The organism is Curtobacterium sp. MCLR17_051 (genome assembly GCF_003234395.1).
Lineage (GTDB): Bacteria > Actinomycetota > Actinomycetes > Actinomycetales > Microbacteriaceae > Curtobacterium > Curtobacterium flaccumfaciens.
The window spans coordinates 226,213-280,406 of the sequence record NZ_QKTA01000001.1 but is presented as its reverse complement, the minus strand read 5'-3'; the positions used below and the strand labels follow the sequence as shown (position 1 = coordinate 280,406).

60 protein-coding genes and 1 riboswitch (2 of these 61 only partly in view) are annotated in these 54,194 nt (G+C 72.2%); of the genes, 35 read left to right on the top strand and 25 right to left on the bottom strand.

What is annotated here, in order from left to right; translation table 11 throughout:
- Positions 1-105, top strand: partial view of a family 1 encapsulin nanocompartment shell protein gene (locus DEJ06_RS01405; protein ID WP_111038156.1) — the 3' end only. It extends 702 nt beyond the left edge of the window; 105 of the gene's 807 nt are visible here — the last part of the coding sequence; the start codon falls outside the window, past its left edge; its stop codon occupies positions 103-105.
- A gap of 164 nt (positions 106-269) precedes the next feature.
- Here the strand turns inward: DEJ06_RS01405 and DEJ06_RS01400 are convergent, their stop codons facing one another.
- From DEJ06_RS01400 to DEJ06_RS01370, 7 genes are all read right to left on the bottom strand, one after another.
- A complete protein-coding gene (locus DEJ06_RS01400) occupies positions 270-1,142 on the bottom strand; it encodes a phospholipase (RefSeq protein ID WP_111029332.1) in 873 nt (290 codons plus the stop codon).
- Positions 1,143-1,440: 298 nt separating this feature from the next.
- Entirely contained in the window at positions 1,441-1,896 is a 456-nt protein-coding gene (locus DEJ06_RS01395; RefSeq protein ID WP_027466277.1) for a MarR family winged helix-turn-helix transcriptional regulator, read from the bottom strand.
- A gap of 176 nt (positions 1,897-2,072) precedes the next feature.
- Positions 2,073-2,723, bottom strand: coding sequence for a GntR family transcriptional regulator (locus DEJ06_RS01390; protein ID WP_111038155.1), 651 nt, complete (start codon positions 2,721-2,723; stop codon positions 2,073-2,075).
- Between the two features lie 189 nt (positions 2,724-2,912).
- Positions 2,913-3,380 carry a DUF1810 domain-containing protein gene (locus tag DEJ06_RS01385; RefSeq protein WP_111038154.1) on the bottom strand — a complete coding sequence of 156 codons (468 nt, stop codon included), beginning with the start codon at positions 3,378-3,380 and terminating at the stop codon, positions 2,913-2,915.
- Entirely contained in the window at positions 3,377-4,168 is a 792-nt protein-coding gene (locus DEJ06_RS01380) for a YqjF family protein (RefSeq protein ID WP_163342685.1), read from the bottom strand. Before DEJ06_RS01380 ends, DEJ06_RS01385 begins: the two co-directional genes overlap by 4 nt.
- Positions 4,165-4,563 (bottom strand): hypothetical protein, encoded by a 399-nt coding sequence (locus DEJ06_RS01375; protein ID WP_181436871.1) that lies wholly within the window; start codon positions 4,561-4,563, stop codon positions 4,165-4,167. The genes DEJ06_RS01380 and DEJ06_RS01375 overlap by 4 nt, the downstream gene beginning before the upstream one ends.
- Before the next feature lie 95 nt (positions 4,564-4,658).
- Complete coding sequence (locus DEJ06_RS01370) at positions 4,659-5,927, bottom strand: phosphopantothenate--cysteine ligase family flavoprotein (protein ID WP_111038350.1); 1,269 nt, start codon at positions 5,925-5,927, stop codon at positions 4,659-4,661.
- A gap of 64 nt (positions 5,928-5,991) precedes the next feature.
- Here DEJ06_RS01370 and DEJ06_RS01365 point away from each other — a divergent pair, with 64 nt between their 5' ends.
- Positions 5,992-6,783 carry an NRDE family protein gene (locus tag DEJ06_RS01365; protein ID WP_181436872.1) on the top strand — a complete coding sequence of 264 codons (792 nt, stop codon included), beginning with the start codon at positions 5,992-5,994 and terminating at the stop codon, positions 6,781-6,783.
- Positions 6,784-6,843: 60 nt separating this feature from the next.
- On the opposite strand, the gene DEJ06_RS01360 is transcribed toward DEJ06_RS01365, so the two are convergent.
- Positions 6,844-7,782, bottom strand: coding sequence for an SDR family oxidoreductase (locus DEJ06_RS01360; RefSeq protein WP_111038151.1), 939 nt, complete (start codon positions 7,780-7,782; stop codon positions 6,844-6,846).
- A 124-nt stretch (positions 7,783-7,906) separates the two neighbouring features.
- On the opposite strand from DEJ06_RS01360, the gene DEJ06_RS01355 reads away from it, so the two are divergent.
- The 3 genes from DEJ06_RS01355 to DEJ06_RS18160 all read left to right on the top strand — a co-directional run bounded on the left by DEJ06_RS01355 (position 7,907) and on the right by DEJ06_RS18160 (position 10,757).
- On the top strand, positions 7,907-9,016 hold the full coding sequence (locus tag DEJ06_RS01355) for an LLM class flavin-dependent oxidoreductase (RefSeq protein ID WP_111233255.1): 1,110 nt from the start codon (positions 7,907-7,909) through the stop codon (positions 9,014-9,016).
- A 205-nt stretch (positions 9,017-9,221) separates the two neighbouring features.
- Positions 9,222-9,884, top strand: a complete 663-nt coding sequence (locus DEJ06_RS01350; protein ID WP_111038150.1) for a hypothetical protein — start codon at positions 9,222-9,224, stop codon at positions 9,882-9,884.
- A gap of 381 nt (positions 9,885-10,265) precedes the next feature.
- Positions 10,266-10,757, top strand: coding sequence for a pyridoxamine 5'-phosphate oxidase family protein (locus DEJ06_RS18160; protein WP_181436873.1), 492 nt, complete (start codon positions 10,266-10,268; stop codon positions 10,755-10,757).
- 95 nt (positions 10,758-10,852) lie between these two features.
- Here DEJ06_RS18160 and DEJ06_RS01340 read toward each other — a convergent pair whose 3' ends face one another.
- Entirely contained in the window at positions 10,853-12,100 is a 1,248-nt protein-coding gene (locus DEJ06_RS01340) for a hypothetical protein (RefSeq protein WP_111038148.1), read from the bottom strand.
- Between the two features lie 239 nt (positions 12,101-12,339).
- Here DEJ06_RS01340 and DEJ06_RS01335 point away from each other — a divergent pair, with 239 nt between their 5' ends.
- Positions 12,340-13,749: an MFS transporter gene (locus tag DEJ06_RS01335; RefSeq protein WP_111038147.1), complete on the top strand. Its 1,410-nt coding sequence runs from the start codon at positions 12,340-12,342 to the stop codon at positions 13,747-13,749.
- Between the two features lie 133 nt (positions 13,750-13,882).
- Complete coding sequence (locus tag DEJ06_RS01330; RefSeq protein WP_071405095.1) at positions 13,883-14,659, top strand: endonuclease/exonuclease/phosphatase family protein; 777 nt, start codon at positions 13,883-13,885, stop codon at positions 14,657-14,659.
- Between the two features lie 521 nt (positions 14,660-15,180).
- Here DEJ06_RS01330 and DEJ06_RS01325 read toward each other — a convergent pair.
- The 3 genes from DEJ06_RS01325 to DEJ06_RS01315 are packed head-to-tail and all read right to left on the bottom strand — an operon-like array spanning position 15,181 to position 17,848.
- Positions 15,181-15,855, bottom strand: a complete 675-nt coding sequence (locus tag DEJ06_RS01325) for a methionine ABC transporter permease (RefSeq protein ID WP_017888525.1) — start codon at positions 15,853-15,855, stop codon at positions 15,181-15,183.
- Complete coding sequence (locus DEJ06_RS01320; protein WP_111038146.1) at positions 15,852-16,898, bottom strand: methionine ABC transporter ATP-binding protein; 1,047 nt, start codon at positions 16,896-16,898, stop codon at positions 15,852-15,854. The genes DEJ06_RS01325 and DEJ06_RS01320 overlap by 4 nt, the downstream gene beginning before the upstream one ends.
- Positions 16,898-17,848 (bottom strand): MetQ/NlpA family ABC transporter substrate-binding protein, encoded by a 951-nt coding sequence (locus DEJ06_RS01315; protein ID WP_110863447.1) that lies wholly within the window; start codon positions 17,846-17,848, stop codon positions 16,898-16,900. The genes DEJ06_RS01320 and DEJ06_RS01315 overlap by 1 nt, the downstream gene beginning before the upstream one ends.
- 177 nt (positions 17,849-18,025) lie before the next feature.
- On the opposite strand from DEJ06_RS01315, the gene DEJ06_RS01310 reads away from it, so the two are divergent.
- A complete protein-coding gene (locus DEJ06_RS01310; RefSeq protein ID WP_111038145.1) occupies positions 18,026-18,535 on the top strand; it encodes a 2'-5' RNA ligase family protein in 510 nt (169 codons plus the stop codon).
- A gap of 24 nt (positions 18,536-18,559) precedes the next feature.
- Here DEJ06_RS01310 and DEJ06_RS01305 read toward each other — a convergent pair whose 3' ends face one another.
- The 3 genes from DEJ06_RS01305 to DEJ06_RS01295 all read right to left on the bottom strand — a co-directional run bounded on the left by DEJ06_RS01305 (position 18,560) and on the right by DEJ06_RS01295 (position 21,846).
- Positions 18,560-19,807, bottom strand: coding sequence for a D-arabinono-1,4-lactone oxidase (locus DEJ06_RS01305; RefSeq protein WP_111038144.1), 1,248 nt, complete (start codon positions 19,805-19,807; stop codon positions 18,560-18,562).
- 108 nt (positions 19,808-19,915) lie between these two features.
- Positions 19,916-21,397: an MDR family MFS transporter gene (locus DEJ06_RS01300; protein WP_111038143.1), complete on the bottom strand. Its 1,482-nt coding sequence runs from the start codon at positions 21,395-21,397 to the stop codon at positions 19,916-19,918.
- A 167-nt stretch (positions 21,398-21,564) separates the two neighbouring features.
- Positions 21,565-21,846 carry an acylphosphatase gene (locus DEJ06_RS01295; protein ID WP_071247546.1) on the bottom strand — a complete coding sequence of 94 codons (282 nt, stop codon included), beginning with the start codon at positions 21,844-21,846 and terminating at the stop codon, positions 21,565-21,567.
- Positions 21,847-21,990: 144 nt separating this feature from the next.
- Between DEJ06_RS01295 and DEJ06_RS01290 the strand changes: the two genes are divergently transcribed.
- From DEJ06_RS01290 to DEJ06_RS01260, 7 genes are all read left to right on the top strand, one after another.
- A complete protein-coding gene (locus DEJ06_RS01290; RefSeq protein WP_035808830.1) occupies positions 21,991-22,698 on the top strand; it encodes an NUDIX domain-containing protein in 708 nt (235 codons plus the stop codon).
- Between the two features lie 8 nt (positions 22,699-22,706).
- Positions 22,707-23,978: a quinolinate synthase NadA gene (gene nadA, locus DEJ06_RS01285; protein ID WP_111038142.1), complete on the top strand. Its 1,272-nt coding sequence runs from the start codon at positions 22,707-22,709 to the stop codon at positions 23,976-23,978.
- 32 nt (positions 23,979-24,010) lie between these two features.
- A complete protein-coding gene (nadB, locus tag DEJ06_RS01280; protein ID WP_111038141.1) occupies positions 24,011-25,684 on the top strand; it encodes an L-aspartate oxidase in 1,674 nt (557 codons plus the stop codon).
- On the top strand, positions 25,681-26,565 hold the full coding sequence (gene nadC, locus DEJ06_RS01275) for a carboxylating nicotinate-nucleotide diphosphorylase (protein WP_111038140.1): 885 nt from the start codon (positions 25,681-25,683) through the stop codon (positions 26,563-26,565). Before nadB ends, nadC begins: the two co-directional genes overlap by 4 nt.
- 2 nt (positions 26,566-26,567) lie before the next feature.
- Positions 26,568-27,707: a cysteine desulfurase family protein gene (locus DEJ06_RS01270; protein ID WP_111038139.1), complete on the top strand. Its 1,140-nt coding sequence runs from the start codon at positions 26,568-26,570 to the stop codon at positions 27,705-27,707.
- Positions 27,708-27,786: 79 nt separating this feature from the next.
- Entirely contained in the window at positions 27,787-28,053 is a 267-nt protein-coding gene (locus DEJ06_RS01265) for a hypothetical protein (RefSeq protein ID WP_111233264.1), read from the top strand.
- Positions 28,054-28,271: 218 nt separating this feature from the next.
- Entirely contained in the window at positions 28,272-28,562 is a 291-nt protein-coding gene (locus DEJ06_RS01260) for a hypothetical protein (protein ID WP_110863438.1), read from the top strand.
- A gap of 22 nt (positions 28,563-28,584) precedes the next feature.
- Here DEJ06_RS01260 and DEJ06_RS01255 read toward each other — a convergent pair whose 3' ends face one another.
- Positions 28,585-29,052 carry an MSMEG_6728 family protein gene (locus DEJ06_RS01255; protein ID WP_111038138.1) on the bottom strand — a complete coding sequence of 156 codons (468 nt, stop codon included), beginning with the start codon at positions 29,050-29,052 and terminating at the stop codon, positions 28,585-28,587.
- Between the two features lie 88 nt (positions 29,053-29,140).
- On the opposite strand from DEJ06_RS01255, the gene DEJ06_RS01250 reads away from it, so the two are divergent.
- Positions 29,141-29,737, top strand: a complete 597-nt coding sequence (locus tag DEJ06_RS01250; protein ID WP_027466300.1) for an NAD(P)H-dependent oxidoreductase — start codon at positions 29,141-29,143, stop codon at positions 29,735-29,737.
- A gap of 258 nt (positions 29,738-29,995) precedes the next feature.
- Here DEJ06_RS01250 and aroQ read toward each other — a convergent pair whose 3' ends face one another.
- The gene (gene aroQ / locus DEJ06_RS01245) at positions 29,996-30,439 is read right to left on the bottom strand and encodes a type II 3-dehydroquinate dehydratase (protein ID WP_027466301.1); all 444 of its coding nucleotides are present in this window, start codon (positions 30,437-30,439) and stop codon (positions 29,996-29,998) included.
- Positions 30,440-30,581: 142 nt separating this feature from the next.
- On the opposite strand from aroQ, the gene DEJ06_RS01240 reads away from it, so the two are divergent.
- A complete protein-coding gene (locus tag DEJ06_RS01240; RefSeq protein ID WP_071405106.1) occupies positions 30,582-32,252 on the top strand; it encodes a sodium:solute symporter family protein in 1,671 nt (556 codons plus the stop codon).
- 22 nt (positions 32,253-32,274) lie between these two features.
- Positions 32,275-32,610, top strand: coding sequence for a hypothetical protein (locus tag DEJ06_RS01235; RefSeq protein WP_111038137.1), 336 nt, complete (start codon positions 32,275-32,277; stop codon positions 32,608-32,610).
- 221 nt (positions 32,611-32,831) lie between these two features.
- Here the strand turns inward: DEJ06_RS01235 and DEJ06_RS18690 are convergent, their stop codons facing one another.
- Positions 32,832-33,362 (bottom strand): DUF3800 domain-containing protein, encoded by a 531-nt coding sequence (locus DEJ06_RS18690; protein WP_111038136.1) that lies wholly within the window; start codon positions 33,360-33,362, stop codon positions 32,832-32,834.
- Positions 33,363-33,456: 94 nt separating this feature from the next.
- Between DEJ06_RS18690 and DEJ06_RS01225 the strand changes: the two genes are divergently transcribed.
- From DEJ06_RS01225 to DEJ06_RS01215, 3 genes are all read left to right on the top strand, one after another.
- Positions 33,457-33,873 (top strand): VOC family protein, encoded by a 417-nt coding sequence (locus tag DEJ06_RS01225; RefSeq protein ID WP_111038135.1) that lies wholly within the window; start codon positions 33,457-33,459, stop codon positions 33,871-33,873.
- A gap of 37 nt (positions 33,874-33,910) precedes the next feature.
- Positions 33,911-34,531 (top strand): DNA-3-methyladenine glycosylase I, encoded by a 621-nt coding sequence (locus tag DEJ06_RS01220; RefSeq protein WP_111038134.1) that lies wholly within the window; start codon positions 33,911-33,913, stop codon positions 34,529-34,531.
- 88 nt (positions 34,532-34,619) lie between these two features.
- Positions 34,620-35,300 carry a DJ-1/PfpI family protein gene (locus tag DEJ06_RS01215; protein ID WP_111038133.1) on the top strand — a complete coding sequence of 227 codons (681 nt, stop codon included), beginning with the start codon at positions 34,620-34,622 and terminating at the stop codon, positions 35,298-35,300.
- Positions 35,301-35,468: 168 nt separating this feature from the next.
- Here DEJ06_RS01215 and DEJ06_RS01210 read toward each other — a convergent pair whose 3' ends face one another.
- Entirely contained in the window at positions 35,469-35,939 is a 471-nt protein-coding gene (locus DEJ06_RS01210; RefSeq protein ID WP_111038132.1) for a GNAT family N-acetyltransferase, read from the bottom strand.
- Positions 35,936-36,757 carry a LysR family transcriptional regulator substrate-binding protein gene (locus DEJ06_RS01205; protein WP_220036517.1) on the bottom strand — a complete coding sequence of 274 codons (822 nt, stop codon included), beginning with the start codon at positions 36,755-36,757 and terminating at the stop codon, positions 35,936-35,938. The genes DEJ06_RS01210 and DEJ06_RS01205 overlap by 4 nt, the downstream gene beginning before the upstream one ends.
- A gap of 33 nt (positions 36,758-36,790) precedes the next feature.
- Here DEJ06_RS01205 and DEJ06_RS01200 point away from each other — a divergent pair, with 33 nt between their 5' ends.
- Both DEJ06_RS01200 and DEJ06_RS01195 read left to right on the top strand, forming a co-directional pair.
- Positions 36,791-37,180: a DUF5997 family protein gene (locus DEJ06_RS01200; RefSeq protein ID WP_017888549.1), complete on the top strand. Its 390-nt coding sequence runs from the start codon at positions 36,791-36,793 to the stop codon at positions 37,178-37,180.
- Positions 37,181-37,220: 40 nt separating this feature from the next.
- Entirely contained in the window at positions 37,221-37,727 is a 507-nt protein-coding gene (locus DEJ06_RS01195; RefSeq protein WP_017888550.1) for a hypothetical protein, read from the top strand.
- 49 nt (positions 37,728-37,776) lie between these two features.
- On the opposite strand, the gene DEJ06_RS01190 is transcribed toward DEJ06_RS01195, so the two are convergent.
- Both DEJ06_RS01190 and DEJ06_RS01185 read right to left on the bottom strand, forming a co-directional pair.
- A complete protein-coding gene (locus DEJ06_RS01190; protein WP_111038130.1) occupies positions 37,777-38,226 on the bottom strand; it encodes a phage holin family protein in 450 nt (149 codons plus the stop codon).
- Positions 38,227-38,400: 174 nt separating this feature from the next.
- Positions 38,401-39,876 (bottom strand): MFS transporter, encoded by a 1,476-nt coding sequence (locus DEJ06_RS01185; RefSeq protein WP_111032028.1) that lies wholly within the window; start codon positions 39,874-39,876, stop codon positions 38,401-38,403.
- A gap of 119 nt (positions 39,877-39,995) precedes the next feature.
- Between DEJ06_RS01185 and DEJ06_RS01180 the strand changes: the two genes are divergently transcribed.
- Entirely contained in the window at positions 39,996-40,562 is a 567-nt protein-coding gene (locus tag DEJ06_RS01180) for a TetR/AcrR family transcriptional regulator (RefSeq protein ID WP_111038129.1), read from the top strand.
- A gap of 9 nt (positions 40,563-40,571) precedes the next feature.
- Positions 40,572-41,099 (top strand): Lrp/AsnC family transcriptional regulator, encoded by a 528-nt coding sequence (locus tag DEJ06_RS01175; RefSeq protein ID WP_027466312.1) that lies wholly within the window; start codon positions 40,572-40,574, stop codon positions 41,097-41,099.
- A 44-nt stretch (positions 41,100-41,143) separates the two neighbouring features.
- Here DEJ06_RS01175 and DEJ06_RS01170 read toward each other — a convergent pair whose 3' ends face one another.
- Entirely contained in the window at positions 41,144-41,575 is a 432-nt protein-coding gene (locus tag DEJ06_RS01170; RefSeq protein WP_027466313.1) for a GNAT family N-acetyltransferase, read from the bottom strand.
- 111 nt (positions 41,576-41,686) lie between these two features.
- On the opposite strand from DEJ06_RS01170, the gene DEJ06_RS18150 reads away from it, so the two are divergent.
- The 5 genes from DEJ06_RS18150 (at position 41,687) to ribH (ending at position 47,337) form a co-directional block, all read left to right on the top strand.
- Entirely contained in the window at positions 41,687-43,009 is a 1,323-nt protein-coding gene (locus DEJ06_RS18150; RefSeq protein ID WP_181437337.1) for a hypothetical protein, read from the top strand.
- Positions 43,010-43,096: 87 nt separating this feature from the next.
- Entirely contained in the window at positions 43,097-44,977 is a 1,881-nt protein-coding gene (locus tag DEJ06_RS01160) for a hypothetical protein (RefSeq protein ID WP_111038128.1), read from the top strand.
- Positions 44,978-45,289: 312 nt separating this feature from the next.
- Positions 45,290-45,424: riboswitch (FMN riboswitch) on the top strand.
- Positions 45,425-45,518: 94 nt separating this feature from the next.
- On the top strand, positions 45,519-46,172 hold the full coding sequence (locus DEJ06_RS01155; RefSeq protein WP_071247477.1) for a riboflavin synthase: 654 nt from the start codon (positions 45,519-45,521) through the stop codon (positions 46,170-46,172).
- Positions 46,172-46,861, top strand: a complete 690-nt coding sequence (gene ribB, locus DEJ06_RS01150; protein WP_084741376.1) for a 3,4-dihydroxy-2-butanone-4-phosphate synthase — start codon at positions 46,172-46,174, stop codon at positions 46,859-46,861. The genes DEJ06_RS01155 and ribB overlap by 1 nt, the downstream gene beginning before the upstream one ends.
- The gene (gene ribH / locus DEJ06_RS01145; RefSeq protein ID WP_071406282.1) at positions 46,858-47,337 is read left to right on the top strand and encodes a 6,7-dimethyl-8-ribityllumazine synthase; all 480 of its coding nucleotides are present in this window, start codon (positions 46,858-46,860) and stop codon (positions 47,335-47,337) included. The genes ribB and ribH overlap by 4 nt, the downstream gene beginning before the upstream one ends.
- Positions 47,338-47,458: 121 nt before the next feature.
- Here the strand turns inward: ribH and DEJ06_RS18145 are convergent, their stop codons facing one another.
- Positions 47,459-47,629 (bottom strand): hypothetical protein, encoded by a 171-nt coding sequence (locus DEJ06_RS18145; RefSeq protein ID WP_017888559.1) that lies wholly within the window; start codon positions 47,627-47,629, stop codon positions 47,459-47,461.
- A 66-nt stretch (positions 47,630-47,695) separates the two neighbouring features.
- On the bottom strand, positions 47,696-48,244 hold the full coding sequence (locus tag DEJ06_RS01140; protein ID WP_071406283.1) for a TetR/AcrR family transcriptional regulator: 549 nt from the start codon (positions 48,242-48,244) through the stop codon (positions 47,696-47,698).
- Positions 48,245-48,399: 155 nt separating this feature from the next.
- Here DEJ06_RS01140 and DEJ06_RS01135 point away from each other — a divergent pair, with 155 nt between their 5' ends.
- The 5 genes from DEJ06_RS01135 to DEJ06_RS01115 all read left to right on the top strand — a co-directional run.
- On the top strand, positions 48,400-50,436 hold the full coding sequence (locus DEJ06_RS01135; RefSeq protein WP_111038127.1) for an aldo/keto reductase: 2,037 nt from the start codon (positions 48,400-48,402) through the stop codon (positions 50,434-50,436).
- Positions 50,415-51,422, top strand: coding sequence for a LacI family DNA-binding transcriptional regulator (locus DEJ06_RS01130; protein ID WP_111032021.1), 1,008 nt, complete (start codon positions 50,415-50,417; stop codon positions 51,420-51,422). Before DEJ06_RS01135 ends, DEJ06_RS01130 begins: the two co-directional genes overlap by 22 nt.
- A gap of 213 nt (positions 51,423-51,635) precedes the next feature.
- A complete protein-coding gene (locus DEJ06_RS01125; protein WP_027466321.1) occupies positions 51,636-53,159 on the top strand; it encodes an MFS transporter in 1,524 nt (507 codons plus the stop codon).
- Positions 53,160-53,401: 242 nt separating this feature from the next.
- A complete protein-coding gene (locus tag DEJ06_RS01120) occupies positions 53,402-53,911 on the top strand; it encodes a flavin reductase family protein (protein WP_027466322.1) in 510 nt (169 codons plus the stop codon).
- Positions 53,912-53,955: 44 nt separating this feature from the next.
- On the top strand, positions 53,956-54,194 hold the 5' portion of the coding sequence (locus tag DEJ06_RS01115) for a superoxide dismutase (protein WP_027466323.1). It continues 376 nt past the right edge of the window; 239 of the gene's 615 nt are visible here — the first part of the coding sequence; it begins with the start codon at positions 53,956-53,958; the stop codon falls past the right edge of the window.

The window sequence follows — 54,194 nt, the reverse complement described above, 5'->3', positions numbered from 1 at the left end:
TACCTGGGCCACGACGGCGTCGACGTCAGGATGTACGTCGAGGAGACCTTCGCGTTCCAGGTGAACACCCCCGAGGCATCCGTCGTCCTCCGCCGGTCGCTCTGAGGAGCAGGCACGACGGTCGGCCCGACGTGGTCCGATGCCCGCCCGCACCGACGTGCGCGTCGCGCGGGTGGGCTGACCGCGACCACGCAACGGACGGGAGGCCCGTGGCGGATCCGCCACGGGCCTCCCGTCCGTCTGCCGGTCGCCGTCGCGACCCGCGCCGATCAGTAGAAGTTGTTCGCCTGCGAGTGCCCCCACGCCGCGCACGGGGTGCCGTAGGCCGAGCTGATGTACTGCAGGCCCCAGGTGATCTGGGTGGTGGCGTTGGTGCGCCAGTCCGCGGCGATCGTGGCCATCTTCGAGCCGGGGAGCGCCTGCGGGATGCCGGTCGCGCCGCCGTTCGCGTTGACGGCCTGGTAGTTCCAGCCGGACTCCTTGGTCCACAGGTTGTCCAGGCACTGGAACTGGTCGGCACCCCAGCCGTACTCCGACGACGCGAGCGAGCTCGCCGTGGCCTTGGCGCCGGCGACGGTGTTGCCGGCGGCGAGCTTCCGGGCGGCCTCCGCTGCCTCGGCGGCGGCCTTCCGCTCGGCTGCGGCCTTCGCTGCGGCCGCGGCCTTCGCGTCGACGTCCCGCTTGTCCTGCGTGGCGCTGGCCTGGGCGACGTGCGTGGTCGACGCGACCGTCGTCGAGATGCGGTTCGTCAGCGCAGCGCCGGACAGGTCCGGGTAGTCGCTCAGCGCGTCGACGCGCTGTTCGAGCGCCGAGGTGTCGACCTTGTGGTTCGCGGTCTGCATGACGGTCTTCGCCGTGGTGATCGTGGCGGCGGCCTGGGCACGGTCGAGCGCGGTGCCGCGCAGGGCGGGCTCCGCGGTCGCCGAGGCGCTCGGGGTGCCGGTCGGCATGCCGAGGGCCTCGCCGATGGCGGGCTGCGTGCCGACGGTCAGGGCGCCACCGGCGACGGCCAGGACCGCCGCGCCGCCGGCGATCAGCGTCGCGCGGTGCCGCAGGGCCCGACGCATCCGGCGGGTGGGGGTGTTCAGGGCTTCACGTCGGGTCGAGGCCGTCGTGGTGGGGAGCTCAGGGGTGTGTCGCATCGGTTCCGCAGGTCGGCGGCTCGGTGGGGGAGGGACTCCCGCTCGCGCGACCGAGGTCGTGCGGGCACGCCGGAGGCTGGCGGTGTCGGTGACACCGTCGGCAACGACGAGGAGTCCTCGAGCCGGTGAGGACCGGACGGTGGTGTGGGGCCCGTCCGTCCGCCGGGAGCAGCCGTGGGGTGGCCGCGGTCAGGCGGAGCCGACACCATGACCGGTCAGACTGGGCAGCGCGTCCAGGAACGCTGGCAGAACGGTCCGTCCACCGCTTGGTAACGGTTCGGTAACGGTCGTGCGGGGCCTAGAAGGTGTGAGGTTCCTGGGCGTGCTCGCCCTGGGCGACACGCTCGAGCGCGGCCAGGGCGCCGGCGATCGCCTGGACGTCCGACTCGTCGAGCTCGGCGATGAGCTCGGCGACGATCCCGGTGCGGTTCGCACGGGCCTGCTCGACCGCCTCGATGCCCTCCGGCGTGGCCGTCACCATGAACGCCCGGCCGTCGCGTGGGTCGGCCTCGCGCTGGATGAAGCCGCGCTGCTCGAGCTCGGTCAGGATGCGGGTCATCGTGGGCTTCGTGACCACCTCGATCCGCGACAGGTCGCCGGGGCGCAGGGGTCCGTGCCGCTGGATCGACGCGAGCGCCGACACGATGCCGTACCCGAGCGAGGCCGAGTCGGTGCGGGCCCGTCGGTTGATCCGACCGACCGCGGCGGCCAGGCGTGCGGCGACCTCGGTACGGTCCGTCGGGCGGGGGTTCATGTGCTGCTCCGGGTGCCTGGTTCAGGTGGTCGCCAGCGATGCTATCGGTCCGCGCGGCCCCGGGACTGGGAGCGTCACGCGCGTGGCCGGGCCACTGACCGGGAGGCCCGGGGAACGTCGACCGCCCGCCTCGCGTGGGCGAGACGGGCGGTTCCTGTACGCGGGTACAGGTGGACTCAGTGCTTCTCGCCCGGCAGCTGGTGGATCGCCTCGGTCGCGAGCTCGGCCGTGACGTTGTCGCCGGATTCCGTCGCCGCCCGGAGCCGCCGGAAGTCCTCGGTCATCCGGTCCCAGTCGACCAGTTCGTCGAGGTTCGGCAGTCGCAGCCGGAACGCCAGGCCGTCCATCGTGTCGCGGCAGACGCGCTGCAGGTTCTCGTTGCCGCACTCGGCGACGTACAGGGCGAAGACGTCGAGGGCGTCGTGGTTGACGGCGGCGACCTCGTGGGCCTCGAGCTCGGTGATCGTCTTGTCGAGCTGGGCCAGGATCTTCTTCCGGCTCGCCGAACCGAGGCGCGGGACCGCGAGCCGGACCACGCCGCCGAACAGCACGCCGAGGGTCTGCATCGCTTCGATGACCTCGGCGGGATCCGGCGTGGTGACGCGGGTGTACCGGTTCGGGGCCATCTCGATCAGGCCGGCGCGGGACAGCTGGCTCAGGGCCTCGCGGATGGGTGTCCGGGAGACGCCGAGCCACGAGATGAGCTCGTCGTCGTTCAGTCGTTCCCCGGGCAGGAGCGTGCCGTCCATGATCGCGTCGTGGATCTTGTGGCGGACGGTGTCACGGAGCAGCTGGTGCTCGGTCGGGGCGCTGCGGGGGACCGGCATGCGTTCTCCTTCGGGGGCGGCGGCGTCGGGGCGCCGGGCGAACGGGCACGGTCGACATCGCACGTGCTCGCATCACCGTACCTGATATGACAACGGCGTTGCGGTCGGCTCAGCGCGTGTCAGTGTGGACGTTCAGATGCCGGTCACGCGCGTCGTGCGTCGTGGGTCGTGGGTCGTGCGTCGCGTGCGTCAATCGCGTTCCGAGCGCTCTCCGAGCAAGCGGAGCGTGGCCGGGTCCTCGGCGCCGGCGTACCAGCGGTCCAGCACGGCGGCGAACGGCCGCGGGTCGGTCGCGACCCGGGCGAACAGCGTCATCGACGACCGGAGCTTCACCGAGTCGATGCCCCCGAGCAGGGCGTCGGCGGAGCGGGCGGGGGCGTCGTGTGCGACGTCGGTCGCAGTGAGCAGACCGGGCCCGAGCACCGGGTGCGTCAGGTAGGCGCGGGCTTCGTCCACGCCGGTGATCGCGTAGCGCACGGCCGTGGCGCTCCGCCCCAGACCGGCCAGCTGCGGGAACACGAACCACATCCAGTGCGACGACTTCCGGCCCAGACGGAGTTCGTCGAGTGCGACGTCGTACACGCCCTGCTGGGCCCGGACGAAGCGGTCGAGGTCGAACGGGTCGTCGGCCTGTGCGTGCGGCTGTGCGTCCGTCATCGGACGACCCCGCCCCAGCCGTACCGGACGGTCGTGCCGTCGACCACGAGCAGGGAGTCCGGCGCCCGGTCGAACAGTCCGGGCATGCCGACGGCGTCGGGCAGGTCGCCCTCGAGCCGGTCGAGCGTGGCCGAACGGGTGGTGAGCACCGGGTGCTGTCGCTGCCAGAACAGGGTCTGCGCCAGGTACCGCGCGTGGATGCCGGCGCGGGTGGTGAGCTCGGCGGCCAGCGGGGTGTCGACGACCTCGCCGGCAGTCACCCGCACCGAGGCCGCGTGCTTCGGCCGCACCGCACCGGTCGGGCGTTCCTGCCGGAGCGACCGCGCCCACCGCACCGGGTGCAGCGCGCGGGTCGGGTGCCGGACGGACCGGTGCGCCACCGCGTCACCGCGGCGACGGGAACGTGCGTGCGCGAACGTGTACGGCACGCCGAGCAGTGCGTGCGCGGCCACGATGGCGGGCACGTTCGCGGTGTCGACCGTGCGGTAGGTCACCCCGCGCCGACCCTGGTCGTCCACCGTGAGGACCTCGATCGTGACCTCGGTCATGGTGCCGAGTCGCCCGGCAGAGGGGAACGGCGGCACCCGGGTCTCCCGGAACACGTACGCCGACAGCCCCACCCAGGCGCTGCCGTCGACCACGTCCGGACGGGTCCCGCGGGGGACGAGCCGCTGCAACGACGCCGGGTCGTGCCGCCAGTGCGCGAACACGATGTCCTCCCAGGCGTGCTGGGTGACCGGGCGGTGCAGCAGCGGCACCGCCGCCCGGGTCCACGACGGCTGGGTCACGGCTTCGGTGCGTTCCGACCGACGCGCACGCTCCACAGCACCAACGGCGCCTGAAGCGGGAGCCGCAGCACCGAGACCAGCCGCATCGCCCGGCTCGAGCGGGGGTGGTCGAGCAGGTCGTTCGCCATCTTGACGTTGGCCGGGAACACCGCCGCGAACAGCGCCGCGGCGGCCCACCCCGAGGCGCGGCGGGTCGCGGGGAACGCGAGCCCGGCGGCGATGCCGAGCTCGGCCACGCCGGAGGCCAGCGTGGTCAGCCGTGGAGGCAGGGCCTCCGGCACGATCCGGTCGAAGTGGGTCGGGCGCAGGAAGTGCATGGTGCCCGCCGCGCCGAGGGCCACCGCCAGGATGGTGGCCGTGCGGTTGGCACGTTTGATCCGCTCACGTCGTCGCATGCGCCCCATCGTGCCCGCTCGTCCTCGGAAGCAGCCGGAGACGCTGCTCACGTCAGTGTGCGTTCACGTCAGTGCGCATTCTCGTCAGTGTGCATTCACGTCAGTGCGGTCGCGACGAGGTCGAGGACCGCCGTCGCCACCTCGGCCTTCGTGCCGGAGGTCTCGCGGACCACCTCGCCACCGGGCACCAGGACCTCGATCGCGTTCTCCTCGCGCTCGAACCCGGCCGACCAGCCGACGTGGTTCACGACGAGCAGGTCCGCGGGCTTCCGGCTGATCTTGGCACGCCCGAGCTCGATCCGCGCGTCGCGGTCGGGTTCGGTCTCGGCGGCGAACCCGACGATGATCTGCCCGGTCCGCCGTGCCGCCACGAGGTCGGCGAGCACGTCCGGGTTCCGCACCAGCTCGAGCGTCATGCGCTCGCCCTGCGCGTCCTTCTTGAGCTTCTCGGTGAGCACCTCGGCCGGACGGTAGTCGGCGACGGCGGCGGTCATCACGACGACGTCCGCTTCGGTGGCGGCGGTGTGCACGGCCTCGGCGAGTTCGAGCGCGGACCCGACGGGCACCACGGTCGCGTCCAGTCCAGCGGTCAGCGAGCCCTCGACGTTCGCGGCGACGAGGGTCACGAACGCGCCACGGCGGATGGCGTCCGCGGCGATCGCGATGCCCTGGCGGCCGCTCGAGCGGTTGCCGACGAACCGCACCGGGTCGAAGGGTTCGCGGGTGCCGCCCGCGCTGACGACGACACGGACGCCGGCCAGGTCGCCCTGTTCACCACGGGCTCCGGTGCTGGACGCGGTGCCGGTGTCCGCACTGCGGCGGCCGGCCGGTGCGGGGTGCTCGTCGAGCACGGCGAGCGCTGCGGCGACGATGTCCTCGGGCTCCGCCATCCGACCGATGCCCGCGTCGTCGCCGGTGAGCGCGCCGACGACCGGGCCGACCAGGTGGACGCCGCGGTCACGCAGCGTGGCGACGTTCGCACGGGTCGCGGGGTGCTCCCACATCTGCGGGTGCATCGCCGGGGCGACCACCACGGGTGCCTCGGTCGCGAGCAGCGTCGTGCCGAGCAGGTCGCTCGCCAGGCCGTGCGCCATCCGCGCCAACGAGTCGGCGGTGGCTGGTGCGATGACGACCAGGTCGGCGCGGCGACCGAGCGCGACGTGGCGCACCTCGGCGACGTCGTCCCACACGCTCGTGGTGACGGGGTTGCGGCTGAGGGCCTCGAGCGTCGGCAGTCCGACGAAGCGCAGGGCGCCCTCGGTCGGGACGACGTGCACGTCGTGGCCGCGCTTGACGAGGTCGCGGACGACCCCGACGGCCTTGTAGGCGGCGATGCCCCCGGTGATCCCCACGATGACGGTCAGGGCGCGCTCTGCTGCTGCGTTCACCTGGCTCACGCTACCGGGGCCACGTGCGAGGATCGACGGCATGTGCACCGTCGTCGTCCGCGTCGACCCCGGGTCCGCGTGGCCCGTCACCGTGCTCGCCCTGCGGGACGAGTCGCCCGAGCGCCCGTGGGACCCGCCCGCTGCCTGGTGGCCGGACCGCGACCCGGACCTCCGTGGTGTCCGTGACCGCTCCGCCGGTGGTGCGTGGCTCGCCGCGTCCGACCGAGCCGGCCTGGCCGTGGTGCTCAACCGCGCCGAACCCGTGCCGAGCGTCGACGGCACGTGGACGACCCGCGGCGTGGTGCCCGTGGATGCCGTCGCCGACGACCGGCTGCCCGGACACGACGGCACCCTGCCGACCACCCGGGCCTTCAACCTGGTGCGTGCCACGGCCGAGGGCGCCTCGGTGCTGACCTGGGACGGTGAACAGGTCCGCACCACCGACCTCGGCCCCGGCGTCCACATGGTCACGCACGGTGCGGCCGACGACCCCGCGGCGCCGCGCATCGCTCGGTGGCTCGAGGCCTTCCACGCCGTCGACGCCCCGGCCGGCCCGCCGGTGCTCGGCCCGTTCGACGAACTCCGCACCGTGGACTCCGGTGGCGACGCCGGGGACGGCTGGGGTGGCTGGTTCGGCGTGCTGGCGGAGTCCGCGGCGCTGCCGAGCGACCACCCCGACGCGATCCTCCGCGACGTGCACGAGGCCGAGGGGCACATGACGACCCTGTCGATCGTCGCCGCGGCGATCGCGCCGGGCCGCACCGTCCTGCAGCACGCCCGCCTGACCGAACCCGGGAAGCTGGACGGGTCGGTGGAGCTGCACCGCGCCTGACGCCGGCGACGCGACGGACCCGACCCGGGCCTCCCGGCCGTGCTCCGCGCCCAGGTCTGGCTAGAGCGGCGGGCGCGTCCCGGTGAGGTCCTCGGCGACGGCCCAGAGTGAGCGGGCGAGGTCGGCACTCCGCGCGGATCCGGGGATCGACACGGTGGTGGTCGGACCGGTCATGCCGAACGGACCCGAGGGGCCGTAGTACGCGCCGCCCACGGCGTTCGGCCCGACCGCCGCGTACAGCAGCGGCTCGGTGCCCTGCTCGACGGCCTGGGTGAACGGCAGGGCGCGGTTGCTCGACCGCACCGGCTTCGACCGACCGAGCGAGCGTCCCGCGGCCTGCAGGTTCGTCCGGGTGTAGCCGGGGTGGGCGGCGGTGCTGACCAGGGGCACGTCGGCCTCGACGGTCAGGCGGTGCAGGTGCAGCGCGAGCAGCAGGTCGGCGAGCTTCGACTGCGCGTAGGCGCGCCAGCCGTTGTAGCCGCGCTCCCACTGCAGGTCGGCGAAGCGGATCCGGCCGGGGATCGCGGCGAGGCTCGACATCGTGACGACCCGGGGTGCCTCGGCCAGGGGACCGTCGGCGAGGGGCGTGCGCGCACGCAGCAGCGACGGCAGCAGCAGGTTCGTCAGGGCGAACGGGCCGAGGAAGTTCGTGCCGAACTGCAGCTCGAAGCCGTCGACGGTCTCGAAGCGCTCCGGCGGGGCCATCACACCGGCGTTGTTGACCAGGACGTCGATCGGACGTTCCTCGTCGACGATGCCGCTGGCGAAGCGGCGGACGCTCGCCAGGTCGGCGAGGTCGAGTTCGCGGACCTCCACCTCGGCTGCGGGGTGGGCGGCGCGGATGCCGGCGGCGGCGGTCTCGCCCTTCTCGGTGCTGCGGACGGCGAGCACGACACTGGCGCCGGCTCCGGCGAGGCGCAGGGCGGCCTCCTGTCCGGTGCCGCTGTTGGACCCGGTGACGACGATGCGGCGTCCGGTCTGGTCGGGAAGGTTCGGCATGCGGGTGACCGTACTCGTGCGGGCTGGTCGACCCCGGTCCGGGCGCGGCCCAGGCCCCGGTGCGCGCGCGCCCGGGCCGTGCTATTTTGATGCAAACGCATGGAAGTGCGACCAGGAGGACACCATGAGCAACGCATTCGGCACCGACCGTCCCTCGGACGTCCCGCCGCCCGCACCCGACCGGATCGGACCGCTGCAGCTCGGCCTCGACACCTTCGGTGACGTCACCGAGCGCGCCGACGGCAGCCTGCAGTCCGACGCGCAGAGCATCCGCGACGTCGTCGACCAGGCCGTCCTCGCCGACCAGGTCGGCGTCGACTTCATCGGCGTCGGGGAGCACCACCGGGCCGACTTCGTCGTGAGCGCCCCCGAGGTCGTCCTCGCCGCGATCGCCGCCAGCACCGAGCGCATCCGGATGGGCTCCGCGGTCACGGTGCTGTCCTCCGACGACCCCGTCCGCGTGTACGAGCGCTTCGCCACCGTCGACGCCCTGTCGAACGGCCGCGCCGAGGTCATCCTGGGTCGTGGCTCCTTCACCGAGTCGTTCCCGCTGTTCGGCTACGAGCTGAGCGACTACGAGGTCCTGTTCGAGGAGAAGCTCCAGCTCTGGGCAGCCCTGCGCGGCGGCGACGCCGTCACCTGGTCCGGCACGAAGCGTGCGGGCCTCGTCGACCAGGACGTCTTCCCGAAGCTCGAGCACGGCGCCATCCCGACGTGGATCGGTGTCGGTGGCTCCCCGCAGTCGGTCATCCGTGCCGCGTCGTACGGCCTGCCGCTGTTCCTCGCCATCATCGGCGGGCAGCCGGCCCAGTTCGCCCCGTTCTCGCGCCTGTACCGCCAGGCCCTCGCGCAGCTCGACCTGCCGCAGCAGCCCATCGCGATGCACTCGCCGGGCTTCGTGGCCGCCACCGACGAAGAGGCGGCCGAGCGCTACTGGCCGTACCACAAGGCCGTCACCGACCAGCTCGGCCGGGAGCGCGGCTGGCCGCCCCTCGACGTCGCCGGGTACCGCGCGAGCCTGTCGGCCGGCGGTTCGCTGTACGTCGGCTCCCCGGAGACCGTCGCCCGGAAGGTCGCGCGCAACATGCGGATCCTCGGCGCCTCGCGCTTCGACATGCGGTACGCGACGGGTCGCCTGCCGCACGCCGACATGATGCGCTCGATCGAGCTCTACGGCACCGAGGTCGCGCCCCGCGTGCGCGAGCTGCTGGCGCAGCCCGTCCCCGTCGCCTGACGGTCGCGGGCCCGTCCGGGTCCGGTTCGGTCCGGTCCGCAAAACACCGGTGTTCGCGCTCCACACCACCCTTCGCGGGTGTTCGGAGCGTGGACACCGGTGTTTTGCGTTCAGGTTCCGGTCCGTGCGGCGCGCGGGTGACGGCCGGGAGGCCCGGGGCGGCCGCCGAGATCGGCTCACGGGGGCCGCGGGTACGGTCCAGGGCATGTCGTCACGCCCCGACCACGCCTCCGGTCCCGCTGCTGGTCACGCCCCCGACTCCGTCGTGGAGCGCCGGTTCCGCGGCCGGATCATGGGCGTCGGCACCACCTCGGGCGTCCGGATGGTCGTCGGCATGTGGGACCGCTCGCCGTTCGGGCCGTTCACGGACGTGTTCCTCGAACTTCCCGACGGCACCAGTGTGCTGCTCGCGCCCGACGAGATCGTCGCCGCGTACGTCTCCGGCACCTACCGCTTCGACACGGTCTCGGTCGTCGACGTCCGCGCCCGCCGCACCGCGCGCGGGCTCGAGCTGTCCGCCGGGGCACTGCAGGCCTCGATCGACGTCGGCGGCATCTCGCCGCTCGGCCGGATCCTGCGCATCGTCCCGAAGCCGATCGCCCGCGACCCGCGCTGGCTCGCCGCGATCGACCCCGTGGCACGGCTGCTCGCGCCCGGGTCCGGTACCGCGGGCTCGGCGGGCAACGGCCGGCGCGAGTACTACGGCGTCACCGGGGCGCACGACGTCACCGGCGTGCGCGGGACCTGGGCGGGGGAGCCCCTCGGGGACCTGGCGCCGCTCGACCCGCCCGTGGCGTTCGGCTTCGCCTCGATGCCGAAGATCCCGCAGGTCGTCGACGTCGAGACCACGATCCGCGAACCCGCCTGACGCCGGCTGGCCCGCCCACGGTGCCGCCCGCCGGTTCCGTGCGTGCGCATGTTCCGACGATCCGCGCGTCGATCGACTCGTGTCCGGTCGCTCGATGCACACGCATCCGGTGCGTGTGCATGCAACGACGTTCCACCTGTCGATCGACGCGTGTGGTGTCGCTTCCTGCACACGCATGCACGGCTCGGAGGCCGGCGCGCGCCGGGCGGGGGCGGCGTGGCGGGCGTGCACCGGGCCTCCAGGCCGACCGCGACCGGACCACCTCGACGCACGGGGCTGACGCGTCCAGCGCCGGAGGGGCACACTGGTCGGAACGGTACGGCCCCGTGCACCGACGGTCGCACGTCGGCAGAAGCGGGGCGCATGACGCAAAGGAGCACCATGACCGACACACAGACGGACCAGCGCGCCGCCATCTCGGACATCGTCCACGGCGCCCACACGGCACTGCTCACCACGGTGAGCGAGGACGGGAACCTGCACGCCCGGCCCCTCGCGGTGCAGGACAAGACGTTCCACGGGACCCTGCGGTTCCTGGTGCAGGACGGCAGCGAGAAGGTCGAGGACATCGCGCGGAACCCGCACGTCAACGTCTCGATCGAGTCGCAGGGCGGGTACCTCTCCATCGCCGGGACCGCGACCGTGACCCAGGACGACTCGGTCGTCGACGAGCTGTGGTCCCCGTTCGCCGAGGCCTGGTTCCCCGAGGGCCGTCAGGACCCGTCGATCCGGCTGCTCACGGTCGAGGGGGTCTCAGCCGAGTACTGGACCCAGGACACCGGGCCGGTCGGCAGTCTGGTGCAGATGTTCAAGGCGGCGCTCGGTAAGCAGAGCCAGCCGGACACCGGCGACCACGGCACGGTCGAGCTCTGAGGCGCAACGCGTGACGCGCGACGCCGTCGTCCTGTCCGGACGGCGGCGTCGCGTCATGTCGGGGCACGTGCCTGCGAGGGCTGTGCGTCAGCCGCTCACGGAGGGCCGAGCAGCCACAGCACCGCGACCAGGACCGGCTGCCCGGCCAACGCGGCCGTCACGAAGGTCCACCGCATCCAGGGCTTCGCGACCAGCTCGGGCGACCCGAACAGCGGCGCGAGCGGCATGAGCAGCCGCGGGGTCGAGGCCATCGGCAGCGACACCGCGAAGATGTAGAGCGCGTACGCGGCCGAGTACAGCACCGTCGTGGGCCCGAGCCGCAGCGTCGAGCGGCGGAGCAGCCAGATCGGGTACGTGACGAGCAGGAACACCACGATCAGGATCCCGCCCACGCCGAGCCAGCGACCCGCGATGAGGAACCACGGCGTCAGCGGGACGAAATCCACCCGGCCGATGAAGTTCACCCACCAGGACATCTCGGTCTCCAGATAGGCGTTCGGTGTCCCGGTGGCGTGCGAGGCGATCACCGGCCAGGCGAGCCCGGCGAGGACCATGGTCAGCCCCGCGGCGACGACCCGGACCTGCTCGCGGAGTGGGAAGCCCTCGAACACCCGGCCGGTCTCGCGCCGTGCACGGACCCACCGCACGAGTGCGACGACGCCGAGCACGAGCGGGATCGCCAGGGCACCGGGGCGGGTGAACGCCGCGGCGACGCCGAGTGCCGTCAGGAGCCCGTAGCGCCGACGCTCCAGGGCGAGCAGCGCCCCGAACGACAGCGCGAGGAACATGCTCTCCGCGTACCCGACCTGCAGCAGGAACGACAGCGGACCGCAGCTGAAGAAGAAGACCGCCCACATCGCGGCGGCGTGCCCGGCACGGTCCCGCACCAGGCGGTGCAGCAGGTAGGTGGCGAGCAGCCCGGCGACGATCGCGACGAGCGGGGCACCGAGTTCGAACGGCACCCCGGTCGAGGCGGTCAGCGCCCGGATCGTGAAGGGGAACGCCGGCAGGAAGGCCCAGGCGTTCTGCGCGACGTTGCCGGCGGCGTCGAGCGGCAGCGCGTCCGGGTACCCGTGCAGCGAGATCTGCTCGTAGTACTGCCCGTCCCAGGCCACCAGGAAGGCACCGAAGCCGTGCTCGTTGCCCCAGATCGCGTTGCCCGGAAGCGCGCGACCGATGAGCGGGTACGCGAGCGCGAGCCACAGGGTCGACAGGACCCGGCCGCCCGTCCAGACGAGCAGGACCGCCGCCCACGCAGGCAACGAGGCAACGGTGTCCAGGACACGTCGTCGACCGCTGGCCGTGCCCGCGGCGACCACACCGGCGCTGTCGGTGCGGCTCACGCGCGAGTTCCTCGGCGTTCGGGTGGTCGGGTCGGCACCCGGCCAGGGTAGTCGGCCCGAGCATGAGGATCGCCCGGAACTGCGCCTGGAGGCCTGTCCCGCGTCGTGTGCGCTGCGTCGCGTCCGGTGGGTGGCGGGTGCGGCGTCCGGCGGGTGGTCGGTGTCGCGCCAGGTGTCCCGTCCGGTGGGCGGCCCGTCCGTGACGGCGCGGACGTCCGCGGGCATAGTCTCGGTGGGCGATGACGACGACGGCGACGACACCCAGACGACGGACGCACAGCACGGCGGTCGCCGTGCTGGTGGCCGGGACCTTCTTCATGGAGCTCCTGGACGGCACGATCCTGGCGACCGCCGCCCCGGCGATGGGGCGTGACCTCGGGGTCGACTCCGCCGCGGTGGGCGTCACGATCACCGCGTACCTCGTGACCCTCGCGGTGTTCATCCCGGTGTCCGGCTGGCTCACCGACCGGATCGGTTCCCGGACGGTCTTCGCCGGGGCCATCGCGCTGTTCACGATCGCGTCCGCCCTGTGCGCGCTGTCCACCGGGCTGGTCGAGCTGACGCTGTGGCGCATCCTGCAGGGCCTCGGTGGGGCGCTCATGGTGCCCGTCGGCCGGCTCGTCGTCCTCCGGAGCGCCGGGCGTGAACAACTCGTCACCGCCATCGCCATCCTGACCTGGCCGGCCCTCGCCGCACCGATCATCGCGCCGTTCATCGGCGGCGTGCTCGTCGAGACGCTGTCGTGGCACTGGATCTTCCTCATCAACATCCCGCTCGGCGTCATCGCCTTCGTCGCCGCCCTGGTGCTCGTGCCACAGGAGCGTGCGGCGCAGCGGGTGCCGTTCGACTGGTTCGGGTCGCTGCTCGCCTGCGTCGGGCTCGGTTCGCTCGTGGTCATGGCGTCCTTGCTCGCGCTCGACGTCGTGCCGGTCCCCGCGGTCGTCGTCTCCGGCATCCTCGGCGCGGTGTGCTGCTGGCTCGCGATCCGGCACTTCCGCCGGGCTCCGCACCCGATCATGGGGCTCGACGCGTTCCGGCTCGAGACCTTCCGGGTGTCGCACGCCGGCGGCGGCCTGTTCCGCCTGGCGGTGTCCGCGGTGCCGTTCGTGCTCCCGCTGCTGTTCCAGGACGCCTGGGGCTGGAGCGCCGTGCTCGCCGGGTCCGCCGTGCTCTGGGTGTTCGTCGGCAACCTCGGCATCAAGCCGATGACGACCCCGTTCCTCCGCTGGTTCGGCTACCGCCCGGTGATCATCGTGTCGTCGGCCGTCGCCGCGCTGACCGTGGTCGCGATGGCGTTCATGACCGAGGACACCCCGTTCTGGCTGCTCGCCGTGCTGCTCGTCGTCAGCGGTGCCGCCCGCTCCGTGGGCTTCACGGCGTACAACACCATCGCCTTCGCCGACGTCGAGCAGGCCGACATGACCCCCGCGAACACGCTGTCGTCGACGCTGCAGCAGACCGCCGCGGGCTTCGGTGTCGCCGTCGCCGCCGTGGCCATCCGCGCGGCCTCCGGGCTGGGCGGCGACGGACCGTACGCGGCCGCGTTCTGGGTCATCGCCGCCCTGCTCGTGGTCGCCTGCATCGAGGGCATCCTGATGAGTCGCACAGCGGGCGACACCGTCCGCCCGGTCCGCCGTGTCCGCGCCTGATCCCGCCGCTGTCCGTTTCCGTCACGGTCACACGGACGAAACCCGGCAGGCGTTACAGTCTCAGCAACCGTCCGCGGTACCCGAGTACGGTGACCGCGGCAGGGTGACCGGAACACCCGGACAGGAAGGCAGCATGGCCGCGCCAGAGCAGCAGAGCACGATCGCATCAGAGCAGACCGTGCAGCCCACGCAGCTCCGTGTCGTCAGTTACAACCTCCGCGAGCACACCGCGAACAGCGAGCTCGCCGCACTGGCCGAGGCGTCCGACGCCGACGTCCTGTGCGTGCAGGAGTGCGACAGCAACGACCTCGCACCGTCGATCGGTGGCCTCTCGCTCGCCGCGTCGACCCGCACCAACCGACTCGGACTCGCGATCTACAAGCGCGACGACCGCTTCGAGGTGCAGGACTTCAGCATCCACTCGCTGCAGAAGTCGCTGCACGACCGGGTCCTCGCACCCGCGCACGAACGGCTCATCGCGATGCACCTGCGCGACACCGAGGCCGATGCCGAGGTCGTCGTCGCCTCGTTCCACGCCTCACCGCTGACCGCGACGAACTCCCTGCGCCGCAAGCAGATCGAGGCCGCGCACCAGTTCCTGCGCGAGCTGGCGAAGGACGTCCCCGCGGTCATGGTCGGCGACTTCAACTACCCGTGGTTCCAGACGAACCTGCGCCGCAAGATCGAGCAGGGCGGGTTCGCGCTGTCGCTGTCCGACCAGCCGACGTACCTGCGCTACCGCAAGTTCACCGGCCACTTCGACTTCGCGACGAGTGTCGGCCTGCACATCGCCGGCGTCGAGACCCTGCCGGCCGGCATCTCCGACCACCGCCCGATCCTGGTGCGTGCCCACTACGAGCACCCCGGCGAGACCGGCGCCGTCACCACCGTCGAGGCTCCCGCCGCCTGACACGCGTCGGCGGCCGCTCGTGTCGGCCGCCCAGGTCGCACGACATGCCGCGTGCGCATCGCCGAGTGGTCCCGAACTGTCGGTTGCGGGGGCGTCGGGCGACGGTTCGTGCGACCTCGGCGGAGGTGAGCGGGGAGTCGTGACCGCTCGGCAACCCGTGCCGAGGTTGCACGACATGCCGCGTGCGCGGCGCCGAGTGGTCGCGAACTGTCGGTTGCGGGGGCGTCGGGCGACGGTTCGTGCGACCTCGGCGGAGGTGAGCGGGGAGTCGTGACCGCTCGGCAGCACGTGCCGAGGTCGCACGACGTGCCGAGGTTGCACGACGAGTGGTCGCAAACTGTCGGTTGCGGGGGCGTCGGGCGACGGTTCGTGCGACCTCGGCGGAGGTGAGCGGGGAGTCGTGACCGCTCGGCGCACGACGCTGGGCGCGTCCGTCCGGGCGGCGACGCACCGGAGGCCCGGTGCCGGTCTCGTGGACCGGCACCGGGCCTCCAGGCGGTTGCCCTCGGAACCCGCAAGCGTCAGCGACGCAGCGTCGCCCGCGCCAAGCGGTTGCCGATGAACTGGCCGAGCTGCACGATGACGACGATCGCCGCCACCGAGACGTAGACCACCCACCAGTCGTAGCGCTGCGAGCCGTAGGTGATCGCGTACTCGCCGAGCCCGCCACCACCGATCAGCGCACCCTGCGCCGTCATGTCGACGATGCCGATGTAGATGAACGTGTAGCCGAGGATCAGGGGGCCGAGACCCTCGGGGATGAGCACGGTCAGCAGGATCGAGACCGGGTGCGCACCCGAGGCCCGGGCCGCCTCGACGACGCCCGGGTCGACCGACAGCAGGTTCTGCTCGACGATCCTGGACACCGCGAAGGCCGCGGCCAACGAGATCGCGAAGGTCACCGCGGGGACACCGATCGTGGTCTGCACGACGACCCGCGACAGCGGCGCGATCGCGGCGAGGAAGATCACGAACGGGATCGGGCGGATCAGGTTCACGAACACGTTGAGCACCGTGTACGCGGTGCGGTTGCCGAGGACGTTGCCCGGCCGGGTCGCGTAGAGCAGCAGGCCGAGCGCGAGGCCGATGACCCCGGCGATGACCAGCGAGATCAGCGACATCACGATGGTGTCGCGGATGGCGGCGAGGAAGACGTCGAACGTGTCGATCACGCTCTGGAACGAGTTGTTGTTCACGCGGCGGCCTCCTCGTCGGTCGTGACGCCGTCGGCGCGGAGTGCGGCGATCGCGGCGTCGATGGCGCCGGGCTCGGCGCCGGGCGCGCTCAGTTCGTAGGTGAGCGACCCGATCCGACGCTCCCGGATCTCGCCGACCCCGCCGTAGACGAGCTCGGCGGTGACCCCGGCGGCGCGGAACGCTGCGTCGATGCGGTTCTGCAGCCCGGCCTCGTCGGTGATCTGCACCGTGACGAGCCGACCCGGGTGGCGGTCCCGCAGGCGCCGGAGCGTCTCGGGGGAGGGCCGGTCGTGCAGCGCGGTGCGGACGAAGCGCTGCGCGGCACCGGTCTTCGGGGTCGAGAACACGTCGTAGACGTCCCCGACCTCGACGACCCGCCCCTGCTCCATCACGGCGACCCGGTCGGCGATCTGCCGGACGGCGTCCATCTCGTGCGTGATCACGATGATGGTGACGCCGAGCTCCCGGTTGACCCGGCGGAGCAGCGCGAGCACCTCGGACGTGGTCTCCGGGTCGAGAGCGCTGGTCGCCTCGTCGGCGAGCAGCAGGTCGGGCGACGCGGCGAGGGCGCGGGCGATGCCGACGCGCTGTTTCTGGCCGCCGGACAGCTGCTCCGGGTAGGCGTGGGCGCGCTCGAGCAGGCCCACGAAGTCGAGCAGCTCGGCGACGCGACGGTTCCGCTCGGCCTTCGGCACACCGGCGACCTTGAGCGGGTACGCGACGTTGCCGGCGATCGTGCGGGACCGGAACAGGTTGAACTGCTGGAAGATCATCCCGATGTTGCGACGCGCCAGACGGCGGTCCCGCTCGGGGATCGCCGTCAGCTCGCGGCCCGCGACGGTCACCGTGCCGGAGCTCGGCAGCTCCAGCGCGTTGACCAGGCGGACCAGGGTGGACTTGCCGGCACCGGAGTACCCGATGACGCCGAGGACCTCTCCCTGGTGCACGTCCAGGGAGACGTCCTCGACGGCCACCACGGTCTCGCCGGTGTCGGCGCGGCGGTAGTGCTTCGAGACGCCGCGGAGTTCGACGAGGACCGGCACTACTGCTTGGCCGCCTTCGCGTCCTGCTCGACCTGGGCGAGCTCGTCCTGCAGCTTCGAGGCGCTCTCGTCGCGGGCGACGGCCTCGGGCAGGTCCTTCGCGAAGGCCTTCTGCACGGCGTCGTCCTGGAACAGCTCGGCCAGGTCGAGGTAGGTCTTGTTGCCCTTGTCCTCGTCGCGGACGGCGAACACGTTCACGTACGGGGCGGCGCTCGCACTCGAGGGGTCGTCCTGGTAGATCGCGTCCGAGATCGGCAGACCGGCGGCGGTGGCGAAGTTGTTGTTCACGACGGCGGCGGCGACGGAGCCCTGCTGCAGCGCGTTCGCGGTCTGCGAGGCGTCGAGGGGCTGGACGTCGACCTTCTTCGTCTCGATGTCGTCGGCGGTGGAGAACGCCGAGCCGCCGTCCTTCAGGGTGATCAGGTCGGCAGCCTGCAGGATCAGGAGCGCACGGGCCTGGTTGATGGAGTCGTTCGGGATCGCGACCTTGGCGTTCGCGGGCAGCTCGGACGGCTTGTCGTACTTCGTCGCGTAGAGCGGCAGCGGGTAGACGGCGGTCGAGCCGATCGGCTGCAGGTCGTCGTTCGAGGTGACGTTGTAGTCCGCCAGGTACTGGATGTGCTGGAACTGGTTGATGTCCAGCTGGCCGTCCTTGAGGGCGGGGTTCGGCAGCGAGTAGTCCGAGAAGTTCGTCAGCTTGACGGTGACGTTGAGCTTGTCCTTCGCGAGCTTCGTGTACGTGCTCCAGTAGCCGAGCGACTTGTCCGCGACACCGATCGTGACGGTCTTCGGGGCGGCGTCACCGGCGGCACCGGCGTCGTTGCTCCCGGAGCGGAGGGCGCCGACGACGACGGCGACGACGATCGCCACGACGACGATCGCGGCCGCGACGATCCAGCCGATCGGGCGCTTGCCCTTCGGCTTCTCGGGCAGTGCGGGGGCTGCGGACATGCTGGTGCTCCTCGTGGGCCGTGCGTGTGGGGGAGCCGCGGTGGTCCGCGGCGTGGAGACGAGTGTGACGTGCGGTCCACCCCCGGTGCGAGTTCCGTTCCGTCGTGTTACGCAGCACTTGATCCGTGCCGCCTGCGTCGGAGCACGCGTCCCGACACGACTTGGTTGACTCGGATCGTGCGCAGCATCGAACTCGTCCTCGGCCCGGAGTCGGACGCCGCCGTGCGGTCCGCCTGGCAGGCCCTGATCGACGCCGACCTGCCGAGCCTCGGTCGGCACCCGTCGCCGTCGAACGCCCCGCACGTCACCCTGGCCGCCGGGGACACGCTGCCCGTGCCGGCCGGGTTCCGGACGTCGGTCCCGACCGCGATCCGGCTCGGCGGGCTGCTGCTCTTCCCCGCGGGTGCCGGTCGGTCGGTGCTGGTGCGCGCGGTGGTCCTCGACGCGGCGCTCACGACCTTCCACGGCGAGGTGCACGCGGTCGCGCCCGGCGGCGTCGAGACGTCACTGCCCGGGCACTGGTCGCCGCACGTCACTCTGGCTCGCCGGGTGCGTGACGAGGACCTGCCGCGCGCCGTCGCTGCGCTGCGCGCCGTGCCGCTGCCGGAGACGCTCGACGTCGGCGGCGTGCGGCACTGGGACGGCGAGACGCGGACGATCACGCCGCTCGCGTTCACGACCGACTAGCGGGGCGCGGCCTGGAGGCCCGGTTCAGGTCCCGAGCACCCGCTCGCCGAACGCGGATGCGAACGTCCGCTCCGGGTCGGCCCGGGCGACGAGGTCGCGGAAGTCCGCCAGCCGCGGGTACAGCCCGGCGATCGCCGCGTGGTCGAGCGAGCTCATCTTGCCCCAGTGCGGTCGGCCGTCGAAGGCCGCGAGCCGGGACTCCAGGTCGGGCAGGAGCGTGGCGACCTCGGTCGGGTGCTTCTTCCAGGTGAACGCGATGCAGAGGACGTCCTCGCCCTGGGTCGGGCTGAGCCAGAGGTCGTCCGCGGCCATCGTCCGGAGTTCGCAGACGTGCAGGTGCGGCTGGATCCGGTCGGCGAGCCCGCGGAGCGCGTCGAGGGCGGCCGCCGCGTGCCGGAGCGGGACGAAGTGCTCGCTCTGCACCTCGGACCCGTGGCTCGGGACGGACCCGATCGGGAAGTGCGGCAGGCGGTCCCACCACGGGCCGACCGAGCCGTCGCGCGCGGTCCGGTGGTCGTCGCCGGGGGTGCCGGGCAGGCGCCGTGCGCCGGCCAGGGGCTCCGGGACCGGCACGTCCTCGGCGCCCTCGGGGACGCGCGACTTCACCAGGACCTCGGTGATCGCATCGGCGAACACGGTGTAGGCGCACACCGAGTACGCGGCGGCGTGCACGGCAGCGACGTTCGCCGTGAAGGTGTCCCAGGGGATCGCGCCGTAGACGTCCTGACGCATCCGGTAGGACGGTTCGACGTCGAGGGTCACCCGGGTCACGATGCCGAGCAGTCCGAGGTGCAGCACGGCACCGTCGAACGCGGGGTCCGTCCGGTCGATCGTCCGGGCGGAGCCGTCCGGACCGAGCACCTCGAACGCGCGCACCGCGGTGGCGAGCGAGCCCAGTGCCGTGCCGGAACCGTGGGTGCCCGTCGCGACCGCACCCCCGGCCGAGATGTGCGGCAGGGACCCCGTGTTGTGCAGGGCGAACCCGGCGCGGTCGATGTCGGCCGCGACGTCGCCGTACCGGGTGCCGGCCCCGAGCGTGACGGTGCGGCGCTCGGCGTCGACGACCAGGTCGGTGGGGATCCCGGTCAGGTCGAGCAGGGTGCCTGCGGTGTCGGCGACGTCGTTGAACGAGTGCCGGGTGCCGAGGCCGTGCACCCGATCGGCATCGGCCACGATCTGGGCGGCCTCGTCGATCGACGACGGGCGGACGACCCGTTCGGCCGTGTACGTGACCGTGCCGGACCAGTTGAGCTCGCTCGTCGTCGACCGCATGGCGCCCACCCTGCCACGCGGTCCGGAGACGGGCGCGGGCCGGGCGCCGGTCCCGTCACGGGTTCGGCGTCCGGCCCGGCTCGTCGGTCGGTGCGCGAGGCTCGTCGGTCAGTGCACCGGCGGGGGCGTCGGCGCGCCCTCGGGCACCTCGGGCCGGCGGACGAACACCGACGCCAGGATGCCGAACAGCGAGATGATCGCGCCGACCATGAAGGCGGTGCCGACGCCCGACGCGGTGGCCACCTGGACCCCACGAGCACCGGAGCCCTCGACGGCGGTGGCCGCACCGATCGTCAGCAGCGTGACGAACAGGGCCGTGCCCGCCGCACCGGCGAGCTGCTGCGCCGTGCCGAGCACCGCGCTGCCGTGCGAGTACAGCTTCGGGGGCAACCCGCCGAGCGCCGCGGTGAACAGCGGCGTGAAGGTCAGGGCCAGGCCGATGCTCAGCACCACGTGCGCACCGAGGACGAACCACACGCTGGTGTCGACGCCCACGGTGGAGAGCGCCCAGAGCACGGCGCTGACGATGATCGATCCGGGGATGAGCAGCACGCGCGGGCCACGGCGGTCGTAGATGCGACCGACGATGGGGGAGAGCAGGCCCATCAGCAAGCCACCGGGGAGCAGCAGCAGGCCGACCTGCAGGACCTCGAGGCCGAGCACGCGCTCCAGGTAGATCGGCAGCAGGATGAGCGTGCCGAACATCGCCATGAAGCTCAGGCCCATCGCGACGATCGGCACCGTGAAGCCACGGGTGCGGAAGGTGCGCAGGTCGAGCAGGGCGCTGTCGGTGTGCTGCAGGCGCGTCTGCCGGACGATGAACACCGCCAGGGCCACGGCACCGACGACCAGGGCGGTCACCGGGACGAGCGGACCGGTCGTGCCGGCTTCACCGATGCTGGACAGGCCGTAGACGATGCCGCCGAACGCGAAGGCGGAGAGGATGACCGAGACGACGTCGATCGGTGCCTTGCGCGGCGTCGAGACGTTCTGCACCTTGACCATGCCGAGGATGAGCGCCGCGATCGCGATGGGCAGCACGAAGCCGAACAGCCAGCGCCACGAGAACGCGTTGAGGATCAGGCCGGAGATCGTCGGGCCGATGGCCGGAGCGACCGAGATGACGATCGAGATGTTGCCCATGATGCGGCCACGGTGCGCGGGGTCGACCAGGGTCAGGACCGTCGTCATGAGCAGCGGCATCATGATCGCGGTGCCGCTGGCCTGCACGATGCGGCCGACGAGCAGGACGGTGAAGCCCGGCGCGAGCAGGGCGATCAGCGTGCCGACCGAGAACAGGCCCATCGCCCAGACGAACACCGGTCGGGTGTTGAAGCGCTGCAGCAGGAACCCGGTGATCGGGATGACGACCGCCATGGTGAGCAGGAAGCCGGTGGTCAGCCACTGGCCGGTCGCGGCGCTGATGTCCAGGTCGTCCATGAGCCGGGGCAGGGCCACGCCCATGATGGTCTCGTTGAGGATGACGACGAACGCGGAGACGAGCAGCAGCCCGATCACGAGTCGGGTCTCGGCAGCGGACGGCTGCGAGACGCTTCCCGTGCGGGGGGCGGAATCGACGGCCTGGGTCATGCGGGTGCTCCTGGTGGGTCACGACGGGTGGAACGGGTGTGGCGCAGGACGCGCAGACAGGCCAACTCCCTGAGTGGATGCGATTATTCCGCTTCGCTCCGACATCCGCAGGTGAACGATCGGTGCCGAGCACGCCGGTCGTCGGCGCAGCTCCCACGCACGTCCACTCAGTGCAGGATCGCGAACCCGTCGGCGTCGCCGTGCGGCACGACCGACCGCAGGCTGACGTCGGTCACCGTGGCCGACGGCGGACCGGTGCGCAGGCACTCGACCAACGAGTCCACGGCGACCGAGGGTCCCTCGGCCTCGACCTCCACCGTGCCGTCCCAGAGGTTCCTCGCGTAGCCGACGAGGTCGAGCCCGTCCGCCTTCCGAGCGGTCCAGTACCGGAAGCCGACCCCCTGGACCGTCCCCGACACCACGGCATGCACCCTCGTCACCGTCGTCATGTCCTCCACGCTAACCGCGACGGCCCCTCGGGAGTTTTCGGCCCCGTGACGATCTGTTTCCGGCTCGTGACGAGCGCACCGCGTCGGCAGTGATAGTGTCATCACAACCCGAACACTTCGAGTCAGATTGACACTATCTCCACCATGGACGAAGCAGGCATCCGCGTCGCGGTCTCCACCGTGATCGTCGCACTGCGCCCGCACCCCGACACCGGGGCCCCGGCGCTGTGGATGCCGCTCGTCCGACGCGTCGCCGAACCGTTCGAGGGTTCCTGGGCGCTCCCCGGCGGCTGGGTCGGCGACGACGAGGGCCTCGAGGACTCCGCGGCCGCCCGACTGCGTGAGACGACGAACGTCCAGCCGCGGTACCTCGAGCAGCTCTACGCGTTCGGTGACGTCGGACGCTCCCCGAGCCGCGTGGTGTCGATCGTCTACTGGGCACTCGTGCACCCGGACGAGGCGAACGTCGTGCCCGACGACTGGAACGTCCGGTGGTTCCTGGCCGACGAGCACCCGCCGCTCGCCTTCGACCACGACCGCATCGTCGAGTACGCCCTGTGGCGGCTGCGCAACAAGATGTCCTACTCGCGGATCGCGCAGGCGTTCCTCGGTGACCGCTTCACCCTCGCCGAACTCCGCGGCGTGTACGAGGCGGTGCTCGGCCGTGCACTCGACCCCGCGAACTTCCGTCGGCAGGTCGAGAAGACCGACGCGGTCCTGCCGACCGACGAGACCACGAGCGGGGGTCGGCACCGTCCGGCCCGGCTGTACCGCTCGAACCCCGACCTGGCCTACGCGGACAACGGCCCGCTGCAGACCGGGGCCGATCAGCACCAGCAGCGGAACCGATAGGAAGCCCCGTGTCCATCGCCACGACGATCGAACTCATCTCCAACGGCAAGGCCGGCGGCAGCACCTGCACGCCCGACCTCGCGATGCCGACGTGGGACTTCGACTCCCGCCCCGGGTACGGCCCGGGGTCGTCGATGTCCGACGTCATCCCGACGAGTGCCCCGCGCCAGGGTGTCCTGCCCGACGAGTACAAGACGGCCCCGACCGACGAGCTCCACGAGCGCATCGAGCGGGCGAAGGCCACCCTCGGCGACCGGGTCGTCGTCCTCGGGCACTTCTACCAGCGCGACGAGGTCGTCCGGCACGCGGACTTCCTCGGCGACTCGTTCCAGCTCGCGAACGCCGCCCTGACGAAGCCCGACGCCGAGGCGATCGTGTTCTGCGGCGTGCACTTCATGGCCGAGACCGCCGACATCCTGGCGCGCGACGACCAGCGCGTGATCCTGCCGAACCTGGCCGCCGGCTGCTCGATGGCCGACATGGCCGACATCGACAGCGTCGAGGCCGCGTGGGCGGAGCTGACCGCGGTGTACGGCACCGAGCCCGACGCCGACGGCCGCGTCCCCGTGATCCCGGTCACCTACATGAACTCCGCCGCCGACCTCAAGGCCTTCTGCGGTCGCAACGGCGGCATCGTGTGCACCTCGTCGAACGCCGCGACCGTGCTCGAGTGGGCCTTCGAGCGTGGGCAGCGCGCCCTGTTCTTCCCCGACCAGCACCTCGGCCGCAACACCGCGAAGGCGATGGGCATCAGCACCGGCCTGATGCCGATGTGGAACCCCCGGAAGCCCCTCGGCGGCAACGAGACGAGCGACCTCGAAGCGGCGAAGGTCATCCTCTGGCACGGCTTCTGCTCGGTGCACCGCCGCTTCACCGTCGAGCAGATCGACCAGGCCCGCCGCGAGCACCCGGGCGTGCAGGTCATCGTGCACCCGGAGTGCCCGATGGCCGTCGTCGACGCCGCCGACCACGCCGGCAGCACCGACCTGATCCGGAAGACCGTCGCCGCGGCCACCGAGCCGACGACGTTCGCGATCGGCACCGAGATCAACATGGTGAACCGGCTCGCCGCCGAGTACCCGCAGCACACGATCTTCTGCCTCGACCCGGTCGTCTGCCCCTGCTCGACGATGTACCGGATCCACCCGGGCTACCTCGCCTGGGTGCTCGAGGCACTCGTCCGCGGCGAGGTCCTCAACGAGATCGTCGTCCCTGCCGACGTGCAGGCCGACGCCAAGGTCGCGCTCGAGCGCATGCTCGCCGCCAAGCCGCGCGGCTGAGACGCGGACCCGACCGAACGAGGGAGACCACCGTGCACGTCGTCATCGTCGGCTCCGGCATCGCCGGCCTGACCGCAGCGATCCGCGCCAGTGCCCTGCACGACGTCACCCTGGTGACGAAGGGGGCGCTCGCCGACAGCGCCACCGCGTACGCCCAGGGCGGCATCGCGGTGGCGCTCGGTGCCGACGACTCCGCGGCGCTGCACCAGGCCGACACCCACGTCGCCGCGGCGGGCAGCGCCGACGCCCGGGCCGTCGAGGTCCTGTGCACCGACGGGCCGGCCCGCGTCCGCGACCTGCTCGCCCTCGGGGTGCCCTTCGACCGGTCGTCGGACCCGGCGACCCTCGACCGGTACGGCGACGACCTCGCCCGCGGGCGAGAAGCTGCGCACGGCCGGTGGCGCGTCGTGCACGCCGACGGTGACGCGACCGGAGCCGCCATCGAACGCACCCTCATCGCGGCACTGCACCGACGGCACGTCACGATCCTCGAGCGCACGAGCCTGACCGACCTGGTCGTCCGCGGCGGCGTGGTCGTCGGCGTCGACGTCCTCGACCTCCTCGGGGAACCCCGCCGGCTCGACGCCGACGCCGTCGTCATCGCGTCCGGGGGAGCCGGACACCTGTACCGCGAGACGACGAACCCGCTGGTCGCGACCGGTGACGGGGTCGCCGCCGCCTGGCGTGCCGGTGCCGTCCTCGCCGACCTGGAGTTCGTCCAGTTCCACCCGACACGGCTGGCCGTCCCCGGTGGCGGACTGGTGTCCGAAGCCGTCCGCGGTGAGGGCGCCGTCCTCCGTGACGCCGCCGGGCACCGCTTCATGACCGACGTGCACCCGGACGCCGAGCTCGCCCCGCGTGACGTCGTCGCGCGGGGGATCGCCGCCGCGGTGCGCGACCAGGGCGGCGCACCCGTGTTCCTCGACGCCACCGGCCTCGACGCCGGGTTCCTGGTCACGCGGTTCCCCGGACTCACCCGGGCCACCCGCGCCGCCGGGTTCGACTGGACCCGCGAGGGCGTCCCGGTCGCACCGGCCGCGCACTACTCGATGGGCGGCATCGCCACCGACGCCGAGGGCCGCACCAGCCTGCCCGGACTCCTCGCCGTCGGTGAAGCCGCCTGCACAGGGGTCCACGGCGCCAACCGGCTCGCCTCGAACTCGCTGCTCGAGGGACTCGTCTTCGCGGTCCGCGCAGCGGACGCGGTCGCCGCACCGCGACCCGGCCTGCTCCGCCTGCGCGGGGACGCGGGTCTCCACGTCACCAGCGTGCCCCGAGCGGCTGACGCGATCCGTTCCTCCCGTCCGACCCTGCCTGGAGGCGCGACCCACCTCGACGACCTGGGTGCGGTCCGGCAGGCGGTCCAGTCCGTCATGACGGACCGCGTCGGGCTGCTCCGGGACGCCGTCGGGCTGGCCAGCGCGCGCCGCGACCTCGACGCGCTGACCGCGCCGACCGCGCCGACCGGCGGCGTGCGCGAGCACGAGGACCGTGCGCTGCTCGACCTGGCGCGACTCGTCGCGCTCGCCGCCGAGGCCCGCACCGAGTCCCGCGGGGCGCACGCCCGCACCGACCACCCCGGCACCGACCCCACCGCCCCGGCCTCGTACGCCTGGGTCGCCGACCACACCGACGCACACCCCGACGAGCACACGGATGAACGCACGGACGGCTCCGCAGCCGTCCCGCAGGAGGTACCCGCATGACCACCGACCCCGGCACCATCCCGCCGCACGCGCTCCGTCGCGTGATCGAGACCGCGCTCGAGGAGGACGCACCCTGGGGCGACGTCACCAGCGAGACCCTGATCCCCGCCGAGGCGACCGCGACCGCGACCCTCGGCGCGCGCGAGCCCGGCGTGCTGAGCGGCGGGGCGGTGTTCGTCGCCGTGATGCACGCCGTCGACCCGGCGATCCACGCCGTCGTGCACGTCGCCGACGGCACGCGCTTCGTCGCGGGCGACGTCCTCGCGACCGTGACCGGGTCGGCACGTGCCGTGCTGCGGGCCGAGCGGGTCGCCCTCAACCTGGTGCAGCGGATGTCGGGCATCGCGACGACCACCGCGGCGCACGTCGCTGCCGCCGCGGGCACCTCGGCGCGGATCGTCGACACCCGGAAGACGACGCCCGGCCTCCGAGCACTCGAGCGGTACGCCGTCCGGTGCGGCGGCGGACACAACCACCGCACCTCGCTCTCCGACGCCGTGCTCGCCAAGGACAACCACCTGGCGGTGCTCCTGGCCGGCGGGATCGGCATCGGCGACGCGATCGCCCAGGCCCGCCAGCGGCTCGGGCACACCGTGCACGTGGAGGTCGAGGTGGACCGGATCGACCAGATCGAACCCGTCGTCGCGGCGGGGGTCGACACGATCATGCTCGACAACTTCACCCCGGACGAACTCGTGACCGGGGTCGGCATCGTCGCCGGACGCGCGCTCGTCGAGGCCTCGGGAGGCGTGTCGCTCGACACCGTCGCGGCGATCGCGGCCACCGGCGTCGACGTCATCTCGGTCGGGGCGCTGACCCATTCGGCGCGGGCGCTCGACCTCGGGCTCGACATCGACGTCGCGGTGCCGGTGCGGGACTGAGCGTGTTCTACCTGGACCGCGCCGCCACCACCCCGGTCCGCCGCGAGGTGCTCGAGGCGATGTGGCCGTACCTGACGGGGGTGTTCGGCAACCCCTCGTCGACGCACGGGGTCGGGGACGAGGCCGCGCGGGGACTCACCGCCGCACGGGCCGCCGTCGCCGGGGTGCTCGGGTGCCGGCCCGCCGAGGTCGTCTTCACCACCGGCGGCACTGAGGGGGCGAACACCGCGATCAAGGGGATCGCCCTCGCCGCGCCCCGCGGTCGGCACGTCGTCACGAGCGCCATCGAGCACGAGGCGGTGCTGGAGAGCTGCGCGTACCTCGCCCGCTTCCACGACTTCGACGTCACCGTGCTGCCCGTCGGCCCGGACGGCCGCGTCGACCCGGCGGTGCTGCGCGCGGCACTCCGCCCGGACACCACGCTCGTCTCGATCGCGCACGCCGACAACGAGATCGGCACCGTGCAGGACGTCCCCGCGCTCGCGGCGGTGGCGCACGAGGTCGGGGCGCGGTTCCACACCGACGCCGTGCAGTCCGCGCCCTGGCTGCCGATCGGTCTCGGGGTGCTGGGCGTCGACGCGCTGTCGTTGTCCGGGCACAAGCTCGGTGCCCCGAAGGGCACCGGCGTGCTCGCCGTGCGCGCCGGCGTCCCGCTCGAGCCGCTGCTGCACGGCGGGGGACAGGAACGGGGGCGGCGGTCCGGTACCGAGGACGTGGCCGGTGCCGTGGCGGTGGCGACCGCCCTCGGGCTGGCGGCGGAGACGGTGCGGTCGGGGGAGGGCACCGCGACCACCGTGCGCGACGCGGTGCTCGACGGCGTGCTCGCCGCGGTCCCCGGCGCGTTCGTCACCGGGTCGCGGGAGCACCGGCTGCCCGGGCACGCGTCGTTCTGCTTCCCGGGCGTCAACGGCGAGACCGTCCTGCTCGAGCTCGAGCAGCGCGACGTGGTGTCGTCGTCGGGCAGTGCCTGTGCCGCGGGCAGCACCGAGGCCTCCCACGTGCTCACGGCGCTCGGGATCCCCGAGGACGTGGCGCGCACCGCGCTCCGCCTGACGTTCAACGCGGTCCTGACGGCCGATGACGTCCCGGTCGTCGTCGGGGCCGTGGCCGAGGCTGTGGCAACCGTCCGTGCCCTCGGCTGAGGTGTACTAGACGTTCTACTCCATCTCTGGGTACGTGTCCCCCCTTCTGCGGACAACCGATCTGCGTCAGAGTGTCGTCATGGCAAACGCGATGATGACCCGGACACGACGGGACGACCGCTTCCGAGCGGTGCAGCTCCTGCCGGCGCCGGCCACCCTCGTCGCGCTCGCCCTGGCAGCGCAGCACGACCTCGGCACGGCCCCGCTCGGGATCATCGCCGTGGTCGGAGCGCTCGCGACCGCCGGGAGTGCCCTGCTCCCGATGGTCCGGCCAGCCGCCGCCCACCGGTCGATGCCCGCACCGACCGAGACGGACCGGTACCGAGAGGACACCGAACACCCTTGAGGTCCACCACCGTGCGGTTCCCCTGAACCGAGCCGCGCGGTGGACCCAGACCGGATGTCGACCCCCTGATCGACGTCCGGCGCGGGGCGCGACGTTCCCCCTGTCGTCGTGTCCCGCCGTACACCGCGATCCCGCCGTGGGTCGACGTCCGCACCCCTGAGCGGCGTCGGTTCCCCTGCAGCCCACGGCGGGATCCGGTTCCCCGGTAGCGTCGTCGCATGCCCTCGTACCGCGCGACCCTGGCGATCGGTGCCCTCGCACCCGGCACCGCCCCGGACGCCGTCCTGCCCGCCGCGGCCGCCCTCGTGCGCGAACACGCCGTGGTCGAGGCCGAGGACGTCCGGCTGCTCCGTGGTGTCCCCTGTGCCGTCGTGCGCTTCGAGGCCGAGGACGACCGTGCCGCCGCGGCCGTCCGCGACGCCGCAGTCGACGGGCTGCGGGACGTGGTCGAGATCCGCTCCGACGTCGTCACCCGGCGCGAGGGCGGTCGCTGGATCCCCGTCGCCTGACCGCCGGGCGGTCGCCTGACGGTCAGGCGGTGTGCGTCGCCGGTTCGGGGGTCCCCGGCCAGACGTAGTCCAGGTCGTCCGGCACTTCCGGGAACAGCTCCCGGTAGTGCTCCGGCGCCTTCTGCACGAGCTTCGAGCGGTGCGAGACGTGCAGGGCCTCGTCGTCGTTCCACGGCGGGACCGGCACGTCGCCGCGCTCGTACGCCGCCAGGTCCTCCGGCACACGGCCCAGGTCGAGCAGGGTCTTCTCGAGACACGTGTCGGCGTACCCGCGCTCGGCCCAGACGCGGCACGTTGCCTCCTGGTACGCCATCAGCGCCGGACGGTAGCCGCGCCACATCGCCGTCACCGGGTGGTGCTGCCAGCCGTAGTCGGGGAGTGTCAGTGCGCGCATCACCTGCAGGGTCTCGACCCGCTGCTTGCCGAGCCGCCGGTCGTCGAGGACCTCGGCGGATGCCCGGAAGTCGGCGAACGGCAGGAAGGTCTGCATGGCGCGGACGCTACCCCGACCGACTGGCACCCGACACATGTCGTCACGAACGTGCCGCCCGCCCCGGCAGCGTGTGAGCATCGACCGCATGAGCGGAGAACTGGTCGTCGGCGTCAGTGGCAGCCCATCGGACCCCTCGCGGACCTCGACCCTGGTCGCGGCGACGGTGGCCCGGTTGGCCGAGGAGATCGACGGTGCCCGGACCGAGACGATCGAGATCGGCCCGCTGCTGGCCGACCTCGGAGCGGCCTCGGGTCGCGAGACGATGTCCGACCGCACCCGCCGGGCACTCGAGACGGTGGAGGCCGCGGACGTGCTCGTCGTCGGCAGCCCGGCCTTCCGGGCGGCCTACTCCGGTGCCTTCAAGCTGTTCTTCGACTGGGTCGGCCAGTACGACCTCGTCGACACCCCGGTGCTCCTGACCGCCACCGGTGGCAGCGACCGGCACGCCCTGCTCGTCGAGCACCAGATGCGCCCGCTGTTCGGGTTCTTCCAGTCCACGACCCTGCCGCTCGGGGTGTTCGGCAACGAGCGCGACTTCACCAAGCGCGAGGGTGGCTACGACATCGCGAGCGTCGACCTCGAGCTCCGCATCGACCAGGCCGTGCGCCGGGCCGTGCCGCTCATCCGCGGCGGCTTCGCCACCGCCGGCCTGACCGACGTGCGGCGCCCCGCCGAGTTCTGATCCTCGTGCGCGCGCCCGGCTCTTCCGGGCGTCCCTGGTGGTTCCGGGCGTCCCTGGTCGAAAGTTCTCACCAGGTATGCCCGGAACCACCAGGCATCGCGCGTGCCATGGGAAGGAACGGGCGCGACCCAGCGTGACCAGCAGGCGGACGGGAGGCCCGTGGCGACGCCCGCCACGGGCCTCTCCCCACCGGCACGGCCGGTCGGCCGCTGGCGCGTCCGCCCGGTACCGGCGGCGTGGGCCCAGTCCGTCGTTGGCTCAGCCGAGCAGGGACGCGACGTGTGCGACCGCCAGGCGGTAGCCGTCGGCGCCCGCGCCGGCGATGACCGCCGTCGCGGCGGTGGCGACGTGGTCGACGTGGCGGAACGGCTCGCGCTTCCACGTGTTCGACAGGTGCACCTCGACGACGGGGACCCACAGAGCCTCCACCGCGTCGTGCAGCGCGACCGAGGTGTGCGCGTAGGCGGCGGGGTTGATGACGACCGCGGCGAAGTCGTCGAGGGCCTCGTGCAGCCACTCGACCAGCTCGCCCTCGCGGTTCGTCTGGCGGAAGTCGGCCTCGAGCCCGTGCACGGCCGCCTCGGTGTGCACGATCGCCTCGATCTCGGCGAGCGTCACGGTGCCGTACTGCTCCGGGTCGCGGCGCCCGAGGATGTCGAGGTTCGGGCCGTTGAGGACGAGGATGCGCGACGCGTCGGTCATGGGCCGAGCGTAGCGAACCGGGGGAGCGGTGCGCGGCTCGGACGATGCATGTGCTGGCTATGTGAACGGTCACAAATCGGTGTAACGTCTCCGTCCGGGTCGGCAGAGTTGTCGACTGCAACACACTGACGTGGAGATGTGAATGGTTCTCGCTGCAGCGAACGAAGGGATCCGGCTCGACTTGGGCTGGGTCGACTACCTGATGATCATCGTGTACTTCGCGGTCGTCATCGGGATCGGGTTCACCGCCCGCAAGCAGGTCCGGACGAGCATGGACTTCTTCCTGTCCGGCCGCTCGATGCCGGCGTGGATCACGGGCCTGGCGTTCGTGTCCGCGAACCTCGGCGCCACCGAGATCCTCGGCATGGCGGCCAACGGTGCCCAGATCGGCATGGCCACCCTGCACTACTACCTCGTCGGCGCCGTGCCCGCGATGGTGTTCCTCGGCCTCGTGATGATGCCGTTTTACTACGGCTCGAAGGTCCGCTCCGTGCCGGAGTTCATGCTGCGCCGCTTCGGCAAGGCGCCGCACCTGGTGAACGCGATCGCGTTCGCGGTGTCGAACGTGCTCATCGCGGGCATCAACCTGTACGCGATGGCCATCGTCATCGAGGCCATGCTCGGCTGGCCGGAGTGGCTGGCGATCATCGTCTCCGCCGGCTTCGTGCTCGTCTACATCACCCTCGGCGGGCTCTCGAGCGCGATCTACAACGAGGTCATGCAGTTCTTCGTGATCATCGCCGGGCTCATCCCGCTGACGATCGTCGGTCTGCACCGCGTCGGCGGCTGGGACGGCCTGTCGAAGGCCATCACCGAGACCCAGGGCGTGCAGCACCTGCAGGCCTGGGCCGGCACCGGCTTCGGTGACGTCACCAACCCGATCGGCGCCAACTGGCTCGCCATCGTGCTCGGCCTGGGCTTCGTGCTCGGCTTCGGCTACTGGACCACGAACTTCACCGAGGTGCAGCGTGCGTTCTCGGCGAAGAACATGTCCGCGGCCCGCCGCACCCCGCTCATCGCCGCGATCCCGAAGCTCTTCATCCCGGCCATCGTCGTGATCCCGGGCCTCATCGCCGCGGCCGTCGTGGGCAACCAGTTCGCCGACGGCACGCTGACCTACAACGACGCGATCCCGAAGCTCATCCAGATGTACCTGCCGACCGGTGTGCTCGGCATCGCGGTGACCGGTCTGCTGGCGTCCTTCATGGCCGGCATGGCGGCGAACGTCTCGTCGTTCAACACCGTCTTCACCTACGACATCTGGCAGCGCTACATCCGCCCGAACATGCCCGACCTGCACTACCTGAAGACCGGCCGCTGGGTCACCGTCGTCGGCGTCGTGGTCGGCATCGCGACCGCGTTCATCGCGGCCCAGGCGTCGAACATCATGACGTACATGCAGACGCTGTTCTCGTTCTTCAACGCACCGCTGTTCGCCGTGTTCATCCTCGGCCTGCTGTGGAAGCGCATGACGACGCAGGGTGCGCTCTGGGGCTACGTCCTCGGCATCGTGACCCCGACGATCACCTGGATCGCCTACCTGGTGAACCCGGACCTGTTCGCCACCGCGACCGCGGAGACCCTGTACGGCGCGATCATCTCGTTCGTCACCGTGCTGGTCGTCGGCTTCGTCGTCTCGATGCTCACCAAGCCGAAGGACGAGAAGGAGCTCGGTGGACTCGTCTACGGCGTGGGCAAGATCGACCTGCACGGCGACTCGGTCGCGACGGACACCGCCTGGTACCGCTCGCCCGCACTGCTCGGCACCGTCGCGCTCGTCCTGTGCGTCGTCCTGTACCTCCCGTTCCTCTGATCCGCGAAGGAGACCACTTCTCATGAGTGACACCACCACCCCCGGCGCGATGACCGAGGAGCAGAAGGCAGCCCTCGTCCGCTCCACCCGCCGACTCGACCTGCGCCGCATCCTCGGCGGCCTGTTCGTCCTGTACGGCGTGATCACGACCATCGTCGGGATCGTGCACTGGAACACCGACCCCGAGAAGACCGGCGGGATCCACATCAACCTGTGGGTCGGGATCTCGCTGCTCATCGGCGGCGGCCTGTTCTTCCTCTGGGACCGCCTGAACCCGGTGCCCGCCGAGGACATCATCGGCCAGGCCGAGGGCGAGTCGCACCAGCGTGCCGCGGGCGAGGGGCGCGAGCTGGCCTGAGGCTGCTTTGGTCGGGCGTCCCCGGCCTGACGCTGAACGACGAAGCCGCTGTCGGACGACAGCGGCTTCGTCGTTTCCGGCCGCGGCGGCCGGCGCCTTGACCCGGGCCGAGCGTTGCGGGTAGCATTGATATGTCGATCGGGTGCTGCTCGGTCGAAAGTGATCCTCGGATGTCCTGCAGCCAGCGCGGGCCCGAGGATTTGCGCTTTCGGGGGCTTCCGTCAGGAGACCAGGATCGGGCTCGACAGTCCGTGATCTCCGGCGAGGCCGGCAACATGAGCCCCGCAGGCGATGTCAGCCAACGCGAGGAGCGGCTCCTCGGACGGGTTGAGGTGCTCGAACCGCACTCCGTGACCGACTCCACGATCGCGGAGCGCATCGAACATCGCTCGGTCATCCTTGTCCCGAGCGGGTCCGCGTGTCTCGAGGACCACGTGCCCGACCTTTCGCAGCTCCAGTTCGTGCACGAGGCGTTCGATGCACCGTCTTCGCCGACGTTCCGTCCGTGCCACGGCGCCGTCGTACCGGACCACGATGACGGCCACCGCATGCCGGAGGAGATCGAGCCACGAGATGCGCTGGCTCGGCAGTGCCTCGTACCAGTGCAGCTTCCGCATCCGCCTCGGAGTCGCCGCTCGGACGTCAGCACGCGCGGCGTCGCTGATCGAGACTGAGATGATCACCGCCGCGAGGACGTACGCGGTGTGGTCCCGTCCACCACCGGGTTCTGACTCGTCCACGTACGCCCGCATCCGGCCAGCATATTGTGTACCGGTTGGTTCCCCCACGAAACGGTTGCGCGCTGGACCGGGTGGGGCCAGGTTGAGCGTGACGAAAGGAACCGCCATGGACACGATGGTCTTCATCAACCTGCCCGTCACGGACCTCGAGCGCTCGAAGGCGTTCTACGAGGCGCTCGGGTACTCGATCAACCCGGCGTTCAGCGACGACACCGCGGCGTGCGTGGTGGTGTCCGACACGATCTCCGTCATGATCCTGACGACAGCGAAGTTCGCCGAGTTCACGGACAAGACGATCGCCGACGCCGACACGATCGAGGTCATCAACTCACTCAGCGCCCCGTCGAAGGAGGACGTCCACCGCATCGTCGACGCCGCGGTCGCCGCCGGCGGCATCGAAGACCGCCCGGAGATGGACCTCGGCTTCATGTACCAGCGGAGCTTCACCGACCCGGACGGACACCGCTGGGAGTACGTGTGGATGGACGAGCAGGCGACGCAGGACGGCCCGCCCGCCGAGTGAGTGATCGGCTGTCGGCGGCGCCCGCCAGGATGGTCGCATGAGCACCGAGCCCGTCGACGCCCCGCCCGTGCCCGACCTCGTCACCGGCGACGACGGCCTCGCCCGGCCGGTCTGGGCGTCGTCGGACGAGCTCCTCCGCGAGTACTACGACACCGAGTGGGGCATGCCCGTCCGCGACGAACGCGGGGTGTTCGAGCGGCTCTCGCTCGAGGCGTTCCAGTCCGGTCTGTCGTGGCGCACGATCCTCGCCAAACGACCGGCGTTCCGGGCCGCCTTCGCGGACTTCGACGCCGACACTGTCGCAGCCTTCGGCGAGGACGACGTCGCACGGCTCATGGCCGATGCCGGGATCGTCCGGAACCGCGCGAAGATCCTGGCGACGATCACCAACGCGAACGCCACCATCGCCCTGCGGCAGGACGGCGGCCTCGCCGACTTCGTGTGGTCGTTCCGGCCGGCGACCACGCCCGAGCCGCGGTCGTCCGCCGAGGTCCCGACGAAGTCGGACGAGTCCCTCGCCCTGTCGAAGGCGCTGCGGAAGCGCGGCTTCGCCTTCGTCGGACCGACGACGATGTACGCCCTGATGGAAGCGCTCGGCATCGTCGACACCCACCTGATGGGCAGCCACCGGCGCGGGACCTCCGGCATCTGGGGCTGACAGGCGAGCCCAGTCCAGCCCAGGAGCACGAGCAAGCACGAGCCAGCCCGCCCATGACGCACGTCCTCGCCGGGACTATGGTCACGACATGGCCGACGACATCCGGATCGCGTTCCTGCTGTTCCCGCACCTGACCCAGCTCGACCTGACCGGTCCGGCGCAGGTCCTCAGCCGCGTGCCCGGCGCACGCGTCGAGTACGTTGCGGCGACGCTCGACCCGGTGCCGAGCGACTGCGGCTTGGCGCTCGTCCCCACCGTGACGATCAGGGATGCAGGCCCCGCGGATGTGCTCGTGGTGCCCGGTGGTGACGGTGCCTTCGACGCGATGCTCGACCCGGACGTCGTGGCCTTCGTGCGGCGCCAGGCCGAGCACGCGACGTGGATCACCTCGGTGTGCACCGGGGCCTTCGTGCTCGGCGCCGCCGGGCTGCTCGCCGGCAGACGCGCGACCACCCACTGGGCCTCGAAGCCGATGCTCGAGGCCTTCGGCGCGCAGCCCGTGGACGCCCGGATCGCCCGGGACGGCGCCGTCGTCAGCGCCGCCGGGGTGAGCGCGGGCATCGACATGGCGCTGTGGCTCGCCGCCGAGCTCGCTGGACAGCCCGCGGCCGAGGCGATCCAGTTGCAGATCGAGTACGACCCGCAACCGCCCTTCGACCAGGGATCGGCTGAACGCGCAGACGCCGTCGTCGTCACCCGGGCCCGCGCAGCAGCCGAGGAATCGCGCGGCGCGAGGGTGACCCGCGCCGCCGCAGCCGTCCTGCGCTGACGCGGACCTTCGGACGGTCACGAATCCCCGCTGGTCTCCGCCGAGTGGTCACGACACGTCGTTCCGGGCGCGGCCAGTCGACACTTCGTGACCGCTCGGGGCCATGCACGCGGGGTGTTGTGACCCGAGCAGCCGCAGCAGCAGCCGCCGCCGCGCGGCCGCCGCGCGCTAGACCAGCGGCTTCCGCATCTGCGCCGACGTCACCTGGTACCCGAGCGCCGCGTAGAGCTCCTGCGCCCCGGTGTTGTAGCCGAACACGTTCAGCCCGATGCTCGTCGCGCCGTGTTCCGCAGCGGCGCGGTGCCCGAGCTCGAGCGCCCGCCGTGCGTGCCCACGGCGCCGGTGTGCCTCGTCGATCTCGACGTTGAACACCCACCAGTCGGTGCTGCCCGGCGTGAGCGGTCCGATCCACAGGTACCCGATGACGGTGTCGTCCTGGTCGGTGACGTCCCACACGAGGTGCCCGTCGGCGGGGGACCCGCCCGGGAACCAGCGGTCCCGTGACTGCTGCTCGTTCGCCTCGGCCTGCTCGCGGGTCTCGCCCGCCTGCATCCGCGACTCGACGTACTCGGCCATCGTGCGCTGGAGCCAGGCCGGGAGGCGCGTGGCCGGCATCAGTGCCAGCCGCGTGTCCGTCATCGGTTGCCCTTGGAACCCCGGCTCGGCTTGCCGCGCATCTTGCCGCGTCCGGGTGTCGGCCCCTTGCCGGTGTTCGACTTCTTGCCGGCGCCGGACTTGCCGCTGCCGGGCGACTTGGCCTTGGCCTTGCCGCCGGCGCCGCCGGCGCCCTTGGACCCCGACGCACCCGACCCGCCGGACCCACCCGACCCGCTGGACGCACCCTTGGCACCCGACCCGGCCTTGGCGCTGCCACGAGCCGGACGCGAGTCGTCGTCGGCGTCGCGATCCGGGCCTCCTGGCTGGCGCGAACTGTTGGCGGTCCGCCCGCGCACCACGCCGATGAACTCCTCGGTGGTCTCGGTGGCGTCCTCGTCCCGCCAGACCAGCGCGATGCGCGTGCCCTCGGCGTCCATGAGCGGACGACCGACCAGGTCCTTGCGGCTGGCGGCGCGGAACAGCGACTGGGGGAGCACGACGACGCCGACGTTCGCCTCGACCAGGTCGAGCGATCCGTCGATGTCGGCCGGCACCGGGCCGGCGTCGATCACGTGCACCTCGGCGTCGGCGAGGTCGACCTCGGCGAGTTCGGCGAGGGGGGAGTCCTTGGGCATCGCGACGACGGCCGTCTCGGTCCAGAGCGGGATGGCGTTGTGCTGCTCGGACACGGGCATGCGTGCGAAGACCATGTCGGCCTCGCCGGCCAGCGTGTCGTCGACGTCGTCGGCGCCGATCGGCCGCAGCCGGAGCTCGATGGAGGGGAAGCGTTCCCGCCAGACACGGGCCCACTTTGCGGGGGAGACCCCCGGCACGAAGGCGATGGTGAAAGCCGCGGTCATGCAGACGAGCATAGGGGCCGTACCCTTGTCCTCATGGCGCAGGAACAGACCATGAAGCCCGAGACGGCTGCGAAGAAGCTCGGCATCTTGCTGACGGCGGCTCCGGAGTCCTTCCAGAGCGCTCCCCTCACGCGGACCGCCTTCGACGAGCTCCGCACCGAACCCCCGACCTGGCTCGAGGACCTCCGACGCGACGGCCCGCACCCGCGACCCGTCGTGGCGCAGAAGCTCGGCATCTCCATCTCCGGCCTGAGCCGTGCGGGGATCGACGACGCACTGACCACGGCGGACATCAAGACGCTGCTCGAGCAGAAGCCCGAGTGGCTCGTCCGTGAGCGTGCGACGCAGGCCGCCGTGCACGCCGAGAACGCCCGCGTGAAGCAGGAGCGCGCCGCCAAGGCCGCTGCCCGCGCCGAGGACTGACCCCACCCCGCACCACTCCGCCGCACCGAGGACGCCCCACGTGCACGAGACCGTCGCCGACGCCATGCTCGTCGTACCGCAGTTCGCGTCGGTGTGCTGCATCGTCGGTGACCGCTACCGACCGCGCCCGGGCGTGATCGTGCCCGCGGGCGTGATGCTCGTCGCGATGCTGATGCCCGTCGTCGACGCCGGAGCGGTGTGGACCCTGTTCGCCGCGACCCTCCTGCTCCTGCTCGCACCGTTGCCCGTGATGCGTCGCCGTCGCGCCGACGGTCGCCGCGCGGAGCCGATGGACGTCCACCGCGCGCTCTCCGCCGTCGTGATGGCCGGGATGCTGCTGATGGGCCACGCCTCGGGCGTCGCCGGCGACCACGCGGGGCACGGCATCGCGCTGTCCGCGGTGCTCGGGGCCGGCGTGATCGGCTACTGCGCGTTCAGCGGCTGGCTGCTCCGGTACGAGTGGGGCCGCGAGGACCGGCGGGCCGTCCGCAGCGGCGAGGTCTTCGCGATGACCGTCGCCGTGGTCGGCATGACCCTGGCGATGTAGCGGAGCGCGCGCTGGCGGTCGCGGCCCCGCAGCCGGTCCGTCGGGTCCGTCAGTCGCGTGCGGCGCTGTCCGTCGGGGCGTCCGCCGCCTGCGTCACCCGCTGCTTCGCCGCCTGGATCGTGTCCTTCGGCACCGGCGGCACACCTCGCCGGATCCCGCGCAGGCCGACGACGAACAGGATCGCGGTCACGATCGCGAACACGACGAAGGTGATCCCGGTCGCCGCCCACAGCGGCAGCGCCAGGGTGAGCAGCGCCACCGCGAAGCCGGCCAGCGCGACCAGGGTCGTCAGGGCGAACCCGACGGCCACCCCGGTGAGCACCAGCCCGGTCTTCGCACCGCTCGCACGCTCGCCGATCTCGCGCCGCGCCGAGGCGACCTCCTCGCGCACGGCGCGCAGCACCGGCTCGAGGGCCTTCTGCACGAGTCCGGCGGTCACGGTGTCGCGGAACGACGGCCGTCCGGGAGCGGTGGTGTCGTCGTGGTCGGTGCTGCTCATGGGGTCTCCTGTCCGGGCGCGGCGGTCCGCGTCCCCTGACAGGACGCGACCGGTCCGATGATCGTCACGCTGACTCGCGTGCGCCCGGTGCGTTCCCAGGTTGCGCAACGGACGGGAGGCCCGCCCCGCGTCGTCGACGCTGGACGGGCCTCCCGGGTGGTCGGGCCCACGGCCCTACTCGGCGACCTCCTCGAGGTCGTCGATCCCACGGGCGGCGGCCGCTGCGCGGCGGGCACGCATCGACGGCGCGGCGACGGCGGCGAGCACGGCCACGACCGCCACACCGGTGCACGCCCAAAAGCCGATGGTGAAGGCGTCGTCGGTCGGCAGCCCCTGCGGCGTGCTGTGCGAGGTGATCAGCGCGGCGATGACTGCGGTGCCGACGCTCGAGCCGATGGTCCGGACGACCGTGTTGGCGCTGATGGCCTCACCGGTCTGGTTCGCGGGGACGCTCTCGATGATCGCGTTCGAGCAGGCGGCGAGGGCCATGCCGATGCCGATGCCGGTCAGGACGCCGGAGGCCACCACCTGCCACAGCTCGGCGTGTGCGATCGCCGGCAGCACGAACGCGGCGACGATGGCGAACCCGCCGATGAGCATCGGCGGCTTCGGGCCGACCTTGCGCACCAGGATGCCCGCGATGGGCCCGGCGACGACCATCATCACGACGGTCGGCAGCAGGAAGAGACCGGCCTGCGTGACGTCCTTGCCGAAGCCGTAGCCGAGCGCCGTCGGGAGCTGCAGCAGCGTCGGCACGAGGACGAAGGTGCCGAACATCGCGAACCCGAAGACGAGTGCGACGACGTGGGCGGTCCAGACGCCGCGGACCGCGAAGAGCCGGACGTCGATGAGCGGCTCGGCGACCCGGAGCTCGACCAGGACGAACACGACCAGTGCGACGGCGCCGAGGGCCAGCAGGCCGATGGTCTTGCCGTCGCCCCAGCCCCAGGTCTCGCCCTCGCTGACGGCGAGCAGGATGGCGACGAGCGACACCGCGAGGACGAACGTGCCGGCCATGTCCAGGCGACCGGGCTTCCGGACCGGGGACTCCGGCATCCCGAAGACCGCACCGAGCAGTGCGATGACGACGAGCACGGCGGGGAGCCAGAACAGCCAGTGCCACGACAGGTGCTCGACGATGGGCCCGGCCGCGACGATGCCGACACCGGCACCGATGCCGAAGATCGCCGACAGCAGACCGATCGTGACGCTGACCTTCTCCTTCGGCAGCTCGTCACGGACGATGCCGATCGACAGCGGCATCACGGCTCCGGCGGCACCCTGCAGCGCGCGCCCGACGATCAGGACGCCGAGGTTCGGTGCGAGGGCGGCGAGCACGGCGCCGACGAGCAGGATCGACAGCACGACGATCAGGACCTTGCGCTTGCCGATCATGTCGCCGAGGCGACCGAGGATCGGCGTGAGCACCGAGGCGGAGAGCAGGTACGCGGTGAGCACCCAGCTCGTCGCACTGGTGGAGGCGCCGAGGTCCTGCCCGATGGTCGACAGTGCCGGGGCGACCAGCGACTGCAGGACCGCGAAGGACAGGCCGCCGAGGGACAGGTAGACGATGATCGCCGTGCTGTTCGGCCGGCGTCCGTCGGTGGTGGGGTGCGAGCCGGTCCGTGGGCTCTGCATGGTGTCGGTCATCGTGCTCCGTGTCGTCGTGGTCGTCGATGTAAACAATTGCTGACATGACGAGCGTACGCGCTCGGTGGAGCATGTCAACGCTTGCTTACATCCCTGTGAGGCCCGGTAGGCTGCGCTCCATGAGCAAGGACGCCGCGGCCACCCGACTCCTGCTCGTGCAGGCCGCCCGGCGTCGGTTCGCCTTCGACGGGTACCGCGCGACGACCGTCCGCGACATCGCCGGGGACGCCGGGGTGAACGTCGCCCTGATCAACCGGTACTTCGGTTCGAAGGAGGGGCTCTTCCGCGCCTGTCTCGACCGCGTCGTGCGCGACCTCGGAGCCGAGGAGACGAGCCAGCAGGGCCTCGAACGGGCGCTGACCGGCATCATCACGCACATCGTGCGCGCCCCGACCGACGACGACTCCCTGCAGCTGATGCTCCTGCTCCGGTCCTCCGGCGACGACGGCGCCGATGCCATCCGCCGTGCGACGCTGCGCCGGTACGCCGAACGGCTCGCGGGCACGGTCGGCGGCGCTGGTTCCGAGGAGCTGCTCGTCCGTGCCGAGATCGCGCTGGCGGTGGTGCTCGGGATGTCGATGCTCCGGCAGTCCACCGCGGTGGAACCACTGGCATCCGCCGACGACGCCGTGGTGTCGGCCGCGCTCGAGGACGCCCTCCGCGCCCTGCTCGCGCCGTCGCGGTAGCGTCGAGGCGTGTCCGACCGTCCCGCACGTCGCCCCGACCCCGCTCCGCGCCTCGACGAGGTCGACGAGCGCATCCTCTGGACGCTGTCGGCCGACGCCCGGATCCCGAACAACCGGCTCGCGGCCGCCGTCGGCATCGCGCCGTCGACCTGCCTGGCACGGGTCCGTGCGCTCGAGGACGCCGGGGTGATCCGCGGCTACCGGGCCGAGGTGGACGTCGCCCGGCTCGGGTTCTCGATCGAGGCGATGGTGTCCGTCCGGGTGCACGCCGCGGCCCGCCACGAACTGCGGGACTTCGCCAAGCGCCTGCTGCGGGTGCCCGTCGTGCAGGACGTTTCGTTCCTGGCGGGGGACAAGGACTTCCTCGTCCACATCGCGTGCGAGTCGACCGAGCAGCTCCGGGACTTCGTGGCCGACGAGCTCAGCGGTGACCCCTCGGTGGCGACGACGCAGACGAACATCGTGTTCGAACGCCTCGTCGCCGACCGGGCCACCCAGGGCCGCTCCTTCGACGAACTCCGGCGCTGGCGGGCCTGACGCGCGAAAGCCCTGATCGGCGCGATCAGAACAGCGCCGTCGGGTCAGCGCTTCCGGGTCATCGGGATGTGCGGGATGCGGTCCTCCAGGTACTCGTCGCCCGAGCGCACGAAGCCGAAGCGGCCGTACCACTGCTCCAGGTGCGACTGGGCGCCGAGGGCGATGCTCGGCGAGCGCGACTCGGCGATCGCGGCCTCCATGAGCTGCGCGCCGAGGCCCTGGCCGCGGGCGTGCTTCGCGGTGGCGACCCGGCCGATGCGCTCGGTGCCGTCGGGCTCGCGGAGCAGCCGGAGCGTCGCGTCCACCGAACCGTTGCCGGCCCAGAACTGCACCGTGCCCGGCTCGAGGTCACGGCCGTCGATGTCGCCGTACGCGGCTTCCTGCTCGACGACGAAGACGTCCTGGCGGAGCCGCAGGATCTCGTGCAGCGTGACGATGTCCAGGTTGCGGGTCGGAGCGTTGAAGATCGAGACCACGGACGGCCCTTCCTGAGAATTTCTTCCGAAACAGGGTGTGTTCCGGACCGGATCGGCGTACATTGCCGGTCAACCACTCTACGTGCGCAGCCGAGATCAGGAGGTGAGCGCATGGACCACCCGTTGCGCGCACCCTGGCGCGCCGCACTCCGCATCGTCCTGCTGGGCGTCGGGACCCTCGCCGCCCTCGTGCTGCTGTCCCTGCTCCTCGGCGCGCGACCGGCCTCCGCCGCGACGACCTCTGCCGCACCGACCGAGCAGCGCGGACTCGTCGGCAGCGTCGTCGACGGCGTCGGTGGCACCGTGCAGGGCGTGACCGGCGAGGTCGGCAAGGTCGTCGGCGGCGTGACGGATCCCGTCCGCAAGGCCGTGTCGCCTGCACCTGCACCTGCACCTGCTGCGCCCGCTCCGGCCCCCGCGCCCGCACCTGCTCCGGTGCCCGCAGCGCCCGCACCGGCTCCCGCACCGGCACCCGCAGCCCCCGCTCCGGCTCCCGCAACCCCCGCGCCGTCGAGCCCCGCTCCGGTCGCGACCACCCCGGCTGCCGAGCCCACCACGACCGCCCCGGCGACCCACCCGGCCACGCGCCCGGTGCGACAGGTCGTCGACCAGGTGAGCAGCGCCTCCCGGCCGGTCACCGACACCGTCGCGAACGTCCTGCGCCCCGTCACCGGCACCGTGGAACGCGTCACCGACACGCACCCCGTGACCGAAGTCGTCGACACCGTCGACGACGTGGTCGGCAGCGTCCCGGTGGTCGGCACGGTCCTCGGCGACGACACCCTCGGCACCGTCACCGGTCCGGTCACGGGCCTGGTCGACGACACGCTCGGCTCGGTCGGCACGACCGTCGGCACCGTCCCCGACGTGGTCGAGGGCGTCGTCCCGTCCGTCGGCGGCACCCTGCCAGGAGGCACGGCCCCCGTCGTCGACGTCCCCGCGCTCCCGGTGGGCGGCGGTTCGAACCCGTCCGCCGGGCCCGTCCCGTCGGTGCCGGTCGCGAACGCACCCGTCCGGCCCGGAACCGTCGCCCCGCAGGGCGCCACGGTGCTCACCGCACCCGCGCCCGCACGCGTCGCCGATGCCGTGGGTGACCGCCCAGCAGGGCTCCGCCCGTCCGACCGGGTCGCTGCAGCTGCCACGACGGCAACGGTCGGCCCGGTCGTCCCGGCCGTCGATGTGCAGGACGCGACCCTCGGCGGACACGCGCTGCTCGTCCCCGCGGACGGCGAGGGCCACGGGCTCCCGTTCGACGGAGCCGACGACGGCGTGCTCGGTGGCAGCGCCTCCTCGACCTCCGGCGGCGCAGCAGCCGTCGGCATCGTCGGCTCGACCGACGACATCGTCTCCCTCGCCGCGGGGTCTCGCGGCACGCTCTCCGACGACGCAGTCCCCGCATCGGTCGTCGGCGAGCACGACGTCGCCCCTGACTGAGATCGGTGCGCCTGTCCGCCACGGCAGGCACGCACACATCCCGGCTGCGTCCGCGGTCGGTGACGATCTCGATCAGGGAGTACGACCATGAACAAGTACGTCTCCAGAGGGCTCTGGTTCGCCCTCTTCGTCGGCGGGCTCACGCTCGGCGGCACGGCTGCGGCGAACGCGGCCACGACATCCGGTGCCGACGGCACCGTCTCGGGCACCCAGGTGGCCCCTTCCGTGGACGCCCCGGTGTCCCTCGGTGGCAACGCGATCGCCGTGCTCGGCGACGCGGTGTCGACGGCGACGGGGTCCACGCCCGCCGCTCCGGCCCCGGCCCCGGCGCCTGCTCCGGCCACGACCGCTCCTGCCCCGAGCACCTCGGGCGAGGACGGCACGCTCTCGGGCACCCAGGTGGTGCCGGACGTCGCGGCACCGGTGACGGTCGGCGGCAACGCCGTGGCGGTCGCCGGTGACGCGGTCTCGGCCGCCGCACCCGCACCCGCGGCAGCTCCGGCGCCTGCAGCACCGGCACCGGCTCCTGCCGCTCCTGCCGCTCCCGCTCCGAGCACCTCGGGCGAGGACGGCACCGCTTCCGGCACCCAGGTCGCTCCGGCCGTGACCGTCCCCGTGACGGTGTCCGGCAACAGGATCGGCGTCCTCGGCGACGGCACCGCGACGTCGACCGCCCCGGCGGCGGCGACACCGGCGCCGGCTGCCGAAGCCCCGTCGGCGCCCACCACCTCGGGCACCGACGGACTGCTCTCCGGCACCCAGGTGACCGGTCTGGTCGACGTCCCGGTGACGATCGGTGGCAACGGCATCGGTGTCCTCGGTGACGGGACCGCGACGGGCACGGCGCCCGCTGCGGGCACGGGTACCGGAACTGCTCCGGCGGCCGGTGGTTCGACCTCGGGTTCGGACGGCACGGCTTCGGGTACGCAGGTGTCCCCGGTCGTCTCGATCCCGGTCACGGTGGCGGACAACGGCATCGGGCTGCTCGGGACGGGCACCGCGACGGGCACCGCGACCGCTGCGGGCTCGGGCACCGGGACCGCTCCGGCGGCCGGTGGTACCACCTCGGGTTCGAACGGCACGGCTTCGGGTACGCAGGTGTCCCCGGTGGTCGACGTCCCGGTGGCGATCGGTGGCAACGGCATCGGCGTCCTCGGTGACGGCACGAGCACCGGCGGCGCCACGGCTCCGGCCACCGGCACCACGACCCCGGCGGCCGGTGGTACGACCTCGGGTTCGGACGGCACGGCTTCGGGCACGCAGGTGTCCCCGGTCGTCGACGTCCCGGTGACGATCGGTGGCAACGGCATCGGCGTCCTCGGTGACGGCACGAGCACCGGCGGCGCCACGGCTCCGGCCACCGGCACGACGACCCCGGCGGCCGGTGGTTCGACCTCCGGCGACGGCGGCCTGCTCTCCGGCACCCAGGTCACCCCGGTGATCAGCCTGCCGATCACGATCGGCGGCAACGGGATCGGCATCGTCGGTGACGGCACCAGCTCCACCCCCGGCACCGGCACGAGCCCCGGGACCAACCCGGGCACCGACCCGGGCACGGACCCGGGCACGGACCCGGGCACGGACCCGGGCACGGACCCCGGTACCGACCCCGGTACGGACCCCGGTACCGACCCCGGTACGGACCCCGGTACCGACCCGGGCACCGTCCCCACCGACGGGACGGGCACCGACACCGGCACCACGCCCGGCACGGTGACCACCTCGGTAGGCGTGGGCGGCGTCGTCGAGCCGACCCGGGCCTCCACTGCGGGTGTGGTGACCACCACGACCGCTGCCACCAGCGGGGTCCGCACCAGCGCCGGGACCGTCGCGGCAGCAGCCGCGGCCGGTGACGGCCAGCCGGAGCTCGCCTACACGGGAGCCGGCTCGCCGGTCCTGCCCGCCGGGTTCGCGCTCCTGCTGCTCCTCGCCGGAGCGGGCACGCTCGTGCTCCGTCGCCGGCACTGACCGGCGGGTGATCGAGGGGCGTCACACCGTGGCGCCCCTCGTCACCGTGCCCAGGGGCGTGCGCGTTCCACGACAGAACACCGGAGGATCGACGGGTGTCCTGTCGGAACATGTCGGCGCATCGGATGCGTGTGCATGTTCCGACGGACCGCTCGTCGATCGACTCGTGCATCGTCGCAGTGCGGACGCCGGACGCGGACGCCGGACACCGCGGGTGCCACGTGCTCACCGCGCCCGGGGGAGACGCCCGGTTACGACGGCGCGGCCAGCGTGGCGCGGCCGTCAGCGGCCTGGGGTATCGTTCCGACTACGCAAGCGCTCCGGGGTCGGTGTAATTCCGAGCCGGTGGTGACAGTCCACGAACTGATGACGGGTGCGAACCCGACAGAGGTTGACCCGGTGGGATTCCGGGACCGACGGTGAAAGTCCGGATGGGAGGCGCGCTGGGCGGACAGGACGACCCCACGACCCGTGGGGTGCGACCCGTCCGTCGATGCCGACGATCGTCGAACGCCCCCGGAGTCCCGTTGAGAGGACACCAGTGTTCACCGGCATCATCGAGGAACTCGGCACCGTCACCGCCGTCGAGCAGCAGGGCGACTCCGTCGCGCTCACCGTCCACGGCCCCGTCGTCGTGCAGGACGCCCGGCACGGCGACTCGATCGCGACGAGTGGTGTCTGCCTGACCGTCGTCGAGCAGACCCCCGAGACCTTCACCGCCTTCGTCATGAAGCAGACCCTCGACATGAGCGCCCACGGTGCACTCCGGGTGGGTGACCGCCTGAACCTCGAGCGCGCCGCCTCAGTCGGTGACCGCCTGGGCGGGCACATCGTGCAGGGCCACATCGACGGCACCGCCACGGTGCTCGAGACGGCCGACGGTGACGGCTGGCGACGCGTGCGGTTCTCGCTCGCGCCCGCACTCAGCCCGCTCGTGGTCGACAAGGGCTCGATCGCGCTCGACGGCGTCTCGCTCACGGTCAGCGCGGTCTCACCCGAGGACACCGCGCCCGACGCGGCCTGGTTCGAGGTGAGCCTGATCCCCGAGACGCTCGAGGCGACGACACTCGGGCTCCGCGTGCCGGGTGACCGGGTGAACGTCGAGACCGACGTCCTGGCACGGCACGTCCGCCGCATGCTGCGGCTCGACGCCGCGGCGCAGTCGCTCGAGACCGTCGGATCGGAGGCCCGGTGATGGTCGCCGAGGCCGGTGCCGTCCCGCAGGCACTCGGGTTGTCGAGCATCGAGGCCGCGATCGCGTCGATCGCCGCCGGGCGCCCGGTGATCGTCGTCGACGACGAGGACCGCGAGAACGAGGGTGACGTCATCCTGTCCGCCGAGCTCGCCTCGCCGGAGTGGATCGCGTGGACCGTCGCGCACTCGTCCGGGTTCATCTGCGCGCCGCTCAGCACCGAGATCGCCGACGCCCTCGACCTGCCGCCGATGGTGGCGCACAACGAGGACGTCCGCGGCACGGCCTACACGGTCACCGTCGACGCCGCCGTCGGTGTGACCACCGGCATCAGCGCTCATGATCGCGCCCGTACGCTGCGGGTCCTCGCCGACCCGACCTCGGTGCGCGACGACCTGCACCGACCCGGACACGTGGTGCCCCTGCGCGCACGACCGGGCGGGGTCCGGGAGCGCGCCGGGCACACCGAAGCAGCGATCGAGCTCGTCACCGCAGCCGGGCTCCGGCCCGCTGCGGCGATCTGCGAGATCGTCGACGAGGACGGCAGCATGATGCGGCTGCCGGCGCTCGTCGCACTCGGGGCACGCGAGGGCGTGCCCGTCATCACCATCGCCGCGCTCGCCGAGTGGCTGGACGCGGCAGACCGGGCGGCGGCAGCGACCGCAGCGCCCACGGAAGGAACGACACGATGAGCGGAGCAGGCGCGGCGGACCGCGACCAGGTCGACGGCACCGGGATCCGGGTGGCCGTCATCGCCGGACAGTGGCACGACACCATCGCCGCGGGCCTGCTGGCCGGCGCACAGCGCGAGGTCGAGCGGCTCGGGGCGACGGCCGAGGTCATCCCCGTCCCCGGCAGCTTCGAGCTGCCCGTGGTCGCGAAGACCGCGCTCGAGGCCGGTTTCGACGCGGCGGTCGCGCTCGGCGTCATCATCCGCGGCGGCACCCCGCACTTCGAGTACGTCTCGGGTGCTGCGACGAGCGGCCTGACGCAGGTCGCGATCGACACCGGCAAGCCCGTCGGGTTCGGCGTGCTCACGCTGGACGACGAGCAGCAGGGGCTCGACCGAGCCGGGCTGCCCGACTCCAAGGAGGACAAGGGCGCCGAGGCCGCACACGCGGCGATCAGCACCGCGGTGACGCTGCGGTCCCTGCGCCTCCCGGTCTGAGGCGCCGGACACGCCACACAGAACGGCCCCGCACCGGTGAGGTGCGGGGCCGTTCTGTGCTTGCTGGTCAGCGCTTGCTGGCCAGCGGCGATGCTTGTTGGCTCGCGGCAGTGCTTGCTGGCTAGCGCTTGCCGAACACGTGGATCGGCAGGAAGAAGGAGAGGCTCATCAGGAGCACGCCGGCCATGAAGACGAAGGCCTGGCCCGACTCGACCTGGAAGGCGAACCCGAACAGGTACATCGACACCAGCAGCAGCAGGATCGAGAAAACAGCGGCGATGACGCGGCCCACGGGATACCTCCGGGTGTCGACGAGTGGATCGTTCCCCAGTCTATCCCCAGCCGGGGGTGTGCCGGTTCACGCTCCGGGTCGCGTCGCGATCAGACGGTCGACGACGGTGAGCAGGGTCTCCATGTCGACGCTGCCCCGCTTCGGTCGCACCTCGCTCGCGGCACCGAGCGAGGCCTGGTGGTACAGCCCGTCGCCGAGGAGCTTGACGGCCTGCGCGGTCGGCTCGTCGCCGAGAGCGTCGACGAGGGTCGCGAGCCAGGCGTTCTCCGTGTCGTCGAGGGTGCGGCCGGCCTCTTCGTAGCCGGCCTGCTGCAGGCGGCTCGCGGCGAGCAGGGCGAGGTCCAGCTCGCTGCCGACGAACAGGCAGTTGCGGACGAAGTAGCGCGCGGCACCGTCCTCGGCGTCCTGCATGCGCTCGACGTCGATCGCGGACAGGTCGGAGAGGCGTTCGCAGAGCCCCTCGACCAGCGCGGCCTTGGAACCGAAGTGGTAGAGCAGGCCGCCCTTCGAGACACCGGCGCGCGCGGCGACGGCGTCGAGCGTGGCGGGACGCTCGCCTTCCTCGCACACGATGGCGACGAAGCTGTCGAGGACGCGGTCGCGGGCACTGGCCATGCCCAGAGTCTAGGAGCAGTTCCGGGGGTCGCGGACGCCGGCTCCTCCGCCGCCGCCGTGAACGCTCACGAATTGCCGCAGGGCCATTGCCGATCGCTCGGGCGCCCGCTAGCGTCGAGCCGACCGTGAAGGTTCACGAGACGACAAGGATCCGCATGTCAGCGCAGACGGCGAACACCGCCACCACCCCGACCTCGACCACCACCGACCGCCCCGGGTGGGCCGTCCTCGGCCCCGGCGGCATCGCGCGACGCTTCCTCTCGCAGCTGCCCACCAGCGGGGGCGTCCTGGTCGGGGCCGGCAGTTCGTCCGCCGAGCGGGCGCAGGTCTTCGCCGACGAGGCCGCCGGGTTCGGGTTCACGGACGTGACCGCCGGGACCTACGACGAGGTCCTCGCCGACCCGCGGGTGGACGCCGTCTACGTGTCGACCGTGCACACCGGTCACGCCCGGCTCGTGCTCGCCGCACTCGAGGCCGGCAAGGCCGTCCTGTGCGAGAAGCCCCTCGCCGTGAACCACGGCACCGCGATGGCACTCACCGATGCTGCGCGCCAGGCCGGCCTGCCGCTCGTCGAGGCGTTCATGTACCGCTTCCACCCGCAGACCGCGGCACTGCTCGACCTGATCCGCGACGGCGTGATCGGCGACGTGACCCACGTCGACGCCTCGTTCGCGTTCCGGACGGGTGAGCGCACCGGTCGCCTGTTCGACATCGACACCGCCGGCGGCGGGATCCTCGACGTCGGCGGGTACCCGGTGACGATGGCCGCGGCGATCGTGCAGGCCGCCACCGGGGTCGCCGTCGCCGAGCCGGTGGACCTCACCGCCACGGGCACGCTCGGGCCGACCGGGGTCGACGAGTGGACGGTCGCGCAGCTCACCTACCGGGGCGGGATCACGGCGACGGTCCGGACCGGCGTCTTCGTGCAGGACGACAACGCCGTGTCGGTGTACGGCTCGCGCGGTCGCATCGTGCTCACCGACCCGTGGACCCTGGGCGACGATCCCACCATCGAGATCCACACCGTCGACGAACCCCCTCGCTCGCTGTCGTTCGCGGGTGAGCACCCCTACGCCCGAGAAGCCGACGCCACCACCGACGCCCTGCGTGCCGGCGGGGTCGAAGCGGCGCAGATGACCATCGACGAGACCCTCGCCACCGCCCGCACGCTCGACAGGTGGCGCGCGGCGATCGGCCTGCGCTACCCGTTCGAGGCGGAGACCGCCGACATCCCGACGGTGTCCGGCCGGCCGCTCACCGTGCAGGACGGCAACCCGATGCGCTACGGCGAGGTGCCGGGCGTCGGCAAGCGGATGTCCCGCCTGGTGATGGGCGTCGACAACCAGCCCGACCTGGCACACGCCAGCGCGATCTTCGACCTGTTCGTCGGGCAGGGCGGCAACGTCTTCGACACCGGGTACATCTACGGCGGCGGTGTGCTCGAAGGACGGCTCGGCAGGTGGATCCAGAACCGGGGGATCCGCGAGGACGTGGTCGTCATCACGAAGGGCGCCCACACCCCGCACTGTGACCCGGAGTCGATCACCCGGCAGCTGCTCGAGAGCCTCGAGCGCCAGGGCACCGACTACGCGGACATCTACATGATGCACCGCGACAACCCCGACATCCCGGTGGGGGAGTTCGTCGACGTGCTCGACGAGCACCGCCGGGCCGGCCGCATCCGCGTCTACGGCGGCTCGAACTGGACCCCTGCGCGGTTCGACGAGGCGAACGCCTACGCACGGGCCAACGGCAAGCACGGGTTCGAGGTGCTCAGCAACCACTTCGGTCTCGCCGAGGCGTACGACGTGCCGTGGGACGGCTGCGAACACGCGACCGATGCGGCATCGAAGGCGTGGCTGGAGGAACGCCAGGTCCCGCTGCTGCCGTGGTCCTCGCAGGCCCGCGGGTTCTTCACCGGCCGCGCGACGCCCGAGGACACCAGCGACGCCGAACTCGTCCGCTGCTACTACTCGGACGACAACTTCGAGCGGCTCCGGCGTGCGCGGGAGCTCGGCGAGCAGTTCGGCGTCCCCGCGACGGCGATCGCCCTGGCGTACGTGCTCAACCAGCCGTTCCCGACGTTCCCGCTCTTCGGACCCCGTACGATCGCGGAGGCCCGGTCGTCCATGACCGGCCTCTCCGTCGACCTCTCCCCGGAACAGGTGGCATGGCTGGACCTCCGCGCCTGACCCCGGGCGGCCGCGCGACGATCATCGACGTCGCCGCGGCCGCCGGGGTGTCCCGGCAGACCGTCACCCGCGCGATGAACGGCATGTCCGGCATCAGCGCGGCGACCAAGGACCGCGTGCTCCAGGCCGCGGCGGCGCTCGACTACCGTCCGTCACGGTTCGGCCGCGGGCTCGTCACGGGTGGCGACCACCAGCTCGGGCTCGTCGTCAACGACCTGCGGAACCCCTACGCACCGGCACTCGCCTCCGCGGTGCTCGGCCTGGCCGCCGCCCGCGGGTGGAACGTCATGCTCGCCGACGTCGGGCTCGCGAGCGACTCTGACCGGATGGTGGAGTCCCTCGGCGCCCAGACCGACGTCGTGATCGGCTACCTCGGGTCCCGCGCCCCGGAGTGGATCGAACGGCTCGGCTCGGTCCCGGTCGTCGAGCTCGACCCCTCGGGGCCGGTGACCCGCGCCGCGGTCCGGATCGACCCGACCGCCGCGATCGAGGACCTCGCCGACCACCTCGTCGACGTCGGGGTGAAGCACCCCGTCGTGCTCGACGCCGCGGCCGACGGCGTACCGAGCCAGCGCGGGGAGCACATGGTCGCGGCACTCCGGCGTCGCGGGTACCTGCCCGACCTCGTCGTCGCGTCCGCGCCCACCGCAGAGGCCGGTGCCGAACGGACCGAACGGATCCTCGCCGAGCACCGCCGGGTGGACGCGGTCCTGGCGTTCAACGACGTGCTGGCGCTCGGCGTGCTGTCGGCCTGTCGTCGTGCCGGCGTCGACGTCCCCGGTGACGTCCGCGTGGTCGGCGTCGACGGCCTGCCGCTCGGGACGCTCGTCGCGCCGACGCTCACCACGCTGGCCGTCGACCTCGACGAGGTCGCCGGCCAGGCCCTCGACCTGGCGCTCGGCATGCTCGCGGGCGAGCTGCCGCGCTCGGGCGCGGCCGTCGAGCGCACGGTGCGACACCGGTTGCTGCTCCGCGAATCGGCGTAGGCCCGACGACGCGACCAGTGGACCGACGCAAGGCCCGTGGCGGGACCGGCACGGGCCTCCCGGCCGTCGTCAGTTGCATTTGCAACCAAAACCGTCCGGACGGTACACTAACGGAGTCCTGACGGGGCGCGTGTCCATCCCGCGTCCCGTCTCGTCTGCCCCACGTACCACCCGCCGTCGACCTGGTCCGGCTCGAAGTCCCAGGAGTCCGCCGTGTCCGCACTGCTCACCAGCCCCGTCGCCACCCGCGTCACCGGGAGCCGCGCCCGACGGTTCCTCGCGCTCGCCGTGCTCATGCTGCCGGTCCTGCTCATCTCGGTCGACAACACCATCCTGAGCTTCGCGCTGCCGTCGATCAGCCGCGCGCTGAACCCGGACGCGACCACGCAGCTCTGGATCGTGGACGCGTACCCGCTGGTGCTCGCCGGCCTGCTCGTCGTGATGGGCAGCATCGGTGACCGCATCGGCCGTCGGCGGATCCTGGTGATCGGTGCGACCGGCTTCGCCCTGTTCTCGGTGGCCGCGGCGTTCGCGACCGACGCGTGGATGCTCGTCGCGGCCCGGATCGCGATGGGCGTGTTCGGCGCGATGCTCATGCCCGCGACGCTGTCGATCATCCGCAACGTGTTCGTGGACGCGGGGGAGCGGCGGATGGCGCTCGCCGTCTGGTCGACGATGTTCGCGGCCGGCAACGCGCTCGGGCCGCTCGTCGGCGGCGCGCTGCTCGCGCACTTCCACTGGGGCAGCGTGTTCCTGGTCGCGGTGCCGATCCTCGTGCTCATGCTCGTCGGCGTGCCGTTCTGCGTGCCGGAGTCCCGCGACCCGATGCCCGGGCCGGTCGACCTGCCGAGCATGTTCCTGTCCCTCGGCGCGCTCGCACCGATCGCCTGGGCCATCAAGTCGGTCGTGCACCCCGAGGAGCGCGGCCTCGCGATCGCCATGCTCGCGGTCGGAGTCGTCTGCGGCATCGCGTTCGTCCGTCGGCAGCTGCGGTCCCGCACGCCGATGCTCGACCTGCGCCTGTTCCGCAGCACGGCCTTCACTGGCAGCGTGCTGATGAACCTGGCGGCGATGTTCTCGCTCACCGGGTTCCTGTTCTTCATCGCCCAGCACCTGCAGCTCGTGGCCGGGCTCGACCCGTTCGCATCCGGCGTCGTCCTCATCCCGGGGTCGGTCCTGACCATCGTCGCCGGGCTCGCGGTCGTGCCGATCGTGGCGCGCGTCGCCCCGCGCTGGGTCGTGTCGGTCGCGCTGCTGTTCTCGGCGGCGGCGTACGCCCTGGTCGCGGTCCTCGGACACCACGCCTCCATCGCCGCCCTGGCGTTCGCGTTCGTGCTGCTCGGCATCGGGATCGGGGCGTCCGAGACGGTGACGAACGACCTCATCATCTCGACGGCACCGGCGGACAAGGCGGGTGCGGCGTCGGCGATGTCCGAGACGGCGTACGAGATCGGCGCCGTGCTCGGCACCGCGGTCCTCGGCACGATCCTGGCGACGACCTACCGGGCGCACGTCGTGGTGCCCGACGGGTTGTCCTCGGCGGCGCACGTCGCGGCGCAGGAGACCCTTGGCGGCGCGGTCGCCGCGGCGGGCCAGCTCGGCGGCAGCGCCGGGCAGGTGCTGCTCGAGTCGGCGCGGGCGGCCTTCGACTCCGGCGTGACGATCACGGCGGGCGTCGCCGCGGTGCTCATGGTGGTGGCGGCCGCGGGTGCGCTCGTCATGCTCAAGCGCCGCTGAGCGGCCGCGCGGGCGCGCGGGCGCGCGCCGCGCTGCGCCGCGAGCGCCGCTGCGCTTCGTGAGCAGGAATGGTCGGGTCGCCGTGCGTGACCCGACCATTCCTGCTCACGAAGTGCCCGCCACGGCGCGCCCGGCCACGCCCGAACCTGTGAATCGTTGACCTCAACCAGGGTTCAGGTCATACGTTGGGTGGCAGCCGCCGAGTGACGGCAGCCCCTCCCGAAGGAACGACCACGATCACCATGCCCGACGAAGCACCGGCCACCATCGCCGACGCGTACAAGTCCGCCTTCCGCGGGCACCCTGCCGGCGTCGCCGTCATCACGGCCGAAGGCCCGGACGGACCGACCGGCCTCACCGCCTCGAGCGTCGCGAGCGTCGCCGTCGACCCGCCCGTGCTGGTCTTCTCGCTCTCGACGAACTCCGGCTCGGCCGGGGTCGTGCTCGGTGCGCCGCTGTTCGTCGTGCACCTGGTCGACTCCCTCGGGGTCGCACTCGCGAAGCGCTTCGCCTCGACCGGCAGCCCGGCCGCCGACGACCCGATCTGGGGAACCCTGCCGTCCGGCGACCGCTACCTGCCGAGTGCGGCGAGTGCGCTCCGCTGCCGACCGCTGTCGACGACGCCCATCGGCAGCTCGACCGTCGTCGTGGCCGAGGTGCTCGACATCATCGTCGGCGCCGACCGCGGCGAGCCGCTGGTCTACCACAACCGGGAATTCCACTCCCTCACCGATCGTTCCCGGCTCTCGTGAGCCGCGGAGCCGCGTCCACAACCCACTGATCGAAAGGACCTCACATGGCTGAGTACACCCTGCCGGAACTGCCGTACGACTACGCCGCGCTCGAGCCGCACATCAGCGGCAAGATCATGCAGCTGCACCACGACAAGCACCACCAGGCCTACGTGACCGGTGCCAACACCGCGCTGCAGCAGCTCGGTGAGGCCCGTGAGTCCGGCAACTTCGGCGCGATCAACAAGCTCGAGAAGGACCTCGCGTTCCACCTCGGTGGCCACGTGAACCACTCGATCTTCTG

Bases quoted from the DNA above. Each gene is read 5' to 3' on its own strand.
- DEJ06_RS01400 (WP_111029332.1), bottom strand. From the start codon at position 1,142: ATGCGACACACCCCTGAGCTCCCCACCACGACGGCCTCGACCCGACGT.
- DEJ06_RS01395 (WP_027466277.1), bottom strand. From the start codon at position 1,896: ATGAACCCCCGCCCGACGGACCGTACCGAGGTCGCCGCACGCCTGGCC.
- DEJ06_RS01390 (WP_111038155.1), bottom strand. From the start codon at position 2,723: ATGCCGGTCCCCCGCAGCGCCCCGACCGAGCACCAGCTGCTCCGTGAC.
- DEJ06_RS01385 (WP_111038154.1), bottom strand. From the start codon at position 3,380: ATGACGGACGCACAGCCGCACGCACAGGCCGACGACCCGTTCGACCTC.
- DEJ06_RS01375 (WP_181436871.1), bottom strand. From the start codon at position 4,563: ATGCGACGACGTGAGCGGATCAAACGTGCCAACCGCACGGCCACCATC.
- DEJ06_RS01365 (WP_181436872.1), top strand. From the start codon at position 5,992: ATGTGCACCGTCGTCGTCCGCGTCGACCCCGGGTCCGCGTGGCCCGTC.
- DEJ06_RS01360 (WP_111038151.1), bottom strand. From the start codon at position 7,782: ATGCCGAACCTTCCCGACCAGACCGGACGCCGCATCGTCGTCACCGGG.
- DEJ06_RS01355 (WP_111233255.1), top strand. From the start codon at position 7,907: ATGAGCAACGCATTCGGCACCGACCGTCCCTCGGACGTCCCGCCGCCC.
- DEJ06_RS01350 (WP_111038150.1), top strand. From the start codon at position 9,222: ATGTCGTCACGCCCCGACCACGCCTCCGGTCCCGCTGCTGGTCACGCC.
- DEJ06_RS18160 (WP_181436873.1), top strand. From the start codon at position 10,266: ATGACCGACACACAGACGGACCAGCGCGCCGCCATCTCGGACATCGTC.
- DEJ06_RS01335 (WP_111038147.1), top strand. From the start codon at position 12,340: ATGACGACGACGGCGACGACACCCAGACGACGGACGCACAGCACGGCG.
- DEJ06_RS01330 (WP_071405095.1), top strand. From the start codon at position 13,883: ATGGCCGCGCCAGAGCAGCAGAGCACGATCGCATCAGAGCAGACCGTG.
- DEJ06_RS01315 (WP_110863447.1), bottom strand. From the start codon at position 17,848: ATGTCCGCAGCCCCCGCACTGCCCGAGAAGCCGAAGGGCAAGCGCCCG.
- DEJ06_RS01305 (WP_111038144.1), bottom strand. From the start codon at position 19,807: ATGCGGTCGACGACGAGCGAGCTCAACTGGTCCGGCACGGTCACGTAC.
- DEJ06_RS01300 (WP_111038143.1), bottom strand. From the start codon at position 21,397: ATGACCCAGGCCGTCGATTCCGCCCCCCGCACGGGAAGCGTCTCGCAG.
- DEJ06_RS01295 (WP_071247546.1), bottom strand. From the start codon at position 21,846: ATGACGACGGTGACGAGGGTGCATGCCGTGGTGTCGGGGACGGTCCAG.
- DEJ06_RS01290 (WP_035808830.1), top strand. From the start codon at position 21,991: ATGGACGAAGCAGGCATCCGCGTCGCGGTCTCCACCGTGATCGTCGCA.
- nadC (WP_111038140.1), top strand. From the start codon at position 25,681: ATGACCACCGACCCCGGCACCATCCCGCCGCACGCGCTCCGTCGCGTG.
- DEJ06_RS01265 (WP_111233264.1), top strand. From the start codon at position 27,787: ATGGCAAACGCGATGATGACCCGGACACGACGGGACGACCGCTTCCGA.
- DEJ06_RS01260 (WP_110863438.1), top strand. From the start codon at position 28,272: ATGCCCTCGTACCGCGCGACCCTGGCGATCGGTGCCCTCGCACCCGGC.
- DEJ06_RS01255 (WP_111038138.1), bottom strand. From the start codon at position 29,052: ATGCAGACCTTCCTGCCGTTCGCCGACTTCCGGGCATCCGCCGAGGTC.
- DEJ06_RS01250 (WP_027466300.1), top strand. From the start codon at position 29,141: ATGAGCGGAGAACTGGTCGTCGGCGTCAGTGGCAGCCCATCGGACCCC.
- aroQ (WP_027466301.1), bottom strand. From the start codon at position 30,439: ATGACCGACGCGTCGCGCATCCTCGTCCTCAACGGCCCGAACCTCGAC.
- DEJ06_RS01240 (WP_071405106.1), top strand. From the start codon at position 30,582: ATGGTTCTCGCTGCAGCGAACGAAGGGATCCGGCTCGACTTGGGCTGG.
- DEJ06_RS01235 (WP_111038137.1), top strand. From the start codon at position 32,275: ATGAGTGACACCACCACCCCCGGCGCGATGACCGAGGAGCAGAAGGCA.
- DEJ06_RS18690 (WP_111038136.1), bottom strand. From the start codon at position 33,362: ATGCGGGCGTACGTGGACGAGTCAGAACCCGGTGGTGGACGGGACCAC.
- DEJ06_RS01225 (WP_111038135.1), top strand. From the start codon at position 33,457: ATGGACACGATGGTCTTCATCAACCTGCCCGTCACGGACCTCGAGCGC.
- DEJ06_RS01220 (WP_111038134.1), top strand. From the start codon at position 33,911: ATGAGCACCGAGCCCGTCGACGCCCCGCCCGTGCCCGACCTCGTCACC.
- DEJ06_RS01215 (WP_111038133.1), top strand. From the start codon at position 34,620: ATGGCCGACGACATCCGGATCGCGTTCCTGCTGTTCCCGCACCTGACC.
- DEJ06_RS01210 (WP_111038132.1), bottom strand. From the start codon at position 35,939: ATGACGGACACGCGGCTGGCACTGATGCCGGCCACGCGCCTCCCGGCC.
- DEJ06_RS01205 (WP_220036517.1), bottom strand. From the start codon at position 36,757: ATGACCGCGGCTTTCACCATCGCCTTCGTGCCGGGGGTCTCCCCCGCA.
- DEJ06_RS01200 (WP_017888549.1), top strand. From the start codon at position 36,791: ATGGCGCAGGAACAGACCATGAAGCCCGAGACGGCTGCGAAGAAGCTC.
- DEJ06_RS01190 (WP_111038130.1), bottom strand. From the start codon at position 38,226: ATGAGCAGCACCGACCACGACGACACCACCGCTCCCGGACGGCCGTCG.
- DEJ06_RS01185 (WP_111032028.1), bottom strand. From the start codon at position 39,876: ATGACCGACACCATGCAGAGCCCACGGACCGGCTCGCACCCCACCACC.
- DEJ06_RS01180 (WP_111038129.1), top strand. From the start codon at position 39,996: ATGAGCAAGGACGCCGCGGCCACCCGACTCCTGCTCGTGCAGGCCGCC.
- DEJ06_RS18150 (WP_181437337.1), top strand. From the start codon at position 41,687: ATGGACCACCCGTTGCGCGCACCCTGGCGCGCCGCACTCCGCATCGTC.
- DEJ06_RS01160 (WP_111038128.1), top strand. From the start codon at position 43,097: ATGAACAAGTACGTCTCCAGAGGGCTCTGGTTCGCCCTCTTCGTCGGC.
- ribB (WP_084741376.1), top strand. From the start codon at position 46,172: ATGGTCGCCGAGGCCGGTGCCGTCCCGCAGGCACTCGGGTTGTCGAGC.
- ribH (WP_071406282.1), top strand. From the start codon at position 46,858: ATGAGCGGAGCAGGCGCGGCGGACCGCGACCAGGTCGACGGCACCGGG.
- DEJ06_RS01140 (WP_071406283.1), bottom strand. From the start codon at position 48,244: ATGGCCAGTGCCCGCGACCGCGTCCTCGACAGCTTCGTCGCCATCGTG.
- DEJ06_RS01135 (WP_111038127.1), top strand. From the start codon at position 48,400: ATGTCAGCGCAGACGGCGAACACCGCCACCACCCCGACCTCGACCACC.
- DEJ06_RS01130 (WP_111032021.1), top strand. From the start codon at position 50,415: ATGGCTGGACCTCCGCGCCTGACCCCGGGCGGCCGCGCGACGATCATC.
- DEJ06_RS01120 (WP_027466322.1), top strand. From the start codon at position 53,402: ATGCCCGACGAAGCACCGGCCACCATCGCCGACGCGTACAAGTCCGCC.